Origin of the sequence: Pseudoalteromonas 'SMAR' (assembly GCF_048515945.1) — a bacterium.
Taxonomy (GTDB): domain Bacteria; phylum Pseudomonadota; class Gammaproteobacteria; order Enterobacterales; family Alteromonadaceae; genus Pseudoalteromonas.
On the sequence record NZ_JBLWMW010000035.1, the window covers coordinates 1 to 44,253 of the forward strand.

Genomic DNA, 44,253 nt, shown 5'->3' on the forward strand with positions numbered 1-44,253 from the left:
GCGACGGACTGTTAATCCGCAGGTCCCCCGTTCGAGTCGGGGAGGGGGAGCCAATTCCACGAAATTATTAGACTTTTTCAACCAATTACACTACTCTACAAGCATTATTTTCAGTGCTATTGCTGAACATAACCTGACATCTGTTGCTATCAAAATAAATACCGCAGATAAAGTTATCAGCAACACACCCGATATTATGGAATAATCCTCTTTAAGATGCGTACTATGGCTGGTTTTAAAAAACTCATCGTCCTCCAAGCCCTTTCTTGGCTTATCTTCTCACTCGTTGGTAGCTTTTTTATTGCTACAAGTTTTGACTCCGCAGTAAACCAAGCACAACAAAGCGCACATGCGATGGTGACGGAGTACATAAAAGACAAAACACTGCAAGAAGTCACTCCTGAGCATATTAGCCAAGCGCTAAACAGTGGCGATGTTTTTTCTACCTTTATTGTTAGAGATTTCGACGGTAATACGGTATTGCAGGTCAATACGCCCAGTCAGCTTCCTTTTGTTGCTGACTTTATTGAATCGACCATGAACGCCATTCGTCCGCAGTTTGCCGTCAATGACAGTAAAGACATCAAGATTGAATTTTTATTAAATGCCCAAAGCCAAGCCGAAATTTTACAACAGGCACTACTGTTATTGATTGTTATTTCTGCCTTGGTGGCATTTATTCCAGTGTTTTTTATGCAAGGCGTATATAAAAAGCTTAACCGCAATGTCAGCATCACGGTGGCCAATGCCGTTGACACTTATATTACCCAAAACCAATCCAGTGACAATCTTGAGTTTGATTTTGACGACGGTAAAGTCTCTGAGCTAAGTCATGAGCTACTCCCCTCTTTTAAGCGCCTAGCGAGTTTTTTACGCTCCAAACAAGACGACATCAAAAATGCTGCGCACTCGATTAAGCAAGAGGCTTATAAAGATGTGGTTACTGACTTAGGTAACCGCAATATGTTTGTTGAGCATTATGAGCAATATATCGAGTCTTCCAACAAAAAGGCGTTTGGCTCTTTGGCAATGATCCGCTGCTCAGAGTTACAAGTGATCAACCAAACTCGGGGCTATCAAAAAGGCGATGAATACATCAAAGCCGTTGCCGACATTATCAAACATGTTACTGGCACCTACGCCGGTAGTAAGGTCTTTCGTCTCAACAGTTCCGACTTTGCGGTGATCTTGCCCAATGTTCCCAGTAAAGAAGCAGAAGAGTTTGGCGAAACACTGCAGTCGCGCTTCACCCAGTTCCAACAAAATCAGGAACTGTCTTCGGTAGCAAACACCGGTATTGTGCCTTATGAAAATGGCAAACCATTAGGCGAATTGCTTTCCGTGGTCGATAATGCCATGAGCATGGCGCAGAGTAAGCAAGCCAACGCTTGGCATATTCAACGTGAATCGGATTTGGTTAATAATGTCAGTGCCGGCTTCGGAAACCAAAACTGGCGTCGGGTGATCCGTGATGTGATTAGCAGTAAGCGTGTCAGTCTAATGATGCAGAACATCATGCCGATTGGTAAAAACTCCAAAGCCTACGCCGAGATCCAGTCGCGTTTTAAAACCGAAGAAGGACAAATGCTGCCCACCGCTTCATTTCTAGCCATGGCGGAAAAACTAGAAATGGCGATTGAAATTGATCAGCTTATTATCGATACCACATTGGAGCTAATCAAAACACGTAATTTCAATGAAAAATACTTTGGTATTAATGTCACCGCATCCAGTGCCCATAACGATCAATTTGTCATTTGGTTAGAGAGGCGCCTACTAAAAGAACCCAATCTAGCTTCTAAGTTGGTTTTTGAAGTCAGTGAGTTTGGCTTACAGCAAAATATTAAAGCCAGTAAGCGCTTTATTGATATGGTGCACCGAGTTGGTGCCCGGATCACCGTAGAACGTTTTGGTGTTGGCCTCACCTCGTTCAAGTTTTTCCGCGACTTGAAACCTGACTACATCAAAATGGATGGCAGCTATACGCGTGGCTTAGAAGAAGATAAAAACAATCAATACTTTATGCGCTTAATGGTCGACCTTGCGCACCGTATTGGTGTTAATGTATTTGCCGAAGGCGTTGAGAGCCAAGAAGAAAAACACATCGTTGAAACACTCTGCCTCGATGGTGTGCAAGGTTATTACATCGAAAAGCCCAAAGAAATATAAGCGCTCGTCAGAGCGCTGTTACTTTAGCCCCACCAAGCAGCACGAAGCACTGCCACTGTGGCGTTAATCTGTGTTATTATTGCCACTTAGTGTGTGAGCGCCAAATCATACTAATGCGCTTAATTAAGTGCTCTATTTGAGGCAAGATAACCCTCTTGATAACCAGGCAAAAGTTTTGCTACTTGGTTGTTCTAAAAAGGAACTTTGAACGCGGTTAGCGTCAAGTTTACTCCCTCAAATTGCGCAACGATTACTGCGGATTGGTGTCACTGCCTACTTGCAGCTCTGACGTTGATAGTTTGCTATGCCTTCACTGTCAGCTCGGCGTTACAATACTTTGATCACAGGCACAGCTCAGGCACCTTGCTGACGGTACAAAGTGCCAACTTTCTTATACAATATTGCGTTGAGTTTCAATTGAGTAGCAATACGCGCGGCAACAAATCGTAGCTTCAAGCTCAACCGTACTAACAGTATTCATCGTTCGCTAAAGAGGCAGTGTAAACCGAGCTTAAGCGAGATAGTTTTAGAGGCAATAATGACCGAATATATTTTGTTACTTATCGGCACCGTGTTGGTAAATAACTTTGTCTTAGTGCAGTTTTTAGGCCTGTGCCCGTTTATGGGGGTGTCTGGCAAGTTAGACACAGCGGTAGGCATGTCATTAGCGACGACGTTCGTCTTGACCTTAGCGTCGGTAACCAGCTATCTCGTTAATCAATATATTTTATTGCCATTAGAGCTGACATTTTTGCGCACCATGAGCTTTATTTTAGTGATAGCCGTGGTGGTTCAATTTACTGAAATGGTAGTAAGAAAAACCAGCCCCACTCTGTATCGTCTACTCGGTATATTCTTACCGCTTATTACCACGAACTGTGCGGTGCTAGGTGTGGCGCTGTTAAACATCAAAAAAGATCATACCTTTTTAGAGTCGGCCGTTTATGGCTTCGGCGCCGCTGTTGGTTTTTCCATGGTGTTGGTGCTGTTTGCTGCTTTACGTGAACGCCTCGCCGTTGCTGATGTGCCCACTCCGTTTAAAGGAGCTTCCATTGCCATGATCACAGCTGGGCTAATGTCGCTGGCATTTATGGGCTTTTCTGGTTTGGTTAAGTTTTAATGAAGTGTAATTTATGACGTTACTTTATGCATTGTTAGCGCTCGGCGCGCTGGCCTTAATCTTTGGCATTATTTTAGGCTTTGCCGCGGTTAAATACCGGGTAGAGAGCAACCCCATTGTCGACCAAATTGATGCCATTTTACCGCAAACACAATGTGGCCAGTGCGGCTACCCTGGCTGTCGCCCTTATGCCGAAGCCATCGCCAATGGTGACGAGGTCAATAAGTGCCCTCCTGGCGGTGAAGCGACAGTAAAAAAATTAGCCGATTTAATGGGCGTGGAAGCCAAGCCATTGGCCGGCGGTGAAGAAGCCGAACCAGTGAAAAAGGTGGCCTACATTCGCGAAGATGAATGTATTGGCTGTACCAAGTGTATTCAAGCCTGCCCTGTGGACGCCATCGTTGGCGCCACCCGACAAATGCACACGGTGTTAATTGAAGAGTGTACCGGTTGTGACTTATGTGTTGAGCCCTGCCCTGTTGACTGCATTGACATGGTACCCGTGGAGCAAACGAAACAAACTTGGAAGTGGCAATTAGACGCTATTCCAGTGACACAGATTGATTAAGAGGTTTAAGTGGACACATTACTTGAACAGATAGAAAACGGTAAGCTGTGGCAATTTCCAGGGGGCATTCACCCACCGGAACAAAAGACGCTGTCAAATCAAGGCGCTCTGACTCGATTACCGCTGCCGGATAAATTAATTTTGCCGCTTAAACAGCACATTGGTGCCAACGGCAGCTTGCTGGTGCAAGCAGGCGACAGCGTATTAAAGGGTCAAGCACTTACCGCCCCCGGTACTAACTGGTCATTACCTGTGCATGCCCCAACTTCAGGCACCATTGAAGAGATAAAGTCCATGCCCTCAGCACACCCATCGGCATTGCCTGAGCTGAGCATTATTTTACGTCCTGACGGGGCCGACAAGTGGGCACCTTTAACGCCGATCAGCGACTTGAGCAAGCTGGAAAATAAGGAAATCATCGAGATCATTCACCAGGCAGGTATTGCGGGTATGGGTGGTGCTGGATTTCCAACCTACGTTAAAGCCGACAGCCCTAAAGCAATTGAATACCTAGTGGTGAATGGCGTTGAATGTGAGCCTTACATCACCGCCGATGACCGCTTAATGCGTGAGCATGCTAAAGAAATTGTGGCTGGCATCGAAGTATTGCAACGCATACTGAAGCCCCAAAAAGTACTGTTCGGCATTGAAGATAACAAACCAGAAGCCATTCAAGCCATCAGCGCTGCGGCGCAACACAACCAAGACATTTTGGTTCGTGCCGTGCCCACTAAATACCCTTCTGGTGGTGAGAAACAACTCATCAAAGTGCTGACATCAAAAGAAGTCCCCAGTCCTGGCATTCCCGCTGATATTGGCGTGTTAGTGCAAAATGTCGGTACCTTGTATGCCATTTGGCAAGCGATTTTTGAGGGCAAACCATTAATTGAACGCGTGGTGACCGTCACTGGAAATACCATTACCAAGCCCAATAATGTTTGGGCCTTACTGGGCACGGAAATAAAGCACCTGCTGGATTGCCAAGGGTTTTCGCCAGTGCCTGCACAACGGGTGATAATGGGCGGCCCCATGATGGGCTTCACCTTGCCATCGGTGCGTATTCCCGTGGTAAAAACCACCAACTGTATTTTAGCGCCAGACAATCAAGAACTCGCAGCCCCTGGTGATGAAAAGGCCTGCATTCGTTGCAGTGCCTGCGCAGACGCCTGTCCACAAAGCTTACTGCCGCAACAGTTGCAGTGGTTTGCTAAGGGCAAAGAGTACGACAAACTGGAAGAGTACAACCTATTTGACTGCATTGAGTGCGGTGCCTGTTCGTACGTCTGCCCCAGTGAAATTCCACTGGTACAATATTACCGCGTAGCCAAAGCCGATATTCGCGAGCAAAAGCTAGAAAAAGTCAAAGCTGAACGCGCCAAAGAGCGCTTTGAAGCGCGTAAAGAAAGGCTACAACGCGAGCAAGAAGAGCGCCAGAACAAACATAAGCGCCGTGCCGCCGGTGCTAAGCCAAAAGCCGCTGACAAAGATAAAGTGCAAGAAGCGCTGTCGCGTGTAAAAGATAAGCAAAACGACAAGTCTGCGGTGCAAGCCGCCATTGCGCGAGCCAAAGCCAAGCGCAATCAACAAGGTGAGCTGGAGCCGGATAACAGCGCCGTGGCGGCAGAGCGCGCCAAACGCAAAGAGCAAGCTCGAAAGTACAAAGAAGCCAAAGCTGAGCAACAAGACCCGAGTGATAAAAAAGACGCCGTTGCTGCCGCCATTGCCCGTGCCAAGGCCAAAAAAGCGGCCGCACAATCCGATGGCAACGCGGACAGCACTGCTGAGCCTAACGATAAAAAAGCCGCTGTGGCCGCCGCCATTGCTCGCGCTAAAGCGAAAAAGGCAGCTAAAGATCAAGATCAGGCAGCGGACAGCGAAACGCGGGAACCAAGTAAAGCAGCGACTACAGAGCCGGAAGATCCACGTAAAGCTGCGGTAGCCGCCGCCATTGCGCGCGCTAAAGCGAAAAAGGCAGCTAAGGAACAAGATCAGGCAGCAGACAGCGAAACGCGAGAAGCAAGTGAAGCTACGCCTGAAGAGCCGGAAGATCCCCGTAAAGCTGCGGTAGCCGCCGCCATTGCTCGAGCTAAAGCGAAAAAGGCAGCTAAGGAACAAGATCAGGCAGCAGACAGCGAAACGCGAGAAGCAAGTGAAGCTACGCCTGAAGAGCCGGAAGATCCCCGTAAAGCTGCGGTAGCCGCCGCCATTGCCCGCGCTAAAGCGAAAAAGGCAGCTAAGGAACAAGCCGAGGCAGCAGATAGCAATACCGATGAATCAAGCACAGCACCATCTGAAGCTGCCGCTGATGAGCCAGAAGATCCGCGCAAAGCCGCCGTTGCCGCCGCCATTGCCCGCGCTAAAGCAAAAAAGGCAGAAAAACAACAGCAGCAACAGTTAGACGACGACCAAAGCGCAACTTCTGAGCCACAAAGCTCGACTCCAGAGGCGCCACAGCAAAGCCCTGAAGACAAGAAAAAGGCTGCTGTCAAAGCCGCTATAGCACGTGCAAAAGCAAAGAAACAAGCGCAAGAACAAGAAGGAAATGAACCGTCATGAAATTAACCATGGCTTCATCACCGCATAACCACAGCCATAAATCCGTTAGCCGCTTAATGCTAACCGTTATGGCTGCTTGCATACCTGGTGTGTTAGTACAAACTTACTTTTTTGGTATAGGAGTGCTGGTGCAGCTGCTGCTGGCGCTTATCACAGTGAGCCTATCTGAGGCCTTAGTATTAAAACTGCGAGGACGCGCAATCTGGCCAAGTTTAAGCGACGGCAGTGCTTGGCTAACGGGGTTACTATTGGCCATTAGCATTCCTCCCCTTGCCCCTTGGTGGGTCATAGTGATCGGCAGTTTCTTTGCTATTGCCATTGTAAAGCAGCTTTATGGTGGCTTAGGTTTTAATCTGTTTAATCCCGCCATGGCAGGCTATGTTTTATTGCTGATCTCGTTCCCTGTACAAATGACTTCATGGTCTCCAGTACAAACGTTAATGCTAAGTGAGCCAAGCGTAATAGACCAAATGGCGTTAATTTTTACCGAACTCACAAGCCAAGGCGAAAGCTTAGAGGCGTGGCGTACAGCCGTGATCGACGGCGCCACAGCAGCAACACCACTTGATAGCGTAAAAACCGCTACGGCTCAGGGGTTAACAGTGAGCGAAGCAATGCAAGGCCCAGGCTTTTCTGAATACGCAGGCAAGGGGTGGCAATACGTTAATTTGGCCTTCTTATTAGGTGGCTTGTACTTGCTTAAAAACAAAATAATCAACTGGCATATTCCGGTTGCTTTTATCGCCACTTTGGCCATCGCCAGCGCCATTGGCTATATTGTTGCGCCCCAGTCAGAGCCGGGCATGTTATTCCACTTACTCAGTGGTGGCGCTATGTTAGGGGCATTTTTTATTGCCACCGATCCGGTTTCTGCCTCGACCACTGACCGCGGCCGCTTGATATATGGTGCCGCGATAGGGTTAATTGTTTACGTTATCCGTCAGTTTGGTGGCTACCCAGGTGCGGTGGCGTTTGCCGTGGTGATGATGAACATGGCAGTGCCTTTAATCGATCACTACACACAACCGCGCACATACGGTCATGGAGCTAAATCATGATTTTACAGTCGATGCAAAAGAACGGCCTTATCTTAACCGCCTTTGCGTTGGTGACCACCGGCGCCGTGGCATTAGTCAATGACCTCACCAAAGGCGAAATTGCCAATCAAGAGCAGCGCCATTTAATGAAGCTGCTCACTCAAGTGGTAGCACCTGAGGCTTATGACAACCAACTTTATTTAGACTGCACCACCAGCGATGCAGATTCATTAGGCCCAGGAGGCCCGCACACTATTTATCGTGCAACACGCAACGGTGAGCCTTCAGCTTTGTTAGTACGCCATGTGACACCCAATGGCTACAGCGGTAACATAGATATTCTGACTGCAGTAGATAGCTCAGGCAATATTAGTGGCGTGCGAGTTACTCGTCACGAAGAAACGCCAGGGCTTGGTGACAAGGTCGAGTTAGCTAAATCAGATTGGATCACCAGCTTCAATGGCACCCAAGTGACCAGTGGCGAAGACACTCAATTCCAAGTTAAAAAAGATGGCGGCCAATTCGATTCTTTTACCGGTGCCACTATCACGCCACGGGCGGTGGTCACTTCGGTAAATCAAGCAGCTTGGTATGCTCAAACACATTTTGATGCCTTGTTTAGCGCCGAAAATACCTGCGAGGTGACACCATGAGTCAGTGGAAATCATTATTTCAAGAAGGCACATGGCAAAATAACCCTGCTCTAGTACAGCTTTTAGGTCTGTGCCCTTTACTCGCGGTGACCTCAACCATTACCAATGCCTTAGGTTTGGGTATCGCAACCTTGCTGGTATTGGTGGGTTCGAATTTAACCGTGTCGGTGGTGAGAAATTGGGTTCCTAAAGACATTCGAATCCCCGTTTTTGTTATGATCATTGCCGCGTTCGTTACCATTGTGCAACTGTTGATGAACGCTTACACCTTTGGCTTATATCAATCTCTGGGGATCTTTATTCCTCTGATTGTTACCAACTGCGCCATTATCGGTCGCGCCGAAGCGTTTGCCTCAAAAAACACACCACTGCTGTCAGTGTGGGATGGCCTGATGATGGGGTTTGGCTTTGCACTGGTATTAGTAGTACTCGGTGCGATGCGCGAATTGCTGGGCCAAGGCACGCTATTTGACGGTGCTGAGCTATTACTAGGAGATTGGGCACAAGCGCTTAGAATAGAAGTATTTACCTTTGATTATCAGTTTTTAGTCGCGATTTTGCCACCAGGAGCCTTCTTAGGCTTAGGGTTTTTAATTGCTGCCAAAAACATTATCGATGAGCAAATCAAAGCCAAGGCAGCTCCTAGCGCCGAAGAAGTAAAAGGCCCTAGGGCTCGAGTGACCAATCTCGATTAACGATTTATAACACGTTAGGGGTGCTATTGCCGTCACCAATACGCCCCGCCACAACAAGCAAGTAAACCGTATGAATAAACAAAAACGCATAGAAATACTCACACGGCTACGGGATGAAAACCCTAATCCAGAAACTGAGCTCGAATATTCCTCACCGTTTGAGCTGCTCGTCGCCGTCACCTTATCAGCCCAGGCTACCGATGTCGGGGTTAATAAAGCGACTCGTAAGCTATTTCCTGTGGCCAATACTCCAGAAAAAATATTGGCTTTAGGGCTAGAGGGTTTAAAAGACTACATCAAAACCATTGGCCTATTTAACTCCAAAGCCAACAACGTCTATAAAATGTGTCAAATCCTGGTGGATAAACATGGCTCTGAAGTGCCCGAAAATCGCGAAGCCTTAGAAGCCCTTCCTGGCGTAGGTCGCAAAACCGCAAACGTAGTACTCAACACCGCCTTCGGCTGGCTAAAAGATAATGAAGGTAAATATTTTTTAGCGGTAGATACTCACATTCAACGTCTTGCCAACCGTACTGGTTACGCTAAGGGAAAAACTGTTGAGCAGACCGAGCAAGATATTATAAAAAAAACACCTAATAAAACTGAGTTCATGTTTAACTTACATCACTGGTTTATTCTTCATGGGCGCTACGTGTGCACTGCTCGCAAACCTAAATGTGGCTCATGCATAATTGAAGATCTTTGTGAATTTAAAGAAAAGGCAGAAGGTTAAAACTTGAAGACATTAACAAGCGCTGATGAAATTAGGCTCAAGGCAAACTCAGTCTTAGATCCAAAAACTAAAAGTAGCTTAGGGCAGTTTTTTACTGGCGCTCCCATTTGCCTTTTTATGGCATCGCTCTTTGATGAAATTGAAGGTAATATTGAGTTATTAGATCCTGGATGTGGTCCAGGTTCTCTAACTGCCGCTTTCACTGATGAAGCTATAGCCAGAGAAAAACTTGATTCACTAGCTCTGCATGCATTCGATGTAGAAGAACGTATATCGCCATTCGCTCGCGAAACCCTCTCAATTTGCGAATCTAAAGCTTCCTGTGAGGGTATAGACGTCAACGCATCGTTTACCCTTACAGATTACATTATAGCCTCAGGAGAAAGCTCAGGGCTTTTTAGTGGTGGTGCTAAGTATACACATTGCATCATGAACCCTCCTTATAAAAAAATCTCAGCAAAGAGTGATCAGAGACTAGCCCTGAGAGCTGCGGGTATCGAAACTGTAAATCTATATACAGGATTCGTTGCTTTAGCGATTCAACAGCTAGCGGAGGGTGGAGAGCTCGTTGCGATAATACCTCGCTCGTTCTGTAATGGTCCATATTACCAACCATTCCGTGAGTTATTGTTAAGAGAAACAGCTATCAAACATATCCATATCTTTGACAGCAGAAGTAAAGCCTTTAGTGACGATGATGTGTTACAGGAAAACATAATAATTCACCTAGTGAAAGGCCAACAGCAGGGTGATGTAACGATAACATCTAGTCCTGTAGCTGACTTTTGCATTGACGAAGAAACAGGCACTGTAACAGCATCTGACATGACCACTCGCACTGTTGCCTTCGAACGTATCGTTCACCCTAACGACAATGACAAATTCATTCACATAGCAGCAAGCGAACGAGACCAAGCCATTATTGACCGCTTATCTATGTTTACGTCTTCTTTAAGTGACCTAAAGATCCAGGTAAGTACTGGACCAGTTGTAGACTTTAGACTAAAAAGTGATCTTAGACAGGAACTTGTAGAAGGAGCTGTGCCTCTGATATACCCAATTCACCTCAACGGGGGTGTGTCTTGGCCAAAAGATTCCAAAAAGCCCAATGCAATAGCTGTATCAGAAAACTCTAGATCTTGGCTCTGGAAGCACGAAGGTTACTTCGTCATCGTGCGACGTTTTAGCTCAAAAGAAGAAAAACGTCGAATTGTTGCAACCCCTTACGATTCATCACTTCCAGGTGAGTTAATTGGGTTTGAGAACAAATTAAACGTCTTCCATGTACAAAAGTCAGGCCTAGAAAAGGAGCTTGCCCTAGGACTGTACGTTTACTTGAACTCTACTTTACTTGACAAATATTACCGACTCTTTGGTGGTCACACACAAGTGAACGCTACAGATTTACGGAATATACATTACCCGTCAATTGAGTCACTAACGCGTATTGGCTCACAACTAGACACTACAAACCTTTCTCAAAAACAGATAGACGAACTACTCGACAGGGAATTCTTTGAAATGACAGGCACCGATAGTAACAACCCGCTTAAAACACAAGAAAAAATCGACCAAGCAATTGAAATCATTACATTGCTTGGTATGCCTCGTGCTCAACAAAATGAACGCTCCGCATTAACTTTCCTAGCTCTTTTAAACCTTCATCCAGAGGGGGCTTGGCAGGAACTAGAAAAGCCAATGTTAGGTGTAACGCCTATTATGGATTGGGCCAAAGATGTTTATGGAAAAGAGTATGCTCCAAATACACGTGAAACCTTCCGTAGACAAACTCTACATCAATTTGTTGATGGCGGCATAGCATTGTACAACCCTGATAAACCTGACCGCCCTGTTAACTCTCCTAAAGCCTGCTATCAGATTGCCCCTGAATTGTTCGACGTTCTCAGCACTTTCGGAACCCAAGAATGGGAGCAGTCTATCGAGGATTGGCTATCTGTACGACAGACATTAGCTGCTCAATACGCTGCTGAGCGAGAAATGCAAATGATCCCATTGACGTTAGATGATGGTACCGAAATAAGACTAAGTCCAGGAGAGCACAGTCAGCTTATTCATGACATTGTGACAGAATTTGGTCCTCGTTTTGCACCTGGTTCAGAAGTTATCTATTTAGGTGATACAGGTGCAAAAGAGGACTTTTTCAGAAAGGAGCGATTAGCTGAGCTAGGTGTGACAGTTGACAGAAAAGGTAAACTTCCTGATGTCGTTTTATATTGGCCTGATAAAGATTGGCTTTTACTCATTGAGTCTGTTACCAGTCATGGCCCCGTTGATGGTAAACGTCATAATGAGCTTAGAGTCTTATTCCAAGACTCTAAGCCTGGCAAGGTATACGTCACCGCATTCCCGAATCGTAAAGCTATGGGTAAATACCTTGCAGAGCTAAGCTGGGAAACCGAGGTATGGGTTGCAGAAGCCCCTACTCACATGATCCACTTTAACGGTGACCGCTTCTTAGGGCCTCACGAATAAATTCTCAGGATTAAGGACTGTTATGACTAACATCGAACAAGTACAAGAAAAGATTGCCGAGGAAGTTTCAGTTGCAAGGCAAACGATAAAAACCGACGATTACTCAATGTCTATTGGTGAACTAATTAATCTGTACAGGGATAAGGAGATTACTCTCGACCCAGCCTTTCAAAGGCTTTTCCGCTGGACGGACGAACAGAAAACTAAACTTATAGAGTCAATATTGATTGGCATTCCTATTCCTGAAATCTTTGTTGCTCAAAAGGCGGATGGTACTTGGCATGTAGTCGACGGAGTACAACGCCTATCAACCATATTCCAGCTAACTGGAGTACTACGAAATTCAGAACCTTTAACCTTAACGTTGTGCAAGTATATTCCGTCTTTAGAAGGGAGAGTGTGGGACGACCTACCATTGTCAACTCAACGAGAATTCAAGAAGTCGAAGATTAAAGTAAACATAATCCTTACTGAAAATAGCGACGAAGCTCAATATGAGCTCTTCCAGAGGCTTAATACTGGCGGAACAGAGCTATCACCACAAGAAGTGAGAAACTGTTTGATGCTAATGATTAAGCCTGCATTCTATGAAAAAGTGAATGAGCTTAAATCGTACCCTAACTTCCTGGAATGTATTAAGCCACTCAAAGAGCACTACCTAGAGAAGGAGTACCATATGGAACTAATTCTTAGAATGTTGATAGGGTTTGACGGCGGTACAAACTTTAATGAGTACGAGCCAATTAGCAAAACTGTAATCGGCGACTTTATAGACAAAGAAACTATTAGACTTATGAATTCTAATACCATGGATCAATTCGAAGGTGTGTTCAAAAGAACCTTCGACAAATTGAGTCCAGCATTAGCTGAATCATCATTTAAAAAGTATGACGCCCAAAGAGGTGAATTCTCGGGGCCTTTCAATGTTAGTGCCTTCGAAATGGTTTCAAGTGGCATTGCTGAAAATATAGACAACATTGAAGATGTTGGTAACGCGCAGCTTGTTGAAAAAATAAAACAGCTATACGCTGCACCTGAGGTAATTGAGGGGCTTGACCGTGGTGTGAAACCTATCAAGCGCTTTAGAGACTTAACAGCATTCTCCAAGAATTTCTTTAAGTAGGCACTATGAGTTCAGAAGACTTTATTGCTATGCTTGAGGCAGATTTAGGTTGGAGGAAAAAAGAGGTTGCCAACCTTTTGCTAATGGAGACTGAACAGAATCAGCTCTTAATTATCAAGTCAACAGTGTTGTTACTTTACTCACACTGGGAAGGCTTCGTTAAGAACGCAACCAAAGCTTACCTTGAGTATATATCGGATATGAGAGTAGATATTGGAGCTCTTACAGATAACTTTAAAGCTATCTCTCTAAAAGGGCTAATTGGTCAAGTCGATAAGTCGCATGAAAGTCTAACTATGGTTAACGAGCTGAACCTTATAAACAAGCTTCAAAATAACCTTAACAGAAAATTTTCATTACCCAGAGGTTTCTCTCGCCACGAACGAGATAAGACAATCGTCAACACCAAGGATAACTTGAGTCTCAAAGTGTTTAAGTCAATACTTAATATTGTTGGTATTGACTATGCTGGGAGCTTAGATACTAAGAGCGTGTTTATTGACGAGAAGCTACTTGAGAATCGCAATAAGGTTGCTCACGGTAATAGAATTGAGCAGATAGATGCGGAATTTGACTTGGACCTAATTGAGTTGAAAAAGCTTAAAGATCTAGTTTTCTTCTTGATGAGCGCATTAGTCGACGACTTGATTTACTATGCAGAGCAAGAGCTCTACTTTTCTGAAAATGAACATAAAATGAAGTCTTATCTACAACAAAGGGCTAAAGAAATAGAAGGCTACCTACCCTAAAGTAGGGTAGGTAGCTCCTTCTAGGCGTAATTGTACTAAAATTATTTTTTCCTGAATTCAGCTTGCAGGCGTTTTACAGACGAAACCGAAATACCAAGTAGTTTAGCCACTTCAATAAGTGAGTGACTTTTTCTCAGCTCTGCTACTTTTGATGGCGTAGCCTTAGGTGGCCTGCCACAATGCCTTCCTTCTGCCTTTGCCCTTGCCACCCCTTCTTTCACACGTTCCCGAATTCTGCTCCGCTCAAACTCTGCAAAAGCACTAAACATTTGAAGCATTAGCTTTCCTTCGGCTGTGGATAAGTCCCTTGTTGGCAAATCTAAGCAGTGAACTTTAACCCCTTTATTGATTAACATTTCAATCGTATTCTGGACATCTATATTGTCCCTACCCAACCTATCAAGCTTCAAGACTACAAGCGTATCGCCATCATAAAGCTTGTGCTCGTATAGGTTACGAAACTCTTGGCGCTCCATAGCAGTCACGGCTCCAGACACATTCTCACTTACGACAAAGTTATCGTTTACTTCATAGCCGTGATTTTTGAATGCAAGTACTTGGTTACTAACTGTCTGTTCTGTAGTCGAGACGCGACAATAAAAAAATGTTCTTTGGCTCATATCTCAAACCCATAGCTCAAAACCCCCCATACAATATCAGGCCTGGCTCAAAATCCAACCCCCCTCCTTTTGGGCCCCCTGTTGGCTAGCTCAATTTAATAGGCCCAAAACCATTAGTTTTTAGGCCAGCTAGCTCATCAATCAACTAGTCTTCGTATCATGATTTTTAAAGTCATCCTTGGTAAAAGCTGTAAACCGACTACAGAACTGCTCAATAACTTGAGCTGTCATCGCTTGAAATATCGCAGTGCTGACTAAATCGCCTTGCTCTAGAACGTTTCCTTCAACATCTATGAGTGCAAGTTGCAGGCCTTCCTGTAGGATTAAACCTTGGTTAGTAGCGTCAATGGGGATCATAAAATTCTCATGCCTCAGTCATATAAGCAAACACATCTACGCGGTGTCTGTTAGTTGTTCATCAATAAGTAAATTGATGGGACACTCCATCAGGTATCGGACCGAAGCGAATGTAAAATTACCTGCTCGGATTTTCATATATGACTGGCTTTAGGTTTGCACGAGCGAAGGGGCCAATTATCGGGCAATGTCTGATGGGCTCACCTAAAGACATACGCATACTAAAGCCAAAAATCTTATGCTGCAACACTTTTCGCTATAGAAACAATTGGTTGCTCAACTACCATACAGCATTGTACAACGATGTGACGCGGCTAAAATCACATTGATTTGTTTAACTACACCTGGCTTCGTAAGAAATTGAATGCGCTCGCTTCCCTATAGAAGACTGCCATACGACTAAAGCTCTGTGATTATAAGGCTCCACATGAATGATTTTAAAGCCGACTACGCTAATCAAAGCAGTCTTAGCCAACTGGCAGTGGTAAAAAGTGAGGCCAATCTCCCTGCGCCGCAGAGGCCTAACTTTTCGTACCGAAACACAGCTTGAACAAATGACCGAGCACCAAATAACCTTTTAGTTTCTTGAGTTATCAACTACGACCCCCTTTGTTCATGATTGCTCAAGTTAATACTTATACCTTATTTGGCAAGGCTTCCTCAAAAACTCTGGTACACAAGGATTTTCAAATATCATGTCTCAATTCTCAAGCGCTACAGACATATGTATAAGGGGGGAATTGAAAACCATAACGACTACCCCCCTAAATGATTGACCACAACTTAAAACCCACACCAATAGAGTTATAACATGGAATGGTGAGTTACTGGTCTCGCATAGAACGAAGACACAGAGCCTTTAGGCATAGCTTGAGAGGCTGGTTAGCAGACTTGAACAAACACGGGTCAAGACTACTTCAAGCCTATAAAGCTAAATGAGCGATCTCTTCTTTTATATGCTTGAAGCTTCTGTAAGTCAGTCTATCTCGGTGTTTATCAATAGTGAAAACTTTGCCCGCGTTTAGGTGTTGTTCGATGCACCCTAATTGGAAGCCTTTCCAAGAAAGCGAACCTCGACGTTTTTCACAAGGAGGGCGAAGCTTACTGGAGTCATAACCGTTGGCATTTTTGCTTTTTCGTGTGTAGTCCTTACTCGCTTCCTTCGTTGCATACGATAAATGGTACAGGAAACTCCAATATGACGAAGGATCTCTACGGTCGAGTTGCCATGAAGTTCCTTTAAGGTAAAATAGGCCGAAGTTATACTGGATCGCAATTGACCTTAGCTTCTCTGTTAGCTTAAATGCACTTTGCAGCTGGCTTCCATCAATTAGCAGCCATAAGTGATAATGTGGGTAGTCGCCTGTTTTAGAAAACTCCCTTGTCCACAGGAAGCCTAACCTATTAATTTTAATTGCCCTGCGCCGAGGCTCTTTCCCCTTAGCAACTCTCTCGCGCTGTCTTTCCCTGCCATAGCCTGACTTTAGATATACCCGAAAATCCCTTATCATCTCAGATATAAGTGTATTCTTACCTTCATTAATTAGTTCAACACATCTGTCATACTGCTCACAATTAGGGGATTCCTGACTCATAAAGTTAACAGTCAGGGGGATAGCCAAAACTTTTCTGTTATGCTGCAACATTAGGTCAACTTGACGCTTGAACCTACTGAGCATTCTTTCATCGCATCCAGAACCTTCGATGACGTTTATATGCACTGGGACACCATCTACAGAGACCCAACTTTCATTCAACACTTTTCTTTTACGTACCACTACTAGACACCTATTAGGATAATAATATATACCTAGCAACAGATGTATCATTGATACTAACAATGGTATTTCGTGTAAAACTGCGCCGTAGACTAATACAGTAAGGGAAATGTCCCGATTATCAGTGAATAGATAATGACAATCTGTTGCAATAATTAAGGGCAGCATTCTTATTCAACACATCATCACAGTCAACATAAAAAGCAAAAAAAACCTTACAAATCATCGTTGTACAACGATTTTAATCTATAAGGTGTTGTACAACGATTTGGGAGCTGTGCTCAACTTAGACACTGTTCAGGTCCATGCCTTGAACTAGCTCACCAGTCTTTAGGTGAATTCTTAGCAGTCGCTTTTGCCCATTATGGAACTCACATGTTAAGTCAAAGTACTTACTATTATTACCACCAAAGGCATCAATAAAAGAAGACAGCCCGCCTGTATGTTCTTGTTTGATACCTACCTGTAGCGTTATTTTTTTAAAGGTATCTTTAACTAACTGGCGAATTGGCATGCGCTGCTCAGGACCCAGAGTTCTCAAGTTTTTCGTTAAGCCTAACCACCTATCTGAAACTTCATCCCTCATGGTATTTCGAATTTTTACTTTTTTATTGTTTAACGATTGAAGCTGATCATTAATACTCTCTTGTTCCTTTTCCAGTGAATTCAACTTTGCCAAAATCGACTTAGGGGCTGAATTTCCTTGGGCTATGAACTGCACAAGGTTGCTTATTTCAGACTCACTCTCCTTTAGCCTTTGTAAAAGCGTAGACTCCTGTTTTGCAATAGACGCACTAACATCATCTTGCTGTAAAATGCTTCTAAGATTGACATTGTCCTGACAGAATCGAACTATCGCATTCTCTGCATGTTCTAGAGGCACAGTTTTATTCATACCACATAAATCACTTCTTTTAGCTTCGGCGCAACCATAGCGCTTGTGGCTACTGGGAACATCCTCAAGTTCTCTACCACGCCAATTAACATGCGAGTTCACTGCATAACCACATGTTCCACACTTGAATACTTCAACACCTGAAAGAATTCCTATAAATTTCGCTTTGTGTTTTAGCCCCCCTCTACCCTTTGAGTCAATTTGTAATTGTTCAAATTCTGCTAGACTCATTAATGAAGGGTAATAACTCTCTAATGTGTAGTGATAATCATCAGAACTTACACTCAACTCGCCAATAAGGTTACGTCGTTTAATTTCTTTGTAAATATTTGCACCTGAATAATGCATGGTGTCTTCACCAAACTCTTCGTTGACTAGCTCAGCAATTTTCAAAGCGCCATAACCAGCCTTGTAGAGCTCAAGCTTTTTCAGCATGATTGCCTTCTCACGAGACTTAAACTTGAATACCTTTGCTTCATCATCCCACTTCAACCATTTAGGAGGCTTACCACAGGAAATTTTAAAGCCTCGCTTTCCTTCAAGCCAGCTCTCACACTCTTTGATTATTGTCGAACGAGCCCTTTTGGACTTAGTTTGGCTCTCTTCATTAGCCCGCATAAAAATTAACAGCATCCCTAAAAGCTCAAATGGATTACCATCGATTAGCTCCTTGTTGTACTCCTTGTTATCCATTGCCGTAATAACCGTAATTCCAGCATTGATAATTTGCGTAATGATGCTATTACACTCGGTCATAGTAGCCCTTGAGAGCCTGTCTAAGCTTTCAATTATTAAGATTGAACCGTCTGGTACCTCACCCTCATTAATTTTTCTCAGAAAGCCACCAAACACGCCTTTGGTAGCATTTTGACCTCTAAAGCTACTGACCCCTAAATCTTGAAGCGTTAGTGAACTATCAATCTCTAGGCCTTTGCGTTCTGCCACTTCCTTCGCATATTTCATCTGCCGTTTGAGTGAATGCCCTTTTGCTTGTTCTGAGGTAGAAAAGCGAATGTAGCTATACACTAAAGGTTTGGGCTGTTGGTAATTTTCCATGTTTTTCAAAGCAGTAAATTTAAGAGGTCGCGAAGTGTATACCAAACACAACAACCTAATCTACCTTTATTATCTTTTGGCTGGCCCACCATTGCGGTAGACACCCATATTTTCCGCGTTTCTAACCGCACCAAGTTTGCCATGGGTAAAGACGTGGTGGCGGTAGAACAAAAGCTAGAAAAGGTGGTACCAAAAGAGTTCAAAGTGGATGTCCACCACTGGCTTATTCTCCACGGCCGCTATGTGTGTACCGCGCGTAAACCAAAGTGTGGGTCTTGTATTATCGAAGACCTGTGCGAGTTTAAAGAGAAAACAGAGTGATCACAGTAAGTTTGGTTGCTCATACGCGCTGTTAAGGTGTGAGCAACGCAATACCGCAAAATAACCTCTATTCAACGCAAGCATGCAGCGAACCACACCTAGCTCATAACAATGAGGTTTGGCAACGCATAATGAAATGCAACTGCTCCTCGAAGCAGGATTGAACCAGTTTGACGTTTTTGCGGTCGCCATGAGTTGCTGCCGTTTTTTATCAACTTTGTACTGGATCAAGGGTCAATAAAACGCGTTTGCTATTGCTTGGCACTTGGCACGAACGGTGAGTAGCAGACATACTTTCATTGTCTCCCCACGCGCTGCCTTTCAGTAATGCGACATCAAAGGCATTAAGTTGTTTGATGTCTTTGCTGTTGTAATAACCTTGATGCACTGCGGTTTTAACAACTTCACCAGTACCCGCCTGAGCTGCTGGAACTATTTTGTCATTGGGAAGCCACTCGGTGCCCTCGCCTAAATAAGTGCTAACCATACGAACCGCAATTTTATCGACATGAAGTTTAGGACACATAGCCTCACAGAGAGGTGCAAGTCGTAAACCAACGCCATCGCAGTCAAATAAACAGGTCAACATATCGGCTAATAAATAGATATCATTAATGGCAGCAGTTTTACCGTCAGCTTCCGGCAGCAGTTCATTGAGGTTACTTTTAAGTAACGCCATTGAGAACACACTACGTATACCTAAACCCAGTGATTCAAAGGTGTTTTCAAAATAGGTTGCAATGGTTTTATCAACTTGACGTTGCCATACCGCGACACTTTTCTCTGCAGATACGATTTCGCCTAATGAAACAGGACTTGTTCCTGCTTCCCATGAAACTGCTGGTGTTGCTGAACTGGCCAACATTGATTCACTCTCCCAACCAGAAAACGGATCTGGTAATAAATTTGATGTTTTTTGCATGGTAACTCTCAATTTACTTGCAATGATGACAATGGAATTTTGTTACCTTTTTGGTAAACCATCACCCTCTTAAGCGCTGTACACATGCTCTTTAAGTTCTTGACAGAGCTTTACGTCAGCGCAATACTCGGTAGTCGGTCTTGCCAATAAACGCGGGATACCAATGGGCTCTCCAGTTTCTTCACAATACCCGTATTCACCTAACCTGATTCGTTCGAGTGCCTGCTGAATTTTTGGTAGTAGTTTTTGTTCTCTATCAACAATCCGCAGCAAAATGGCGCACTGTTCTTCCCAAGAAGCTAAATCACTGGGGTCAGCTAACTCCGGTCGGTTTGCCATCTCCTGTTTGGCGTTTCGGATATGTACTCGGGTGATATCGTGTAATTCAATAAGGTAGGCTTTGAAAAACGCAAGTTGTGCATCATTCATATAGTCAGAATCGGGGGCATTGCGAATATCTTCTTCACTGGGTATGTCTACTGTCTTGGCATTTTCTTGCATACTAGATTCCATCGAGCCTGAAATAAAAAGAAATGTTATACCATAACACCCTCTTTGCCAAATACGGTAAATGCATACTGCGTAAATAACATACCCAAGGCGGCGCTGACCTGCTAACCTAAACGCATAATAAAACGGACTTCGCTACCATGAACTTGCTGCAATTAATCACCACTTTGGTTCCCATCCTGAGTGTATTTGTATTCTTAGTGTTGCTGGTATTACTGCGCCTGCCCGCCAAAATAGCCATGCCCATTAACTGGCTGCTCACCACCATAAATGCTTATAGTGTTTGGCAACCCATTGCATCAATAGAAACCAATGCACCACTGACATCAAGCATATCTAGTAGTTAAGGTATTTCAGTTATTTCATTCGACTTGGCGTCAGTTTTGACTTGTCCCAACACCAACGTGTTAGCACAGGAAAGCGCATTGACCATATGGATCATTGCATTTTGGTCATCACGACAATAAGAAGCCTCAATGTTTTGCCATCAATGGCAATCAGCTCTCCGGCTGATAGGGTTTGCATCTCTTGCATTCAATTTGCAAAGCAAAGCTGAAACTGTTCAGGATCAACCCGAGATAGAGAGCGGGCAATCGTGTCGTCAACAGGGATACCTTCCTCAAGGAAACCGTGCCTTTTGAACCACTCGTGGTGTCCCTCAGCATAGTCTTTTATTTCAGACCAGCCATTAGCAATTACACCACAGAGGGAGAAGTGAAAGCCTTTCCATTTTCTTATATTGGTATAGTCTAATAGAAATGTCTTAACCGCAGGTTCAATAACACTGAAAAAGGAGTGAGTTAGAATGCAAAAAAAGGAAGGTTTTAGAGGAAACCTCGAAATGATTGCTTCAATGACCATTGCAGGGACCATAGGCTGGTTCGTTGTGATGTCAGAACAATCACCGGAAACGGCTGTTTTCTGGCGTTGTTTATTTGGGGCCACTTTCATGCTTTTAGTTTGTTTGTATAAGGGCATTTTTAAACAAGTTAAACTCAATAAACCGTCACTCATATTACTAACAGTTGGCGGTGTGGCTTTATCACTTAACTGGCTGTTTTTATTCAAATCCTTTTCGCTATCATCAATTGCAATTGCTACGATTACTTATCATATTGAACCGTTTATACTTGTCTTGCTTGGCGCTATCTTTTTTAAAGAGCATATTTCTACGGACAAAGTGTTGTGGCTAATATGTGCTTTCTTAGGAACCATATTTATTATTGTGGGAAAACAAGAAGGAGGGGCGGCGCTCACTGATAAAGACACTTACTTACAAGGTGTATTTTATGCGGTAATAGCCGCGTCCTTCTATGCAATTGCGGCTATCACGGCCAAAAAGCTGAAGCATATCCCACCTCATATTATTGTGGCATTTCAACTTTTTATTGGTATTTTTGTGCTTCTTCCATTACTCCTTTGGGAGATATTTCTGCCATTTCAGCTGTATCTTGGTCTTTTTTAGTTACGATAGGGATTATTCATACCGGGCTGATGTGTTTACTATTATATAGTGCCATTCAGAAAATACCGACCGCTTTGGTGGGAGCGTTGTCTTTCATCTATCCGATCGTTGCGGTTATCGTTGACTGGGCGGCATTCGATACACGCTTGACGTTACTGCAATTCGCTGGTGCCAGTGCAATTTTGATAGGGGCGGCTGGTGTCAACCTCAATTGGCGGATCACAAAGAAAAAGTTAAAAGAAAATCGGAATGAGCTCGTTTAGCTCAAAATAGCTTGCATTAAACTTAAGCATGTATCGAACCACACCTAGGTCTTAACATTCTAGAGCTGGAAAGTGTCGATATCGCCATGTGCTATGGCAACGCATAATCAAATGCGACTGATGCTCGAAGAAGGATTGAACAAGTTTGACATTTTAGCGGTAGCCATGATTTTGCTGCCGCTGTTCATTAGCTTTGTACTGGATCAGGGGTCAATAAACCAATAAACCAATAAACCAATAAACCAATAAACCAATAAACCAATAAACCAATAATCCGAGTATTCTCAAGCCCAACAGAAGTTAAATAATTCAATATTCCCCTATTTTTTAAGGTTAGCATCTGAATAAGTGCTTTATTTTGCAAGCTCCAGCAGCAATAAATGCTGGCAACATAGAATAAACAGTAAGCAAAGAGACTAAACACCCTTAATCGATAACATACCCAAGGCGGCGCTGACCTGCTAACCTAAACGCATAATAAAACGGACTTCGCTACCATGAACTTGCTGCAATTAATCACCACTTTGGTTCCCATCCTGAGTGTATTTGTATTCTTAGTGTTGCTGCGCCTGCCCGCGAAAACGGCGATGCCAATCAGCTTATTGTTAACCGCTGCTAGTGCTTATAGTGTTTGGCAAGTGCCTGGGGTGCAAATTGCTGCAGCGACAATGGAAGGGCTGATCATAGCACTGACTATTTTATGGATAGTATTTGGCGCCATTTTACTGCTCAAAGTACTGCAAAACACCGGTGCTACAGAGGTTATCAAACAAGGTTTTGCTGAAATTAGCCCCGATAAGCGGGTGCAACTTATTATAGTTGCTTGGTTATTTGGTAGTTTTTTAGAAGGGGCTGCCGGCTTTGGTACGCCTGCTGCTATCGCGGCTCCGTTACTGGTCGCTCTGGGATTTTCACCCCTTAGTGCCGTGGTATTGGCACTTATCGCCGACTCCAGTGCCGTATCTTTTGGCGCAGTCGGTACGCCAGCCATTGTTGGCATTGGTCAAGGTGCCATTGGTGTGAGCGCATCAGAAGTAGCCAGTATTGCTGTCAAAGCGATTGCCATCGACATTTTTGTTGCAGCCATGCTGCCGCTGATAATGGTGTTAATGTATAGCCGCTTTTTTAGCTCTCAACCAAGTTGGCGTAACGGCTTTGTTATTGCGCCGTTTGCCATCCTCAGCGCATTTGCCTTTACCCTACCAGCTTACTGCGTGGCGTGGCTATTTGGTCCTGAGTTTCCTTCTATACTAGGTGCCATGATTGGTCTTGCTATTATTTGTCCAATGGCTCGTAAAGGCATGCTGTTACCCAAAACACCTGCACCAGATAGTGAGCCACTGGAAACGGCAACCAAGCAAGGTTTGACTCTTTATCGTGCTTGGGCACCTTATATCTTAGTGGCGCTATTATTGGTGCTTACTCGGCTTCCTGAACTGCCCTTCAAAGCCTTACTCCAAGGTATTAATATGAGTTGGAGTCATATTTTTGGCTCTACTATTTCGGTCACCGTGATGCCTTTGTATATCCCAGGGAGCGTCTTTGTTTTAACGGCAGCCCTTGCCATTTGGTTACAAGCAGGTACGAGTAAACAGTTTGGTGCCGCATTAAAACAAACCACGACCATGCTACTCCCTTCTCTTATATCACTTGCTGCAGCCGTTCCTATGGTGCGCATTTTTCTCTTCTCTGAGGTAAATCACGCAAACCTACCCGCCATGCCTTTAGCACTGGCAGAGTTAGTTGCGGCTCATCTTAGCCATGTTTGGCTATTTATTGCCCCTTTGGTTGGGGCACTGGGCGCTTTTATTGCCGGCTCTGCAACCTTTTCAAACTTAATGTTTGCCAGCTTTCAGCAGGCGTTAGCTTCCCAAGCAGGCATAGAGCGGCAGTTGGTGTTAGCATTACAAATGCTTGGAGCTAATGGCGGCAACATGATAGCAGTGGTGAATGTGGTTGCCGCTGCCAGTGTCGTAGGCTTACAGGGCAAAGAAGGTGATATCATTCGCTATACTCTTGTTCCAATGCTTTACTATTGCCTCGCCGCAAGCACTGTTGCCTGGTTGTGGTTTAGTTAAAACGGGATCGCTGTATTAACTAAATAAACGTCTACTGCAAAGCTACATCCAACTCTATTTATGGCACAGCTATTGCTTAATCTATGCAGATGTCATTTTTTTGATTTGGAGTTTGTTATGGAGTTCGCGTTACTTGCTATATTAGCTTTGGTGGTGGTCGCCGCCGTAGTGGCTTCTAAGTACACCGATGTCGGTGGCAATCCTTATCCCTTTAATCGTAAAGAGTCGGTTTTTACTACTGTTGAAGCGTCGTTTTTGCAGTTACTGGAACGCGCTGTGGGCGATAAATATAAAATCGTCAGCCGCATTAAACTTATCGATGTACTGGAATGTAAACCGGGGATTTCAGCAAAAGCTCGCCGTGCTGCAGTAACCAAGGCGAAGAACAAGCAACTCGATTTTGTGTTAGTGGATAAAGAGTCGTTAAAAATTGTCGCCGCGGTCGACTTAGTCAACAATGCCAATAAGAACGGCCATAAGGCGCAAAAAGATTGGTTTGTAAACGGAGCTCTTGAATCAGCTGGCATTCCTCATATTCGCATGAAGATAAAAAGTGGCTATCAAAGCGCTGAAGTGCGCGCAGCCATTCTATTTAAGCTGGGACAAAAAGTGGAGCCGCCGAAGAAAACCCGCAACCGCACCTTTAAACCGGCGGTGCTATCCCCTTCTCAAGCAAAAGCCCAATCAACACAGTTGGCAGAAATATAACCAAACGGGCGTAAGCCCGTTTTTTGTTTTACCAATTAAAGCGGCTTTGCGTATAATAAGACTAATTTTTGACACGCCAGATTAGGAACTTAGTAATGAAAGTCGGCATTATCGGTGCAATGGAACAGGAAGTAACCATTTTACGCAACACCATGGAAAACCCTCAAACCACCAGCAAAGGCGGTTTTACTTTTTACTCAGGCAAATTAGCCGGCCACGATGTTACGCTAGTGCAATCAGGCATTGGCAAAGTGGCAGCGACCGTTGCAACCACATTATTAATTGATAACTTTGCCCCCGATTGTGTCATTAATACCGGTTCTGCAGGTGGATTTGAACCCTCACTCAATGTCGGTGATGTGGTGATCTCTAGCGAGGTTCGCCATCACGATGTTGACGTTACTGCATTTGGTTATGAAATTGGCCAAGTGCCACAAATGCCAGCAGCGTTTACTTCTCACGACAAGTTAGTTGAAGCCGCAAAACAAAGTGTTGATGCCCTTGAAGGCATTCAAACCATGGTTGGCTTAATTTGTACTGGCGATTCTTTTATGTGCGATCCCGTTCGTATCGACAAAGCTCGTGCTGATTTCCCAACCATGCTGGCAGTGGAAATGGAAGGTGCCGCAATCGCTCAGGCTTGTCATTCACTGAATACACCGTTTGTGGTGATCCGCTCACTCTCTGACATTGCCGGCAAAGAGTCGCCACACTCTTTTGAAGAATACCTTGAAGTGGCTTCGGTAAACTCTTCGAAGATGGTAATGGCATTGCTGGCAAAGCTGGACAAGGTTACGCTTTAGTGCTGCAAGACTTGTTTTGGGCCCACCAGGGCCTAATCATCTTTTTACTGGCCGTATTGGCCAGTATGCTGGTAAAGCTCTCCACGCTTTACCACCCTAACCTCATCTTAACGCTAATATTCAAAGCCATTGCTCAGCGCGTCTATCGCCCTAAAGCCAGTGCCAGCTACCAGACCCTTTCGGGCACTCTCGGGTTTGTCCTGCCAATCACCACCATTGTGGTGCTCACATATGCCATTATTAGCTTGGCATTTTACCCCGACTGGTTAGGCGGCCTAGTGCTTTTCTTGTGTCTTGATAGCCGCCATGAAGGACGTGCTAAGCGCATCAGCCAACTGCTAAAATCAGAGCAAAAGGTCACCGCACGGGCGGTATTAAAGGGCATGGTTGCCAGAGATGTGGAACAGTTAAGCAACATGGGAATAGCAAAAGCGACCCTCGACAGCACCGCCTTAAATACCATGCGCCAATTTTTTGTTATGGCATTAATATATCTGCTACAAGGCCCATTCTTGGTGCTGACATACAAGTTACTGCTGTTATGCGACCATGCTTGGCGTCAAGTGCTTACTCCAGATGCGCGGTTTATAAAACCTCTGCAGCGCTTGATTTGGCTGTTGGAGTTCATACCAATGCGAATGCTGGTTTGTTTGTTCATGCTGTTGTTGAGTCCCAAGCAAACTTGGCACTATATCAAGCACTATGGCCGCCATGTAGCACAAACTAACTCTGGCTGGACATTGAGCTTTTTTGCCGCCAACCTCTCGACCCAACTGGCCGGCCCACGCTTCTATCACGGTACGCGTTTTAACGCCATGCGAATTGGCGCTAAGTTTCAGCCACAAGCAGAGCATATTGTGCAAATGTTAACCCTTATTCAGCAAATGCGCTGGCTGTTTATCGCCACCACAACATTACTGTGGGTATCAACCAATTTCCTTTTTGCCCTATTCTAGATAGCAAAAAGGCCAGTTAAACTGGCCTTTTATGAGTCGGTGACACGATTAGTTAACTGTCACCTTGGCAAATTTGCGTTTGCCTACCTGATACACTTCACAGCTTCCTTTAGCCACCTCAAGTTTGCTATCTGTGACTTTTTCTTCGCCGTTTAATTTTACCGCGCCTTGCTTAATCATGCGCATGGCTTCAGAAGTACTGGCAACCAGGCCTGCTTCTTTCAATAAACCAGCGATGAAGATGCTGTCACCATCAATGCTTACCGTGACTTCTGGAATGTCATCTGGCAGGGCATTTTTTTGGAACCGTTTAATAAAGTCTTGGTGCGCCGCTTCAGCCTCTGCGTCACTGTGGAAGCGGGCAATCATTTCTTTTGCGAACTCAATTTTAATATCCCGTGGATTGCGACCACCGGCGACTTCTTCTTTAAGTTGCGCAATTTCTTCTAACGACTTAGCGCTAAGCAACTCATAATAGCGCCACATTAAGTCATCAGAAATCGACATCACTTTACCGAACATGTCATTCGGTTTGTCGGTAATGCCAATGTAATTGCCCAAAGACTTCGACATCTTCTGAACGCCATCAGTGCCCTCTAGCAACGGCATCATAAGTACCGTTTGTGGCTTTTGGCCTTCTTCTTTTTGCAGCTCACGGCCCATCAGTAAGTTAAAGCGCTGATCGGTACCGCCGAGCTCAACATCGGCCTCTAACGTCACTGAATCCCAGCCTTGTACCAGCGGGTATAAGAATTCATGGATGGCGATGGATTGGCCATTAGCGTAGCGCTTTTTAAAATCATCTCGCTCCAGCATACGTGCTACCGTCTGACGCGCGGCAAGCTTAATCATCCCCGCAGCACCGATTTTTTCCATCCATTCAGAGTTAAAGGCAATGGTGGTTTTAGCCGGATCAAGAATTTTAAACACTTGCTCTTTGTAAGTCTCAGCGTTGGCTAGAACGTCTTCACGGGTAAGTGGCTTACGGGTGACATTTTTTCCCGTTGGGTCACCTATCATCCCGGTAAAATCACCAATCAAGAAAATCACCTCATGACCTAAGTCCTGAAAGGTCTTCATTTTATTGATAAGCACCGTGTGGCCCAAATGTAGATCTGGAGCGGTTGGATCGAAACCAGCCTTAATCCGCAGTTTTTTACCTGACTTTAGCTTTTCTTTCAGTTCCTCTTGTAACAAAATCTCTTCTGCACCACGGCTAATCTCTGCAAATGCAGTTTCTAAATCCACTATTCTCACTCCAACAGCTATAACTTGTAGTCGCTCGATTCTAGCCTATATTTATCCGAGTTTAAATGCACAAAACGCTGGTATTACGGCTTTATTACGTATATCCTGCAATAATATATCGAATAATTCTTGACAGCAGAAAAGGCGCATTATGGTTCACGTTGTTCATAAGCTCCCCAAAAAGCATAAAATGCTTATCGTCGGCTTACTCTCTGCAATGGTCGGAATTGCCCTGATCCCATCTGAAAAAGCAACCGCATCGAAAGATAATGACGGTAAAGCCCTTGAAGTTGGGAAGCGTTACGAGCTGCCAGTAAAAATATCAGAAAAAACAGAGCAGCTTACTGAGTTAGATGCCGCGCCAGAGGTTCCTGTGGCTGCTGCACCGAAACAGCCTGAATTTCAGTTTAAAGACCATAAAGTCAAATCCGGTGATAACCTAGCTTTGATCTTTAAACGTGCAGGTTATTCTGCCAAAACGTTACACAATCTGGTCAATACCAACGCAGAAACGCGTAAGCTAACAAAAATTCATCCAGGAGAAGTACTCAGCTTCGCCAGCAATGCCGAAGGTGAATTAGCCCAGTTAAAATACGTGCTTTCAAAAACAGACACCTTGTTTGTTACGCTTAATCCAGATGGCCAATACCATACTAAAATCGAAAGCAAAGAAATCGAAACCCGGGAAAAATCAGCCGGCGGTAAAATCAACTCCAGTTTCTGGAGTGCTGGTATTTCTGCAGGTCTAAGCGAACGCCAGATCATGAACTTTGCTGATATCTTTGGTTGGGATGTCGACTTTGCCAATGAGATCAGAAAAGGCGATACCTTCGCGTTAATCTATGAAAGTCATTACGTTGATGGTGAAGAAATTGGTACCGGCAAAATAGTTGCCGCCGAGTTTGTCAACCAAGGCGAACGCTACAGCGCCATTCGTCATACTGACGGTGAATTTTATACCCCAGAAGGTCGCAGCATGAAAAAAGCCTTCTTACGAGCACCGGTTAACTTTAAATACATTAGTTCCAGCTTCAACCCTCGCCGCCTTCACCCGGTGACTGGCCGCGTATCGGCACACCGAGGTATAGACTACGCAGCCCGTGTTGGCACGCCGGTGGTATCCTCTGGTAAAGGCAAGGTCATTAAGTCAGGCTACAACAGGTTGAACGGTAATTACGTCTTTATTCAGCATGGCAGTAAATACGTCACTAAGTACCTGCACCTACATAAGCGTCACGTCAAAACGGGGCAAAAAGTAAAACAAGGACAAAAGATTGGTACTGTTGGTGCTACAGGTCGAGTAACTGGCGCTCACTTACATTATGAGTTTTTAGTTAACGGCGTACACCGTAATCCAAAAACGGTGGAATTACCTAAGTCAGTTCCTCTACCTAAAAGCGAGCTGGCCAAGTTTAAGCCGATTGCAGATACCATGCTTGCCAAGCTACAACGCAACAGAGAGCTGATGTTAGTAGCAAACGTTAAAGACTAGGTAAGTAGATGATGAAAAAAGGAAGCCGAGGCTTCCTTTTTTTATATTTGTGTTTTGCTGTTATTGTTTATTAACAGTGCCACAGCTATTGTTTATTAAATAGTGCCACAGCACTTTGGGTCATGGCCCTTACGCCTGTTGCAATGGCCACCGGGTAATCCGGTGCAAATTTACTCGAATGCAGCGACGGCAGCGGCTCACCGGACTGTTTAGCCGCCTCATAGGTTGCGGGATTCACTCCCCCTAGCCAAAAAATAGTGATAGGAACGTCTTCTGCGGTGCGACCGTATAAACCAAAGTCTTCGCCAGCCATCACTGGTTCTGATGCCATTACGTTTTCACTGCCCACTTCTTGTGTTATCGCAGTGGTGACAAAGTTAGCAAGCTCTGGGTCATTGTACGTCGATGGAATACTTTCACTTTCATGGACAATGACTTCAGGCATTAAGCTAGCTTCTAAGCCTGCGCTTGTGGCAATCCCCGCTGTTAAGCGCTTAATGGCAGCAATTTGCTGATCACGAACGTCGGGATTATAAGAGCGTAGGGTCAGTTGTAATTTCACTTCATTGGAAATGATGTTGTGTTTTGAGCCACCATGAATGGAGCCCACCGTGATCACCGATGGCTCCAATGGTGAGACTTCCCTGGCGGTGATGGTTTGCAAGGCTAAAACGATGCGTGATGCCAATACCACTGGGTCCACCGTGGTATGGGGATAAGCGCCATGGCCGCCTTTGCCTTTAACAATAATATCCACCGAGTCAACATTGGCCAAAGCATAACCCGGAGCAATGGCGACTTTACCAGCAGGTACTGACGCACTGACATGCAGACCCAGCACATGATCTGGCTGGGCAAACTCACTGTACAAGCCTTCTTTTAACATGGCTTTGGCTCCACCACCCACTTCCTCAGCCGGTTGCGCTACTAACATTAACGTGCCTTGCCAGTCGTCTTTTTGCTGCATTAGCTGCTCGGCAGTACCAATGAGGCTGGTCATATGAATATCATGGCCACAACCATGCATCACCCCAACGGTGTTGCCACTGTCGTCTTTTACTTTGACTTTAGATGCATAGGGCTTACCGGTTTCTTCTACTATGGGCAGGGCGTCGGTATCAGCACGGATCATCACCGTAGGCCCAGGACCATTTTTAAGCAGCCCCACTACGCCGTAGCCACCGACGTTTTCCGTTACTTGATAACCGAGCTGGCGCATTTCTTGAGCCAGTTTTTTTGCGGTTTCTTTTTCTTGATAAGACAGCTCTGGGTTTTGATGCAGGTGACGATACAGAGACTCTAATTTAGGCATGGCCTCGGCCACTTGTTGTTCTAAATTGGCTTGGCTGGGCAAAGACATGGTCGCTGCAAGAGCTAAGGCGATGGCTGATATGCGCATAAGATACACTCCTTATTGTTTTTATCAGCATGCGGCTTTGCCGGTGAAAAAGCAATCATATTGCGCTATTTTAACTTTCTATTTAGCTAACTTTTGCTAGCCTTAAAGACACAGTTAAAGGAGTCGTTATGTCAGCGGTAAACCTAAAAATCAATGAGTTAGAGCCAGGCATGTTTGTCATTGGGGTCGTTAAGCAAACAGGTAAAGTGGCCATCAAAAGCAAAGGTTGGGTAAGAACCAAAGACAGCATTGCTGCGCTTAAGCGTCGCGGTGTGCTTGAGGTCAGTGTCGACCCGAGTAAGCGCCTTTCGGAGCATGATCCCCATGAAAGTGCCCCCCATGACGACAGCATCGAGAAGCCGAGTAAGCCAACTCATAACCCTTGGCAAACCAGCTGCAGCGTCGAAGTCGAGATGCAACAAGCGGTTAAACTTCATCAAGAAGCGAAAAATATTCAATCACAAGCATTTGAGGATATAAAAGCTGGACGCAATATTGACGTCGCGCCTTTTAAAGAAGTGGCCAGTGGCTTCATTGATTCGGTCTTTCGCAACCAAGACGCCCTATCTTGTATTGCCAGGATCCGTGAAAAAGACGCTTATCTTCTTGAGCACTCTATTAATGTTGCGGTGTTGATGGCTATCTTCTGTAAACACCTCGGTTATTCTCGTGAATTTACCGAAGAGCTCACCACTGGCGCGCTACTACACGACATTGGCAAAATTGAAATTCCCGATAACATTTTACATAAACCCTCAGCGTTGACGGCGCAAGAGTACAAAATAATGAAGTCTCACGCTAAATACAGCTTCGATATTTTAGTTAATGCTGGGCTTGGTATGGCGGCATGTGAAATTGCGGGCTACCACCATGAGCGCCTCGATGGTTCAGGCTATCCTTATGGTAAAAATGCAGATGAGCTGCCGCAACATGTGAGGATGGCTGCAATCGTAGATGTCTATGACGCCCTGACCGCTGAACGCGTATACAAAGTTGGGTTAACCCCTATCAAAGCATTCAAACTAATGCGTGAAGCCTGTCCTCACCACTTTGATGAGCAACTGCTGAGTAAATTTATTGCCTGTATTGGGGTGTACCCGGTAGGTACTCTGGTGAAGCTGCGCAGCGGCAAGGTTGGTGTGGTCACCAAAAGTAACCCAAGCGCACCATTACAGCCAGTTATCAAAGTGTTTTACCACGCTCGGCACATGCATTACACCGAAGTGCAAGATATAGACCTTGGGTCAAAAAAAGCCAATGATGAGCTCGAAGCCGCCATTAAACCGGAAGAGTTCAAGCTCGATCTTATTCGCTTTTTTAAGCAGTCCATGCTCCCTTAAGGCAGCCAGTCTTGCATCGCTTGTAGGCTAAACTCAATGCCATCGAAATCAAACCGTGTTTGCTCTGGAGTGATCTCAACCACGGTTAGTGCGCCGAGGCTGTCGCCTTCATAAAGTGGCCGGTTGTTAATCTTTATCCAACGTTTATTGGCTTCAGTAGCGTAAATGTGCGCTTGATAGCGTAAGCTAGGAATGCTGGCTTGCAGGCTGCTCGGCAACAGCTCCACAGGCGTAGCCGCGGCTGATGTTTTGCTCGCAGAAATCACATCAACACTTTGCTTTTGCTCCGTTTCTTTCACTGCATTGGCAAACGCTTCTTTAAGCTCATCAGACACTCCCTCGAGCTCTTGGGTTGGTTGCTGCAATGGCGCACCAAGCACACGATAACCGCTATAGTCACCATCACCTTGTTCACCCACACTGACCTCAGTTGCCGCTGGCGCTGACTTAGCTTGTGGCGTGTTGCTCACTACAGGGGCTTGCGTCAGTGCGTCCACAGGAACCAGCTGTTGTTGATATAAAGGCTGGCCCTGATTATCAACGCCAACTTGCACTGACACCCACTGAAAATGCTGCTGCGATGCCGAGCTTTGTTGGCTAGGCTGAGGTGCAGCGCTAGCAGCTGGGTCTGGTGCAATCGCTGTCGCCGCAGGTTGCGTTGCTTGTGGCTCTGCTGCCAATTGTGGTTCGCTAGGCTGCGGTTGCTTTTCAGGTTGTGACTGTGGCGCCACTTTTGCAGTAGGCTGCTGCTTTGTTATTTCAGCCGCTGTGGGCTGGGTTAACTTACCAATGTAATAGCCGGATGCGAACGTAGCCGCTGATAGCACCACTGTGGCGGTGATAGTGGCTATTTTCTTATATCGATTCAGCTGTGCATGTTGCCTTTGCGTCAGGTAGTCCTGCTCTGCGGTCATGCTTTGTTGTGACTGTTTTAGTGCGCTGGTTAAATAAGACATTTATATCCCCCCCAATCTTGCCACACCAAAGCCGGCGACAAATAAAGCCAATAACCACGCCAGAAAAGCCCAAGGCATAGGGCGTTTAGTGGTGGTTGACGGTGTCACAATACTGGTGGGAAGAGCTTCTTGCGCGGCTTGCATTGCCATTGCTTTGCTTACTTGGGTCTGTGATGCCGAGTAAGCCCCTAGCAAACAGCGGTCGGCCAGTAAGTTTATCAATCTCGGAATACCACCGGTAATATGATGAATATACGCGACGGCATCATGATGAAACAAAGCTTGTTGACACCCCGCCTTTTCCAGCCGGTGTTTAATATAGGCAAACACTTGCGGCTCTGTTAGTGGCAGCAGGTGGTAGCGTGCGGTGATCCGCTGAGCCAGTTGGCGTAGCTCATTGCGCTGCAGTAGGTGCTGCAATTCAGGCTGACCGACCAAGACAATTTGCAGTAGCTTTTTATGGTCCGTTTCAAGGTTGGTTAACAGTCTCAGCTGCTCCAGCACTTCAGGGGCCAAATGCTGTGCTTCGTCGATGATAAGCATCGTATGACCACCGGCCTGATGATTATCTAACAAGCGGCGCTTAATGACATCGGTCAATGACTTTAAGGTGGCGTTATCGCCGTCATAATCGATTTCTAACTCGTCACATATGGTCGCCAGCAACTCTAACTCTGACAGTGCGGGGTTGAGTATAAACGCCACTTGTGTCGAGCTTGGCAGCTCTGCCAACATGCTGCGCGTTATGGTGGTCTTGCCCGTACCCACTTCCCCGGTGAGTAAAACAAATCCCCCGGCGTCTCCTAAACCATAGGTCAGGTGTGCAAGTGCTTCCTTATGACGCTCACTTAGAAATAAAAACTCTGGATTTGGCGCGATGGAAAACGGTTTTTCGGTTAAGCCAAAATAGCGTAAATACACGACTTGTCTCTTTATTGTTAATATGCGCTCTATAATGGCAAAATCCCATTCAAGATAAAACCTTGAATGTTATAAAAGTGGTGTATAGCGATGAAAACCTACCTAGTTGGTGGAGCCGTCAGAGACGAGTTACTTGGACGCACAGTAAAAGAGCAAGATTATGTTGTGGTTGGCAGCTGTATTGAGGAAATGGAGCGGCTTGGCTACCAACAGGTGGGCAAAGACTTTCCGGTGTTTTTACACCCTAAAAGCAAAGAGGAACACGCCTTAGCGCGTACGGAAAGAAAAAGTGGCCAAGGCTATGGCGGCTTTATTTGTGACTTTGGCCCCGACATCACTTTGGAAGATGACTTAATACGGCGCGACTTAACCGTCAATGCCATTGCTAAAGATGAAGACGGCACCCTGATTGATCCCTATGGCGGCATTGCCGATATTGAAGATCGTATTCTGCGCCACGTCAGCGATGCTTTTAGTGAGGATCCATTAAGAGTACTTCGCGTCGCACGCTTTGCCGCTCGCTATCACAGTTATGGTTTTACGATCGCCCCTGAAACCTGGCAACTGATGCAGACTATGGTGGCGGAAGGTGAACTGACCACCCTCACCCCAGAACGAGTCTGGCTTGAAATAGAAAAAACCATGGCAGATGGCGCTCTTGGCCACTTTTTAACTACCTTAACAGCACTTAAAGCAACGGCTGATGTGGCACCTTACTTAAGCGCGTGGAACAGCAATAGCGAACGCGACTATCAAAACGCCACTGCGCAATTGGATAATGACGCACAATTTGCAATGGTGGCACAGTTTTCCTTAGCGATGCACTTTGCTGGCAGCTCCACGGCACAGCTTACCCAAGCAAAGCAGCTCAAAGTTCCTAATTTATTTCTCGACAGTGCAGACGATCTGCTGGCAAATGTCGGGCTGCTCAGTCAACCGCACCTGGACGCTACTGATTGGCTGGCGCTGATGCAAAATCTCGATGCTTGGCGAAGACCACAAAAGCTCACGCGCTTTTGCTTTATTTGTGAGCATATAAATGGCCTGTGCCAGCAACGTAGCGCCACTTTACAGCATTACTTTAGCGCCACTAAGGCAGTTGACGTTCAAGCCATTATCAAGCAAGGCTTTCAAGGTAAGGCCATTCAACAGCAGTTACAACAACAGCGCCTTGAGGCCATTATAAGTCGGCAGTAATTAAGTCTTCTGTCGCTTACCGATACACAGCTGTGTTCACCGCATAAGCTTGTATAATAGTGTGCTTATACATATGATTATGAGTTTAGATGGTCAATTTCCCCACGGCAGCAGGGTAGCTATTAATTCATGAAAACCAGCAAGTTAAGTGTCAGACTCCTGTGGTTTATCACCCCTTTGGTGATTTTACCGCTGCTATTTCTTGGTGGTTTTACTCTAACCAATGTGACCAGCTCGACACAAAAACAAGCCAAGTTAATTGTTAGCCGCTTTGTCGAGCAACAGCAACAAAAGATGTTTAACTACATTGAGGTATACCAATCCACTAGTAAGCTACTGTCTACCTCTCCAGTATTAAGCGATTATTTGGCCATTGATAGTCGCCAAGAGCAGCAAAAGACCCAGCAACTTGGGGCACTGATGGATGTCTTCGCCAGTTACAGCGAGGCCTACCCAGATATTATCAGTATCAACCTGCTTACCCCTGATGGCAGCAGCGATGCGTTTTATTCTTCTGTACTTGGGCAAGCCCCCAGCCGTTATCCTTTTACTGAGCAAGTGCTCAACAGCAACCTCAGACAGCACCAATTTATGATCCCAACGTCATCCGGCACCCAGCTTTATTTTGTGCAGCAGGTGTTTGGTGTCGACTTTAATCTCAAGCAACCCCGACAACGGGGCTATGTGGTGGTCCAGGTCTCGCCTTCTTTATTAAGCACCAGCATTTTAGAAGCGCCTTATGACAATACCCTCAACCTGTTAGTGAGTAATTCTGGCGAGGTGTTATTTAGCTCCAATAACCAGCTTATCGGTTTATATCTAAGTGCCAGTGAGGTGGATGAAATTAGTCAAATTGCAGATTTAGGTCAACTGCAGTCGATGGTGATCAACAGCATCGATGACTCTGAACGCATGACTTACAGTGCCCAATTGAGCGGCGGCTATTACTACATATCGACCATCCCCAAGTCGCTACTCTATCGCTCGGGTAAAACCATTAGCCTGATCACCGCCTTAATCGTCATTTTATCGATTGTTACTTTGCCGATTATGATTTTTATCGTGGTGCGGAATCTTCTGCTTAACCCCATAGAACTTTTAGGTGAGGCCAGCCACAGAGTGGGCGAAGGTGATTTAATGGTGGCGCTACCACAACATAATAACGATGAAGTGGGCGTGCTATTTAAAGACTTTAATTTGATGGTGGAAAAAATTCGCACCTTCCAACGGGAATTAGAAGATTACAAAGCCCACCTTGAAGAGAAAGTCGACAACCGCACTCGAGCTTTAGAGGAAACCAATCAACAACTCGAGCGAGCCATTGTTGAGGCCGAGCAAGCCAACCAATTAAAAAGTCGCTTTTTGGCGAATATGAGCCATGAAATAAGAACCCCCCTTACCGCTATAATGGGTTTTACCGAGCAACTTATTGAACACCCTGACAGCAATAATGCAAAACAGCATTTAAACACCATTTTGCGCAACTCTAAGCATCTATTAGAGCTCATTAATAATATTTTAGACCTCTCTAAAATCGAAGCTGAAAAGTTAAAAGTGGAAGAAAAAGCCGTTGCTTTGCTGCCTCTGGTTAATGACATTGAGTCAATTATTGAGCCCATGACCAATGATAAGCTACTCACCTTCTCTACTGAGTTCGAATTACCGCTGCCAGACACCTTATATACCGATGTCACCAGACTAAAGCAGATACTGTTAAACATAGGCACCAATGCGGTTAAGTTTACCGAGTATGGTGGCGTGCACTTACACGTAGCATTTGATCAGCAGCGTGAGATGTTTATCTTTAGTATTAAAGACACCGGCATTGGCATGTCTGAAGGTGAGATCCGCCGTGTCTTTAAACCGTTTGAACAGGCAGATGCCACCACCACAAGGCGTTTTGGCGGCACAGGGCTGGGATTATGTATTTCGAAAAACTTAGCACAGCTGTTAGGCGGTGACGTTTTGGTCGACAGTCAGCAAGGTGCAGGTAGCCTGTTTAAGGTTGAAGTGGCAGGCCATTTTGCAGGCCGTAACGTCAACTGGCTCAACACCCTTCAGCAAGCTCAACAACAAGTTGCGCCCCCCAACCAACTGAGCGCAACCGCCATTGATGCCCACGTATTGGTCGCGGAAGATAACCCCGATAACCAAGAGCTCATTACCTTGTTGCTGTCGAACTGGGGGATCGTTCCTGACATCGTCAACAATGGTGCCGAAGCGGTAGAAAAAGCCTTGGTTAATGACTATCAACTGATATTAATGGATATGCAAATGCCGGTGATGGGCGGCGAAGAAGCCACACAAATGCTACGCCACGCCGCTTTTGATGGCCCTATCATCGCGCTTACCGCCAATGTTATGAAACATGACATTGATAATTACCTTGCCGCAGGTTGTGATGCCACTTTGGGCAAGCCAATAGACCGAACCCAGCTCGAGCATTTATTGGTGACATACCTCGAGTTACAAAATGATAAAGCCTCGGCTTGGGATACATTACTGCAAAGTGAAAAGTTTCAGCAGATAAGTGATAACTACATGGCTAAATTGCCGGCACAGCTAGAACAACTGCAACGGCTCTACGACAGTCAAGAGTGGGATCAGTTAAGAGCACTGGCCCACAGCATTAAAGGCAGTTCAGGGTGTTTTGGCTTTATGAATATTCATGAGGCAGCAGGAGAACTGGAAAGCAGTTTAAGCCGCTCAGCCGCTAGCAAAAAGCATTACTACCTGCTTAAGCTCTGCGAGGCTATTCGCTATACCCTCGCGGTCAAGAACGCAGAAACCATTCAATAATACCAATTCGATTAATTAAGAGGTCTATTTGAGGCAAGAGAATTCTGGCGATAACCAGGCGAAAATTTTGCTATTTAGTTGTTCTAAATGAGAAATTTTTAACGCAGTTAGCGTCGAATTTGCTCCCTCAAATTGAGCAAGTATTAATGCGGATTGGTATAAGTTATCCCGCAGGGGTGATATTGGCTAACATCATCAGTACCGCGTCTTCGCGTTCGGCTCCCTTGGGGTAGTAGTTTTTTCTCACCCCTGTCTCGACAAAGCCAACGCTTTTGTACAAACCAATGGCAGTATGGTTGGACGCTCTTACCTCGAGAAAAATATGTTCCGCTTGCTGTTGTTTTGCCTGCGCGACTAACTCCGCCATGAGCTGTTTTGCTAAACCTTGCCCTTGGAAGTCTGGATGAATACAAATATCCATTAAAGTAAAATCAGGCCCGGCTCGCTCGACAATAAAAAAGCCAACGAGTCGCTCGCCTTCGCTCAATGCCACGTTAAAGTAACGCCCATGCAAGCACGACAGCATGGTATTGGCACTCCACGGATGCTCATGGCATGCGGTTTCCACCGCCATGATCTGGTCACAGGTAAAATCCAACAAGCCTGCGAGCTTACTGTTCATCTTGTGCACTCCAGATCTGTTGCCACAGCTGTCTTTTCTGTGCTGCGTTTAAGGTGTTACTTGGCAAGTAAACGGTATTGTCGCGATAGTCGATGGTGTTGCTCTGCTGCACACGAATACTCGCTGCAACACATAGCTGGATATCGTCTAATAATGGCTTTGCTAATGTCAGCGCAGGAAGTTTATCTGACTCTGTGGTGGCATGGCTTGGATTTAAATGAGCAAATGCGGCATTGAGCTTAACCGGCACAACATCAAGGATATCAGCGTATACAGGATTCATAGCGTTATAATAGGATTTTTAGTGAGTGTACTGTGAAACAATGGAAGCTGTAAAGAAAAGAAGTGGCAGGGGCGGCAGGACTCGAACCCGCAACCATCGGTTTTGGAGACCGCTGTTCTACCAATTGGAACTACGCCCCTGCAATGACGACGCATTATAATGAGCTTTTTATAAAGGTAAAGCGAAAAAAACACTTTTTCAGCTCAACTGCTTTTAAAATAAGCAAAAGGGCGAATATTTACCATATTCGCCCTTTTCTTAAACGCTACTTTACTCGCTTATGGCATTATTCCCACTCGATGGTGGCTGGCGGTTTGCCTGAAACATCGTAAACCACACGAGAAATGCCATCAATCTCATTGATAATGCGATTAGATACTTGGCCTAGCAGCTCATACGGAAGGTGTGACCAGCGAGCCGTCATAAAGTCGATGGTTTCCACACAGCGCAACGACACTACCCAGTCATACTTACGGGCATCGCCCATCACACCCACAGAGCGTACAGGTAGGAATACCGCAAACGCTTGTGATACTTTGTGGTAAAGATCCGCTTTATGCAGCTCTTCAATAAAGATAGCATCAGCACGACGCAGTAAGTCGCAGTATTCTTTTTTGATCTCGCCCAGTACACGTACACCTAGGCCCGGGCCCGGGAATGGATGACGATAAAGCATGTCATACGGTAAGCCTAGCTCCAAGCCAATTTTACGTACTTCGTCTTTAAACAGCTCACGCAGCGGCTCTACTAAGCCCATCTCCATGTCTTCAGGTAAGCCACCCACGTTGTGGTGAGACTTAATCACATGGGCTTTACCCGTTGCAGATGCAGCAGACTCAATTACGTCAGGGTAAATGGTACCTTGCGCTAGCCATTTCGCATTACTAAGCTTACTGGCTTGCTCATCAAAGACTTCAATGAAAGTATGACCAATCGCTTTACGCTTATCTTCCGGATCGTTAAGCCCTTTTAGTGCGTTTAAGAAGCGCTCTTCAGCGTCAACTTTGATGATGTTCAAGCCGAACTTATCGCCGAACATATCCATCACTTGCTGACCTTCATTTAAACGTAACAGGCCATTATCAACGAACACACACGTTAGCTTGTCGCCAATCGCGCGGTGGATAAGCATGGCCACAACCGACGAGTCAACACCGCCAGATAGGCCTAGGATGACTTCATCATCACCGACTTTTTCTTTAATGCGCTCAACGGCATCTTCAATGATTTGCTCTGGGGTCCACAGCTTCTCACAGCCACAAATATCAATGGCAAAGCGCTCTAACAGGCGTAAACCTTGCTGAGTATGAGTCACTTCTGGGTGGAACTGCAGACCGTAAAAACGCTTTTCTTCCCACGACATCGCAGCATGTGGGCAAGTGTCTGTTTTAGCTGAGGTCTTGAAAGTATCTGGGATCTTAGCCACTTTATCGCCATGGCTCATCCAAACATCTAAAAAGCCAGCGCCGTCTTCAATGTGGTCTTCGATGGCTTCGAATAACTTACAGTCCCCAACTTTTTCCACCTTGGCGTAACCAAACTCTTTTTTATCTGAGCTATGTACTTGTCCACCAAGTTGCATTGCCATGGTCTGCATACCGTAACAGATACCAAGTACCGGCACGCCAGCTTCAAAGACATACTCTGGTGCTTTTGGACTTCCTTCCAGTGTCGTCGACTCAGGGCCACCCGAAAGAATAATACCTTGTGGGTTAAACTCACGGATCTGCTCTTCCGTTACATCCCAAGCCCATAGCTCACAGTAAACGCCAATTTCACGGATACGACGTGCAATTAATTGGGTGTATTGCGAACCAAAATCTAAGATCAAAATTCGGGAATCGTGGATATCTTTGCTCATTGATAATCTCGTTAGTTAGGAACTAAACAGGGATAAAGCCGCTATGCGCCTCTATCAAAAGTAAATTGGGCTAGCAACTTGCTAGCCCAACGACACGCTTTAAGGCTTAGCCCATACGGTAGTTAGGCGCCTCTTTGGTGATTTGCACGTCGTGAACGTGCGACTCACCCATACCAGCAGAAGTAACTCGTACAAACTCTGGCTTAGTATTTAATTCTTCGATGGTGGCACAGCCAGTTAGCCCCATGGCACTGCGAATACCACCGATTTGCTGATGGATAATGGTCGCGATTGGTCCTTTATAGGCAACACGTCCTTCAATACCTTCCGGTACCAATTTGTCAGCAGAATCGCTCTTTTGGAAATAGCGGTCTGAAGAACCTTCTTTTTGGTTCATTGCGCCAAGCGAGCCCATACCACGGTATGATTTGTAGTAACGGCCTTGGTATAGCTCAACTTCGCCTGGAGATTCTTCAGTACCTGCCAACATTGAACCGACCATCACACACGAGGCACCAGCCACTAATGCTTTTACGATGTCGCCTGAGAAGCGAATACCGCCGTCAGCAATAACTGGAATATTGCGACCTTGCAGACCGTCAACCGCATCTGAAATGGCCGTAATTTGTGGTACCCCACAGCCCGTGACAATACGCGTAGTACAAATTGAACCTGGGCCAATCCCTACTTTTACGGCGTTTACACCAGCATCAGCAAGTGCAATAGCGCCTGCTTTAGTGGCCACGTTACCGGCAACAATTTGTAAATCTGGGTAGGCTTCACGGGTTGCTTTAACGCGGTCAATTACGCCTTGAGAGTGACCGTGTGAAGTGTCGATTAATAGCACATCAACACCTGCTTCAACCAAAGCAGCAATACGCTCATCAGTACCAGCGCCAACACCTACTGCGGCACCAACGCGTAAGCGACCTTGCTCGTCTTTACACGCGTTTGGCTTTTCTTGTGCCTTTTGGTAATCCTTAACAGTGATCATGCCTTTAAGAGCAAAAGCGTCATCAACCACCAAAATCTTCTCAATGCGGTGTTCGTGCATTAAGCCAAGAATTTCTTCTCGTGATGCGCCTTCTTTCACGGTGACCAAGTCTTCTTTTTTGGTCATTACCGTAGCTACAGGCTTTTCCAGCTTAGTTTCAAAACGCATATCGCGGCTGGTTACAATGCCTTCCAGTTGGTTATTGGCACCCACAACTGGGAAACCAGAAAAGCCTTTCTCTCTGGCCAGTTCCATAGCATCAGCAATGGTTAAGTCAGAGGTCACGGTCACTGGGAAAGAAATAATGCCTGCTTCATAGGCTTTCACTTTACGGACATTGCGAGCCTGCTCTTCGATGGTCATGTTTTTATGGATAAAACCCATGCCACCTTCTTGCGCTAGGGCAATTGCCAAGCGGGCTTCTGTTACCGTATCCATTGAAGCGGAAACAAGCGGTAGATTTAATTCGATCTCACTGGTCAAACGCGTTTTCAGGTTTGCTGTGTGAGGAAGAACAGTTGAATGAGCGGGTACTAAAAGTACGTCGTCAAAAGTAAGGGCTTCTTGTGCAATTCTTAGCATGTTCGCGGCTTCTCTCAAATGGACTGAGTATAAGGAATTGCGTGCGAATTTTATCAGCGTTCCTTATGGGAGTAAATAAAATTTAGCAAAAAATATGATAAAGTAAGCATGAATTTTTTATGGAGGTTGAGATGGCATACCCGAGCAATAACAAAACCTATTCAGTTTCAAAGCTTAATAGAGAAATTCGGACTTTATTAGAGCAAGGTTTTGCCTCCGTGCAGCTCACCGGAGAGGTCTCCAACTTTGTTGCCCCCGCCTCAGGCCACTGGTATTTTTCTCTTAAAGACGACAAAGCACAAATAAAAGCCGCCATGTGGCGTGGCAATAATCGCTATTGCAAACACCGCCCGAGCAACGGTGAGCAGGTGATGGTGCAGGCCCGGGTTTCCGTGTATGAACCTCGAGGCGATTATCAACTGATTGTTGAGCAGCTGGCTCCCGCAGGTGAGGGGTTACTAAAGCAACAATTTGATGCCCTAAAGATGCAACTAGCGGGCGAAGGGTTATTTGCTAGTCACTATAAAAAACCATTGCCGCAACACATCCATCGCATTGGTGTTGTGACCTCAGCCACCGGTGCTGCCATCAAGGATATTTTAACGGTACTGAAACGCCGTGCTCCACAATTAGAGGTGGTTATCTACCCTGCACTGGTGCAAGGCACAGAAGCGCAACAGCATATTTGCAAGCAAATTCAACTGGCCAACCAACGCAACGAAGTGGACGTGTTGATCGTTGGACGTGGCGGCGGTTCGCTGGAAGACCTGTGGTGCTTTAACGAAGAATCGGTAGCGCGCGCTATTTTCGCCAGCCAGCTCCCCGTGATCAGTGCCGTAGGCCATGAGATTGACACCACTATTTCTGATTATGTTGCCGACGTTCGCGCCCCCACGCCATCTGCGGCGGCCGAATTAGTGAGCCCAGACTCTGAGGCACTAAAACAACAAACCACTAACCTGGTCATGCAGTTGCGCCAAGCATTTCAGCGCCGAGTAAAGCAAGCCGATCAGCAGCTCGCTAACTTCGCTGCGCGGTTGCAATTACAACACCCTAAAAATCAGTTGATGCAACAAAGCCAACGTCTTGATGAATTACAACAGCGCTTGACCCGTGGTTACTTTATTCAGCAACAACAAAAACAATCGCAACTGCAGGTGCTACAGCATCGCTTTAACCGCCTCCACCCAGAGCACCGAATCGCAGCCTTGCAACAACACTTGGTGCAATTGTCGAGCAAATTACACCACAGCATGAAGCACACCCTCGCTCAGCAGCAACAGCGATTAGCGGTGAACAGTGCAAGGCTCGATGGCGTGAGTCCGCTGGCGGTGTTATCGCGCGGTTACAGTATTGCCAAGCAAGGCGATAAGGTAATTAAATCGATTAATGAGGTGGATTGCACCCAACCGCTGGTGACCCAGCTTGGTGATGGCGAGATTGTATCTCGAGTAGACGGTTTAAAGTGATTTACGCAACGGGCCTTAAGCCCGTTGCTTGCGTAACGCTTACAGCATCGCTGAGGTAATAGATTGGTTCTCTAACTGTTCTTCGCTGTTATCTTCGAGGAAGTTTTGGTTCATGCTCTCAGCCGGGCATGGGCACGAAGGCTTGCCGACCACTTTGGCTGGAATACCGACCACCGTTGTGTGCGGCGCAACCGCGCTCAGTACCACAGAGCCTGCACCAATTCTTGCCCCCTCGCCCACTTCAATATTGCCAAGCACTTTCGCACCTGCACCAATCAAAACACCGGCGCGAATTTTCGGGTGACGGTCGCCCTGCTCATTACCTGTACCGCCGAGTGTTACAGACTGCAAGATAGAGACGTTGTCTTCAATCACCGCGGTTTCGCCGATCACAATGCCAGTGGCATGGTCAAACATAATACCATGACCGACTTTACAAGCAGGATGGATATCAACGCCAAA

At 45.6% G+C, this 44,253-nt stretch carries 40 protein-coding genes, 1 tRNA gene and 2 pseudogenes; 26 read left to right on the top strand and 17 right to left on the bottom strand.

Annotation, left to right across the window (positions count from 1 at the left end):
• From ACNKW2_RS14270 to ACNKW2_RS14325, 12 genes are all read left to right on the top strand, one after another.
• Positions 1–205: hypothetical protein (locus ACNKW2_RS14270; protein ID WP_419149146.1), on the top strand; the 205-nt coding region annotated here is incomplete at its 5' end.
• 20 nt (positions 206–225) lie between these two features.
• A complete protein-coding gene (locus tag ACNKW2_RS14275; protein ID WP_419149147.1) occupies positions 226–2,169 on the top strand; it encodes an EAL domain-containing protein in 1,944 nt (647 codons plus the stop codon).
• A 538-nt stretch (positions 2,170–2,707) separates the two neighbouring features.
• Positions 2,708–3,289, top strand: a complete 582-nt coding sequence (gene rsxA, locus ACNKW2_RS14280; protein WP_336568970.1) for an electron transport complex subunit RsxA — start codon at positions 2,708–2,710, stop codon at positions 3,287–3,289.
• 13 nt (positions 3,290–3,302) lie between these two features.
• A complete protein-coding gene (rsxB, locus tag ACNKW2_RS14285) occupies positions 3,303–3,857 on the top strand; it encodes an electron transport complex subunit RsxB (RefSeq protein ID WP_419149148.1) in 555 nt (184 codons plus the stop codon).
• 9 nt (positions 3,858–3,866) lie between these two features.
• Complete coding sequence (gene rsxC, locus ACNKW2_RS14290) at positions 3,867–6,413, top strand: electron transport complex subunit RsxC (RefSeq protein ID WP_419149149.1); 2,547 nt, start codon at positions 3,867–3,869, stop codon at positions 6,411–6,413.
• A complete protein-coding gene (rsxD, locus tag ACNKW2_RS14295; RefSeq protein ID WP_419149150.1) occupies positions 6,410–7,471 on the top strand; it encodes an electron transport complex subunit RsxD in 1,062 nt (353 codons plus the stop codon). The genes rsxC and rsxD overlap by 4 nt, the downstream gene beginning before the upstream one ends.
• Positions 7,468–8,103 (top strand): electron transport complex subunit RsxG, encoded by a 636-nt coding sequence (gene rsxG / locus ACNKW2_RS14300; RefSeq protein ID WP_419149151.1) that lies wholly within the window; start codon positions 7,468–7,470, stop codon positions 8,101–8,103. Before rsxD ends, rsxG begins: the two co-directional genes overlap by 4 nt.
• Positions 8,100–8,798, top strand: a complete 699-nt coding sequence (locus ACNKW2_RS14305; RefSeq protein WP_419149152.1) for an electron transport complex subunit E — start codon at positions 8,100–8,102, stop codon at positions 8,796–8,798. The genes rsxG and ACNKW2_RS14305 overlap by 4 nt, the downstream gene beginning before the upstream one ends.
• A gap of 70 nt (positions 8,799–8,868) precedes the next feature.
• Entirely contained in the window at positions 8,869–9,531 is a 663-nt protein-coding gene (nth, locus tag ACNKW2_RS14310; RefSeq protein WP_419149153.1) for an endonuclease III, read from the top strand.
• 3 nt (positions 9,532–9,534) lie between these two features.
• Positions 9,535–12,024, top strand: coding sequence for a BsuBI/PstI family type II restriction endonuclease (locus tag ACNKW2_RS14315; RefSeq protein WP_419149154.1), 2,490 nt, complete (start codon positions 9,535–9,537; stop codon positions 12,022–12,024).
• A 22-nt stretch (positions 12,025–12,046) separates the two neighbouring features.
• The gene (locus ACNKW2_RS14320) at positions 12,047–13,147 is read left to right on the top strand and encodes a DUF262 domain-containing protein (RefSeq protein WP_419149155.1); all 1,101 of its coding nucleotides are present in this window, start codon (positions 12,047–12,049) and stop codon (positions 13,145–13,147) included.
• A gap of 5 nt (positions 13,148–13,152) precedes the next feature.
• Positions 13,153–13,896 carry an MAE_28990/MAE_18760 family HEPN-like nuclease gene (locus ACNKW2_RS14325; RefSeq protein WP_419149156.1) on the top strand — a complete coding sequence of 248 codons (744 nt, stop codon included), beginning with the start codon at positions 13,153–13,155 and terminating at the stop codon, positions 13,894–13,896.
• Between the two features lie 41 nt (positions 13,897–13,937).
• Here ACNKW2_RS14325 and ACNKW2_RS14330 read toward each other — a convergent pair whose 3' ends face one another.
• The 4 genes from ACNKW2_RS14330 to ACNKW2_RS14345 all read right to left on the bottom strand — a co-directional run bounded on the left by ACNKW2_RS14330 (position 13,938) and on the right by ACNKW2_RS14345 (position 18,602).
• The gene (locus ACNKW2_RS14330) at positions 13,938–14,516 is read right to left on the bottom strand and encodes a recombinase family protein (protein ID WP_419149157.1); all 579 of its coding nucleotides are present in this window, start codon (positions 14,514–14,516) and stop codon (positions 13,938–13,940) included.
• A 141-nt stretch (positions 14,517–14,657) separates the two neighbouring features.
• Positions 14,658–14,873 carry a hypothetical protein gene (locus ACNKW2_RS14335; RefSeq protein WP_419149158.1) on the bottom strand — a complete coding sequence of 72 codons (216 nt, stop codon included), beginning with the start codon at positions 14,871–14,873 and terminating at the stop codon, positions 14,658–14,660.
• Positions 14,874–15,796: 923 nt separating this feature from the next.
• Positions 15,797–16,651 (bottom strand): hypothetical protein, encoded by an 855-nt coding sequence (locus tag ACNKW2_RS14340; RefSeq protein WP_419149159.1) that lies wholly within the window; start codon positions 16,649–16,651, stop codon positions 15,797–15,799.
• Positions 16,652–16,937: 286 nt separating this feature from the next.
• Positions 16,938–18,602 (bottom strand): recombinase family protein, encoded by a 1,665-nt coding sequence (locus tag ACNKW2_RS14345; RefSeq protein ID WP_419149160.1) that lies wholly within the window; start codon positions 18,600–18,602, stop codon positions 16,938–16,940.
• A gap of 72 nt (positions 18,603–18,674) precedes the next feature.
• On the opposite strand from ACNKW2_RS14345, the pseudogene ACNKW2_RS14350 reads away from it, so the two are divergent.
• Positions 18,675–18,923 (top strand): annotated as a pseudogene (locus ACNKW2_RS14350) (endonuclease III); the annotation flags it as partial.
• A gap of 211 nt (positions 18,924–19,134) precedes the next feature.
• Here ACNKW2_RS14350 and ACNKW2_RS14355 read toward each other — a convergent pair.
• Positions 19,135–19,845: a DUF1826 domain-containing protein gene (locus ACNKW2_RS14355; protein WP_419149161.1), complete on the bottom strand. Its 711-nt coding sequence runs from the start codon at positions 19,843–19,845 to the stop codon at positions 19,135–19,137.
• Between the two features lie 69 nt (positions 19,846–19,914).
• Entirely contained in the window at positions 19,915–20,346 is a 432-nt protein-coding gene (locus tag ACNKW2_RS14360) for a TraR/DksA C4-type zinc finger protein (RefSeq protein WP_419149162.1), read from the bottom strand.
• A 149-nt stretch (positions 20,347–20,495) separates the two neighbouring features.
• Here ACNKW2_RS14360 and ACNKW2_RS14365 point away from each other — a divergent pair, with 149 nt between their 5' ends.
• Positions 20,496–20,702 carry a hypothetical protein gene (locus ACNKW2_RS14365; RefSeq protein ID WP_419149182.1) on the top strand — a complete coding sequence of 69 codons (207 nt, stop codon included), beginning with the start codon at positions 20,496–20,498 and terminating at the stop codon, positions 20,700–20,702.
• Here ACNKW2_RS14365 and ACNKW2_RS14370 read toward each other — a convergent pair.
• A pseudogene (locus ACNKW2_RS14370) lies at positions 20,636–21,066 on the bottom strand (ISAs1 family transposase); the annotation flags it as partial. The gene ACNKW2_RS14365 and the pseudogene ACNKW2_RS14370 sit on opposite strands and share 67 nt — an antisense overlap.
• Before the next feature lie 94 nt (positions 21,067–21,160).
• Here ACNKW2_RS14370 and ACNKW2_RS14375 point away from each other — a divergent pair.
• The 7 genes from ACNKW2_RS14375 (at position 21,161) to ACNKW2_RS14405 (ending at position 26,628) form a co-directional block, all read left to right on the top strand.
• The gene (locus ACNKW2_RS14375) at positions 21,161–21,820 is read left to right on the top strand and encodes a DMT family transporter (protein WP_419149163.1); all 660 of its coding nucleotides are present in this window, start codon (positions 21,161–21,163) and stop codon (positions 21,818–21,820) included.
• Positions 21,775–22,083: an EamA family transporter gene (locus tag ACNKW2_RS14380; RefSeq protein ID WP_419149164.1), complete on the top strand. Its 309-nt coding sequence runs from the start codon at positions 21,775–21,777 to the stop codon at positions 22,081–22,083. Before ACNKW2_RS14375 ends, ACNKW2_RS14380 begins: the two co-directional genes overlap by 46 nt.
• Before the next feature lie 72 nt (positions 22,084–22,155).
• On the top strand, positions 22,156–22,308 hold the full coding sequence (locus ACNKW2_RS14385; protein ID WP_419149165.1) for a hypothetical protein: 153 nt from the start codon (positions 22,156–22,158) through the stop codon (positions 22,306–22,308).
• 272 nt (positions 22,309–22,580) lie between these two features.
• On the top strand, positions 22,581–24,161 hold the full coding sequence (locus ACNKW2_RS14390; RefSeq protein WP_419149166.1) for an L-lactate permease: 1,581 nt from the start codon (positions 22,581–22,583) through the stop codon (positions 24,159–24,161).
• A 117-nt stretch (positions 24,162–24,278) separates the two neighbouring features.
• Positions 24,279–24,869 (top strand): DUF2726 domain-containing protein, encoded by a 591-nt coding sequence (locus ACNKW2_RS14395; protein WP_419149167.1) that lies wholly within the window; start codon positions 24,279–24,281, stop codon positions 24,867–24,869.
• Between the two features lie 95 nt (positions 24,870–24,964).
• Positions 24,965–25,672, top strand: coding sequence for a 5'-methylthioadenosine/S-adenosylhomocysteine nucleosidase (gene mtnN, locus ACNKW2_RS14400; RefSeq protein ID WP_419149168.1), 708 nt, complete (start codon positions 24,965–24,967; stop codon positions 25,670–25,672).
• Positions 25,672–26,628: a cobalamin biosynthesis protein gene (locus tag ACNKW2_RS14405; RefSeq protein WP_419149170.1), complete on the top strand. Its 957-nt coding sequence runs from the start codon at positions 25,672–25,674 to the stop codon at positions 26,626–26,628. Before mtnN ends, ACNKW2_RS14405 begins: the two co-directional genes overlap by 1 nt.
• 48 nt (positions 26,629–26,676) lie before the next feature.
• On the opposite strand, the gene tyrS is transcribed toward ACNKW2_RS14405, so the two are convergent.
• Positions 26,677–27,876, bottom strand: a complete 1,200-nt coding sequence (gene tyrS / locus ACNKW2_RS14410) for a tyrosine--tRNA ligase (protein ID WP_419149171.1) — start codon at positions 27,874–27,876, stop codon at positions 26,677–26,679.
• A gap of 151 nt (positions 27,877–28,027) precedes the next feature.
• Here tyrS and ACNKW2_RS14415 point away from each other — a divergent pair, with 151 nt between their 5' ends.
• Entirely contained in the window at positions 28,028–29,368 is a 1,341-nt protein-coding gene (locus tag ACNKW2_RS14415; RefSeq protein WP_419149172.1) for a peptidoglycan DD-metalloendopeptidase family protein, read from the top strand.
• 85 nt (positions 29,369–29,453) lie between these two features.
• On the opposite strand, the gene ACNKW2_RS14420 is transcribed toward ACNKW2_RS14415, so the two are convergent.
• Positions 29,454–30,767: a M20 metallopeptidase family protein gene (locus tag ACNKW2_RS14420; RefSeq protein ID WP_419149173.1), complete on the bottom strand. Its 1,314-nt coding sequence runs from the start codon at positions 30,765–30,767 to the stop codon at positions 29,454–29,456.
• 128 nt (positions 30,768–30,895) lie between these two features.
• Between ACNKW2_RS14420 and ACNKW2_RS14425 the strand changes: the two genes are divergently transcribed.
• Complete coding sequence (locus ACNKW2_RS14425) at positions 30,896–32,107, top strand: cyclic di-GMP phosphodiesterase (RefSeq protein ID WP_419149174.1); 1,212 nt, start codon at positions 30,896–30,898, stop codon at positions 32,105–32,107.
• Here ACNKW2_RS14425 and ACNKW2_RS14430 read toward each other — a convergent pair.
• Together ACNKW2_RS14430 and ACNKW2_RS14435 are read right to left on the bottom strand one after the other, a co-directional pair.
• Positions 32,104–33,063 carry a general secretion pathway protein GspB gene (locus tag ACNKW2_RS14430; protein WP_419149175.1) on the bottom strand — a complete coding sequence of 320 codons (960 nt, stop codon included), beginning with the start codon at positions 33,061–33,063 and terminating at the stop codon, positions 32,104–32,106. The two genes, ACNKW2_RS14425 and ACNKW2_RS14430, sit on opposite strands and share 4 nt — an antisense overlap.
• Complete coding sequence (locus ACNKW2_RS14435) at positions 33,064–33,984, bottom strand: ExeA family protein (RefSeq protein WP_419149176.1); 921 nt, start codon at positions 33,982–33,984, stop codon at positions 33,064–33,066. It abuts the gene before it with no gap.
• A 90-nt stretch (positions 33,985–34,074) separates the two neighbouring features.
• On the opposite strand from ACNKW2_RS14435, the gene ACNKW2_RS14440 reads away from it, so the two are divergent.
• Positions 34,075–35,181 carry a tRNA nucleotidyltransferase/poly(A) polymerase-related protein gene (locus ACNKW2_RS14440; protein ID WP_419149177.1) on the top strand — a complete coding sequence of 369 codons (1,107 nt, stop codon included), beginning with the start codon at positions 34,075–34,077 and terminating at the stop codon, positions 35,179–35,181.
• Between the two features lie 129 nt (positions 35,182–35,310).
• Positions 35,311–37,980: an ATP-binding protein gene (locus ACNKW2_RS14445; RefSeq protein ID WP_419149178.1), complete on the top strand. Its 2,670-nt coding sequence runs from the start codon at positions 35,311–35,313 to the stop codon at positions 37,978–37,980.
• Between the two features lie 163 nt (positions 37,981–38,143).
• Here ACNKW2_RS14445 and rimI read toward each other — a convergent pair whose 3' ends face one another.
• The 5 genes from rimI to guaB form a co-directional block, all read right to left on the bottom strand.
• Positions 38,144–38,602: a ribosomal protein S18-alanine N-acetyltransferase gene (rimI, locus tag ACNKW2_RS14450; RefSeq protein ID WP_419149179.1), complete on the bottom strand. Its 459-nt coding sequence runs from the start codon at positions 38,600–38,602 to the stop codon at positions 38,144–38,146.
• Positions 38,592–38,885 (bottom strand): hypothetical protein, encoded by a 294-nt coding sequence (locus ACNKW2_RS14455; protein ID WP_419149180.1) that lies wholly within the window; start codon positions 38,883–38,885, stop codon positions 38,592–38,594. The genes rimI and ACNKW2_RS14455 overlap by 11 nt, the downstream gene beginning before the upstream one ends.
• 63 nt (positions 38,886–38,948) lie before the next feature.
• A tRNA-Trp gene (locus ACNKW2_RS14460) sits at positions 38,949–39,025 on the bottom strand.
• A gap of 146 nt (positions 39,026–39,171) precedes the next feature.
• Positions 39,172–40,746: a glutamine-hydrolyzing GMP synthase gene (gene guaA, locus ACNKW2_RS14465; protein WP_336568938.1), complete on the bottom strand. Its 1,575-nt coding sequence runs from the start codon at positions 40,744–40,746 to the stop codon at positions 39,172–39,174.
• Positions 40,747–40,852: 106 nt separating this feature from the next.
• Complete coding sequence (guaB, locus tag ACNKW2_RS14470; protein ID WP_336568937.1) at positions 40,853–42,322, bottom strand: IMP dehydrogenase; 1,470 nt, start codon at positions 42,320–42,322, stop codon at positions 40,853–40,855.
• Between the two features lie 131 nt (positions 42,323–42,453).
• On the opposite strand from guaB, the gene xseA reads away from it, so the two are divergent.
• Positions 42,454–43,791 carry an exodeoxyribonuclease VII large subunit gene (xseA, locus tag ACNKW2_RS14475; protein ID WP_419149181.1) on the top strand — a complete coding sequence of 446 codons (1,338 nt, stop codon included), beginning with the start codon at positions 42,454–42,456 and terminating at the stop codon, positions 43,789–43,791.
• 39 nt (positions 43,792–43,830) lie between these two features.
• Here xseA and ACNKW2_RS14480 read toward each other — a convergent pair.
• A partial coding sequence (locus ACNKW2_RS14480; protein ID WP_472978008.1) for an LbetaH domain-containing protein occupies positions 43,831–44,253 on the bottom strand: 423 nt, incomplete at its 5' end.

Excerpts from the sequence above, each read along its gene's own strand:
- xseA (WP_419149181.1), top strand. The coding sequence starts at position 42,454 with ATGGCATACCCGAGCAATAACAAAACCTATTCAGTTTCAAAGCTTAAT.
- ACNKW2_RS14440 (WP_419149177.1), top strand. The coding sequence starts at position 34,075 with ATGAAAACCTACCTAGTTGGTGGAGCCGTCAGAGACGAGTTACTTGGA.
- ACNKW2_RS14360 (WP_419149162.1), bottom strand. The coding sequence starts at position 20,346 with ATGCAAGAAAATGCCAAGACAGTAGACATACCCAGTGAAGAAGATATT.
- ACNKW2_RS14390 (WP_419149166.1), top strand. The coding sequence starts at position 22,581 with ATGAACTTGCTGCAATTAATCACCACTTTGGTTCCCATCCTGAGTGTA.
- guaA (WP_336568938.1), bottom strand. The coding sequence starts at position 40,746 with ATGAGCAAAGATATCCACGATTCCCGAATTTTGATCTTAGATTTTGGT.
- ACNKW2_RS14345 (WP_419149160.1), bottom strand. The coding sequence starts at position 18,602 with ATGGAAAATTACCAACAGCCCAAACCTTTAGTGTATAGCTACATTCGC.
- ACNKW2_RS14455 (WP_419149180.1), bottom strand. The coding sequence starts at position 38,885 with ATGAATCCTGTATACGCTGATATCCTTGATGTTGTGCCGGTTAAGCTC.
- ACNKW2_RS14335 (WP_419149158.1), bottom strand. The coding sequence starts at position 14,873 with ATGATCCCCATTGACGCTACTAACCAAGGTTTAATCCTACAGGAAGGC.
- ACNKW2_RS14275 (WP_419149147.1), top strand. The coding sequence starts at position 226 with ATGGCTGGTTTTAAAAAACTCATCGTCCTCCAAGCCCTTTCTTGGCTT.
- ACNKW2_RS14355 (WP_419149161.1), bottom strand. The coding sequence starts at position 19,845 with ATGCAAAAAACATCAAATTTATTACCAGATCCGTTTTCTGGTTGGGAG.
- ACNKW2_RS14430 (WP_419149175.1), bottom strand. The coding sequence starts at position 33,063 with ATGTCTTATTTAACCAGCGCACTAAAACAGTCACAACAAAGCATGACC.
- ACNKW2_RS14415 (WP_419149172.1), top strand. The coding sequence starts at position 28,028 with ATGGTTCACGTTGTTCATAAGCTCCCCAAAAAGCATAAAATGCTTATC.
- ACNKW2_RS14445 (WP_419149178.1), top strand. The coding sequence starts at position 35,311 with ATGAAAACCAGCAAGTTAAGTGTCAGACTCCTGTGGTTTATCACCCCT.
- ACNKW2_RS14395 (WP_419149167.1), top strand. The coding sequence starts at position 24,279 with ATGGAGTTCGCGTTACTTGCTATATTAGCTTTGGTGGTGGTCGCCGCC.
- ACNKW2_RS14425 (WP_419149174.1), top strand. The coding sequence starts at position 30,896 with ATGTCAGCGGTAAACCTAAAAATCAATGAGTTAGAGCCAGGCATGTTT.
- mtnN (WP_419149168.1), top strand. The coding sequence starts at position 24,965 with ATGAAAGTCGGCATTATCGGTGCAATGGAACAGGAAGTAACCATTTTA.
- ACNKW2_RS14325 (WP_419149156.1), top strand. The coding sequence starts at position 13,153 with ATGAGTTCAGAAGACTTTATTGCTATGCTTGAGGCAGATTTAGGTTGG.
- ACNKW2_RS14305 (WP_419149152.1), top strand. The coding sequence starts at position 8,100 with ATGAGTCAGTGGAAATCATTATTTCAAGAAGGCACATGGCAAAATAAC.
- nth (WP_419149153.1), top strand. The coding sequence starts at position 8,869 with ATGAATAAACAAAAACGCATAGAAATACTCACACGGCTACGGGATGAA.
- ACNKW2_RS14420 (WP_419149173.1), bottom strand. The coding sequence starts at position 30,767 with ATGCGCATATCAGCCATCGCCTTAGCTCTTGCAGCGACCATGTCTTTG.
- rsxD (WP_419149150.1), top strand. The coding sequence starts at position 6,410 with ATGAAATTAACCATGGCTTCATCACCGCATAACCACAGCCATAAATCC.
- rsxB (WP_419149148.1), top strand. The coding sequence starts at position 3,303 with ATGACGTTACTTTATGCATTGTTAGCGCTCGGCGCGCTGGCCTTAATC.
- rimI (WP_419149179.1), bottom strand. The coding sequence starts at position 38,602 with ATGAACAGTAAGCTCGCAGGCTTGTTGGATTTTACCTGTGACCAGATC.
- ACNKW2_RS14365 (WP_419149182.1), top strand. The coding sequence starts at position 20,496 with ATGAACTTGCTGCAATTAATCACCACTTTGGTTCCCATCCTGAGTGTA.
- ACNKW2_RS14320 (WP_419149155.1), top strand. The coding sequence starts at position 12,047 with ATGACTAACATCGAACAAGTACAAGAAAAGATTGCCGAGGAAGTTTCA.
- ACNKW2_RS14330 (WP_419149157.1), bottom strand. The coding sequence starts at position 14,516 with ATGAGCCAAAGAACATTTTTTTATTGTCGCGTCTCGACTACAGAACAG.
- guaB (WP_336568937.1), bottom strand. The coding sequence starts at position 42,322 with ATGCTAAGAATTGCACAAGAAGCCCTTACTTTTGACGACGTACTTTTA.
- ACNKW2_RS14375 (WP_419149163.1), top strand. The coding sequence starts at position 21,161 with ATGCAAAAAAAGGAAGGTTTTAGAGGAAACCTCGAAATGATTGCTTCA.
- rsxG (WP_419149151.1), top strand. The coding sequence starts at position 7,468 with ATGATTTTACAGTCGATGCAAAAGAACGGCCTTATCTTAACCGCCTTT.
- rsxA (WP_336568970.1), top strand. The coding sequence starts at position 2,708 with ATGACCGAATATATTTTGTTACTTATCGGCACCGTGTTGGTAAATAAC.